Here is a 57,671-nt window from a genome sequence, read left to right as displayed (position 1 = left end):
ACTTTAGATCTTTAATCAGTAATGGGAATAACTTTGCTAATTCAAGCATTAATGCTCTAGGCAACGGTAAGTAATATTCCATGCCAGGAGAACCAACAGATGACGCAGCAAATTCAACACCACAGTTTTGGGCATCTTTATTAACGAGCTCACCAGCCCATGCATTATGCGTATCGCCAGCAAAACTAACTAATGATTTACCGTAAGTATCAACTTGCTTATATACCCAATCACGATCTCGTGGGTAGCCATCCCAAGCATCTAAGTTATAAGGTGCTAGTAGACGACTTGGGTTACGTGCTGCTTCCATAACGATATTACCGTCATAGTATGAGCGAGTACGATGTGCTTCTTTTGCACCTAATAATGCAATTAGAAGGTTAAACGGCACATCCATTTTGGTCATTAATACTTGCTGACCAAGTACTGTCCAACGCGCATCGTGCTTTTCAAACTCATGTTTGATCCACTGCTTTTGTTTTTTACCTAATAGCTTTTGAGAAGGCGCATACAGATCTTTCTGGAGCTGTTTATAAGCCCCTTTAGGATCATTGGCATTGTAATTACCATATTCAAGTTGCTTGCTACGGCCTGTTACACGCGTATCAAGCATAAGTAGGTGGACAAGATCGCCCCATACAAAACTACGATAAATTTCACCGTCTGCAACCATGTTGTCACGGATTGGTAACCACTCATGGAATGCTTGAATGGCTCCTTCACGACGTGTAATGAACTCACCTTCTTGCGGCTGATGGTTTAACGCGCCATCTTTCCATGTGTTATCTGCAATTTCATGATCATCCCAGATATTGATGAAAGGTAATTGAGCATGCAATGCTTGCAGATCAGGATCTGAACGGTATTGCGAGTAACGCTTACGGTAATCGGTTAGCGTAATACACTCGTGTGCTGGTGAAGGAACACGATCAAGAGCGACAGCATTTTCACTCGCATATTCACCCATACCATATTCATAGATGTAATCACCGATATGCAATAGAGCATCATATGGATTACGTTTATGTTCGGCATTAATTTGCTTATATACGTTAAAGTAACCAGCAGGGTGGTTAGCACAAGTTGCAATCGCAAATCGTACTTCTTTAACGTTTTTATCTTTAGGCAACGTCCGCGTTTTACCAACAATAGTTTTAATTACACCAACCGAGAAGCGGTAGTAATAGATTTTATTTGCAGATAAACCTTTAGCGTCAACTTTTACAATATAATCATTTTTGCTATCAGCAATAGCAGTGCCTGATTTATAGTTTTTGGTAAAGCTTTTATTAGTCGCAACTTCCCATTTAACTGCTGCTTGCGTTAAATTTAACGATGAATCGGGAATAAAGCGTGTCCATAGGATAACAGCGTTGTGTAATGGATCACCACTTGCAACACCGTGAGTAAATTGTCCAAACATGTTACGGTTATTAAATGCAGCTTCAGTTGCATTTGGCAATTGGCCTAATGCAGATGTTGAAGCTAAGCCTGAACCAATAGTCAGGAGTTGTAAAAAATTACGTCTTTTCATTGCTATTAAATGCTTTGTTAGTATTTTTTTGCAATATATACCTTCGAGTGATTCAAGTGCACGATGTTTTTTTAGATTAATTGTAATAAAATGTGTTTTTAATGCATTTTTTTCTGGATTTATTGAATATATTCAGGTTGGTTATGGCGTTAGGTTGATAAGATGTTATGAAAATCAAATACGATAGATGATAGAAATTATTGTTGATTGTTATTATTTAATTTTTCGCTTGAGTAAGTGGCTGTAATATTGTCAATTTTAATTTTTTATTGTTCTGGCTATTTAATAACTCAATTATTTGCGTGTGCGATATAAATACTAATGTTAATTAGTTGATTAACAAGTACCAATATAATTACATGTGCTCATTAGCTTCTAATTTTTCAGTGAATATTATTTGCATTGTGAATTAATTAACGCTTGGTATTGAGCTGGACTATTTGATGCTAAATATTTGAATGATCGCTAATAGAATATAAGTTGAAAGCTTAATCGAATAGTAGAGTAATCATCACGTTGTAGAATCATACTCTATTTATTATTCTAATCACTAAATGTTAATAAGCGGCGATATTAGGATCAACACATTGAAATATTTGGCCTAAAGAGTCGTTATTTAACAGTAAATCATGACTTAATCGCGCGACTTCACCACGTGTAATCGCACCGTGAATTTCAATATGTTGTGAGATTTCACCTTGGTGCGTTGGATCACCGTCTTTAAGTCCTGCGGGGCGAAGAATGGTATAGTCTAAGCGGCTGCTTTGTAGCCATGCCTCAGCGAGTGTTTTTTCACGTAATGCGTTACCAAACACCTGTTTTGCTCGCTCTGACATAAATTGCCATGAATCCCCACATCCCAGAGAAGTGATCAGTAATAAACGTGTTAAACCGTGCTGCTCAAGGGCATCAATTAAATAGCGGTGACCAATATAATCAACGGGAGTGTCAGCTTCAAAACTACCCATTGTTGATATAGTTATCGTATTCTCTGGTAGTAGATCGATAGTGTCATTAACTTGCTGCTTAATGGTCGCATCGCAGCAAATAGATCTAATATGTTGTTGTGATATATTAGGGTTTTTGGTTGGATTTCTTGCAATGGCAATAACAGTGAAACCTTGTTGATGGAAGTAATCGACCATGACAGCTCCCAATCCGCTGCTCGCGCCCCATATGGCAATATTCATTAAAGCGACACTCCACTAGTTGATAATGATAATAGTTTTCATTCTATGGTAAAAGAGTCAGCTAAAAAAGCCCTTTAGATCAAATTCTCTTTTCGTTAAAAGTATATAAAGTTGATCTGAGAAAGATCTATTTTGTTTAGATAAAAGTGAATGGGTATAAAAAGGGCTGTGTGATAGCCCTTTGAGAAAGAAGAGTATTTTATCCTATTTCGGTGTACAAGTTCATTAAGCCACAACAATCGCAGGCCAAAATACTAAAACTTTTGCCAATGCACTATAGGTGATTTGGGTATTAAACGCGGAAAAAAGAGCAATACTCCAGTCAAACCAATAATGCTGTTAAGCGAGTAAAATCAGTTAATGGTGTCTATTGTTATCAATAGCCGTGGTATTGAGTATAATTGCGACAAAATTAAACCGTGTGCCTGTGTTAGTTCAGCATAGTGTATATAAGCAGCATTTAAAGGATCGTTATGTCTAACAAATATGAGTCAATGGTTAATGATTATTGTGTGGTTGTGAAAGCAATTGAATCTTATGTAGCGTCTAAAGTTACTGATTTTGAGTATTGGGATGCAGAAGTCACTAAATTTTTTATTGATACTGAATCTGCAAGCTATATGTACGATTATGTTGAAGCCGCGAATATGTTTGGTGTTTCAGAATTGCAGATGCAACATTTCTTAATCGTACATTGCTGTTTAGGCGATTATTTAGATGGGCTTATTGGTGATAAAGAGCCAGAGGCTTGGGATATGAAAGATCAACAATTAGTTGTGGCTTACAGTGACAGTTCAGAAGATGTATTCCAAATCGCTGATATTTGCGAGCTTATGGCTAAAACAGAAGCTGCAGGTTGGACTTTTGAAGATTTAGTAAAAGCAGAAAAAGAATTGCAACAGCAAGCCAAGCATTTAGCATAATAATGAAGAGATATGTGCCGTGATGTGGCACATATCTCCTGTCATATAAATAAGTTAGCGATGGGCACTAATAGCGATTTCGATACTGTTGTATTCGGTTTTTTGACCTAAAATCGTCAGTAGATTAGTGGTTTCAACCAAACGTCGAAATCTTGGATGCTCGATATTAACAAAGATCAATGTGATGTTGCGATGGGTCAGCTTTTGACTTAATACTTCAATTTTATCCACCGCAGTTAAATCCATATCACTGATACTACTCGCATCAATAATGATCAAACTCAGCAGTGGTCGAGTATTAGCAAGGTGCAAAATACGTTCTTCAAAATATGAAAAAGTCGTAAAATATAACGGCGCTGAAAAGTGAAGTACAGCAACATCTTCTTCAGTCGATAAATTATCTTCAGGGTTTAAACGTGAGCGGTGTCCCCAATGATCACAGTGAGGTTGACGAAATAATTCTTCACAGTTTGGACGAGTGATAATAAACACACTGTGTAGTAATGATAATAACACCCCAAACATTACCCCAATATCAATTCTAAAAGTGACTATCATTAATATGGTTGCAAGACACAGATAGAATTCTTGACGATTCTGTTGGTAAATCCGTTTAATTTCAGTCCATTTGAAAATGCTTAAGCCGACATACATTAAGATCCCCGCTAATGTTGCTTTGGGGATCAAATGAAACACATTTTGCGCATAGAGTAGCACTAAACAAATTACCGCAGCTGAAAATAATGCCGCCCATTTTGAGTGCGCACCACCTTGCTGAATTAACATACTGCGTGGCGGACTCGCATTGCCAGGAAAACCACCAATTAACCCTGATAACACCGAGCCCAAGCCGATACCTGCAAAGTCGCGATTAAAGTTAGGGGTGGTATTACGATCTTTAATCGTATTAGAAACCGCTGATGTTTGAACAATACAAATCATTGCGATCAATAACGCTAATGGAAAAATCGTTAATGCTTGTTGCCAAGGAAGGCCAATAAACGCCCAATGTAATTCAAAACCAGCTGGGTTAGATAAGGTTGGAATATGAACATTATTGGCATTTAACCCTATTTCAATTGCAATACTAACGGCTAAAGCAACCAATGCTGCTGGGAAGCGTTTATATTGGCGACTAAACCAAAAGATAAAACCAAAGACACCACCGCCAATTAAAGTGGTAATAATATTAAACTGTTTTATATTCAGCATTAAATGGTAAATAGCAGGAAACGGTGAGGCTACGTCATGCGGCAGGTCTAAAATTGCAGGTAGCTGACTTACAATGATATGAATTGAGACGCCAGCTAAAAAACCTAATGTCACTGGGTAAGACAATAAATTAGCAACCCAACCTAATTTAAATACATATACCGCGAGTAAAATCCCACCAACCAGTAATGCTAATAAAGAAGCAAGTGCCATATATTGCGCGCTGAATAACGCAGCATAACCCGCAAGACTTACAGCAAAAATAGGCGCAATAGTAGAATCTGCACCACATGATAAATAACGATTACTGCCAAAAAGGAAAAAACCAACACTGGATACAACAAAAACGTATAAACCGTAAATAACGGGAAAACCTGCTAAATGTGCTGTTGCCATTTGAGCGGGTAATGCAATGGCAGCGACGGATAATCCAGCAAAAATATCCTGACGCCATGCCACCACATTATGTACTTTACTTTGCATTTGATCGTTCGCTTAAAGATGACGCTATAAATTACGTGCATAATCGCATTCTTTATACGAATATCAAACTATTAATACATCCTCAGCGTGCTGTAATTCCTTGAATTGTGAAACGGGAATAGAAGTTCTCATAATATCAAACCCCGAAATTACTATTTTGGAATGTGTATCATCACACTAAAATCGCTATTGATTGTTTGTGAGATTGTTAATTGGTACTGATTGACGTTACAAATATTATTAACAATCGATAGCCCTAAACCATGGCGACTATCGCTTGATCTTGAACGATCATGCTGATAAAGCGGCTGAATTAATTTTTTAAGTTCAGTTTCTGAATAGCGAACCGTTGCGGTGTTAATGACTTCGATAATGAAGTTTGGTGTTGTATCGACAATGTTTATTTGAATATTGGTCGTGGGTAAACTATAAAACAGCGCATTATCAATTAAATTGGTTAGAATTGTTTTTAAGCTAAATGTATCAGCAATTATTGTTGTATTAAGCGGAATGTTGTTAGTTATTCTAGTGCTAATATCAGAGTATTTAAAGACTAATTCATGCTCAATATCATCAAATAGCACTATAAGATCTAATGGTTGTTTATATAGTTCAATTGCTGATGATGTCCGTTGAAGTAATAATAAGTTCTCGACAATTATTCGCATTCTATTTGAAATTTGTAAAATATCATCAGTAAAGGTTTCTGCTAAGCGTTGATCATTAGGAAAACGCTGGTGGACTTCTGTGAGTGTAATTAGCTCGGCGATAGGGGTTTTTATTTCGTGTGCAATATCTGATGTGATGCGTTTTTCATTTTCAATGCTATTACGATTAATGATTAGAAAATTATTTAATTCATTAATTATTAAGTCAATTTCTGAGTAATGTTTATCACCATCAAAAATAAAATGCTTATTTGAATCGTCATTATTGTTATTAAAAGTTTTAATTTGTTGGTTTAATGAGTCTAAAGGCTGTAACCCTTGGCTAACAATTTTTTTAGTCACAATTCGAATGAGGATCATTGATAGTAAAAAACTGCCAATCAGTAAAATATCTAATAGTCCTGTTATACGAGTAAGGCTTTTGGTTGAGGTTGCGACGGTAATATACATATAGTCGCTTGAGCCATCTTTGTTACGATGAACATATGACGATAAAAGCGCTTGCCCTGGTGAATTATTTGGCATGGTTACTTGAACAAGCTGATGTGAGTTAGTTGCAATTTTAGTGTGGCGCAGGTCTAGTTCAGGGTAGGGACGAAGATTGAGTGACCGTTTGATTGTTTGATTGTTTTTCCATATTTGGTAAAAATAATGGCTATTGGTGTTATCAGCAATGGGAGAGAAATCATCATGGATCAGGACTTTTATCTGCTCCATTTGCTCTTTTAGTCCAGTTTTGAATTGTTGTTGAGCCCAATCATCAATACTGGTATCAATAAATGTATACACAATGATGATAAATAATCCAAAGATTGCGGAAATTGCATTAATTAAGTTTCTTTTTATTGAGCGTGTTTTAATCATTATTAACTCTCAATATAGTAGCCAAAACCACGTTTGTTTTTAAGTGGAAAAGTCGCTGTAATTGGATGAGATTTTATCTTTTTCCGTATAGTAGAAATATGCGCTTCAATGGTGTTTTTAGAAATGTAATCAAAATTATTGGCAATATTATCGCTGATCATTGCTGTGCTCATCACTTGATTTGGATGGTTAAAGAGGTACTCAATAATTTTAAATTCATTAGGTGTCAGATTAATATTGATCGCTTCATAACGCAAACTCATGGTGTTTGAATCTAAAATAAAGCCATTAATCGTTATGGTATTGGTGAAATTATTAATAATACCGCGCCGAGAAATAGCAACAACTCTAGCGTGTAGTTCATCAAAAGAAAAAGGTTTAGTAAGGTAATCGTCTGCGCCTTGCAGCAACCCGTTTATACGGTCTTGGTGTTGACTGTTGGCTGAAAGGATAATAACCCGTGTTTGTAGCGCTGATTGCCTTAATTGTTTAAGTATTTCCATCCCGTCGATACCCGGCAACATGAGATCTAGAATGATAATATCGTAGGGGTTATTAAGTGCTAAGCTGAGTCCGTCTGTACCATTACTTGCCTCATCGGTCGTGATCCCTAAGTTATTGAACCCAACAACTAAACTACGGCGTAATGGTGAGGAATCTTCAATAATTAACAGTTTCATTATAAACTCAACACAAAAATGTATACTCATACGGAATGTATAAGTATACATTAAATCATAGTGTTACCTTAATTGTTTATGGTTTAACTCTACAGCTCGCGCTAATATCAAGTGCAGGGTTGATAACTTTAGATTGCACACCATAAAGTCCTAATAAACTATGGAACAAATTATCTTGTGATAAATGGCCAATGTTTTCTTTCGCTTTTAAACAGCTAAGATTAATGCCTTTTTGCTGCGCATATTGAGTTGGGAGCCATAATAGCCACGGCACATGTTTTTGTTCTTTTGGTGCAATAGGGTAAGGTGCACCATGAAGATAAAAGCCATTTTCACCTAGCGATTCACCATGATCAGACATGTATAACATCGCAACATTGTACTTGTTCTCGTTTTTCTTCAATAACTTAATCACTTGCTCATCGACATAGTCAGTGTAGAGAATAGTATTATCATAGACATTTTTGATTTCTTGGTCGGTGCAATTTTCAATATCGCTACGGTTACAAGAAGGCTTAAAACGATCGAATTGTTTTGGATAACGTTGGAAATATGTTGGACCATGGCTGCCAATAAGATGTAAAACTAGTAGCTTATTTTTATCATCTTTGTTTATAAAGGCTGCTGCTTTACTTAGCATTACGCCATCATAACAACTGGTACCGTCACAATATTGATTATGTTTTGACGTGTCTGTTGCAACATAAGGCATTCTTGCAGCAACACCTTTTGAGCCGCCATCGTTATCGATCCATAATACTTCAGCACCAGCGCGGTGAATAATATCAATGGCGTTATCTTGACTATAAGCACGATCTTGATTGTAGTGAGCACGGGTTAGGTTCGAGAACATACACGGTACCGATAATGCAGTGTAAGTACCGCATGATTGTACATTTTTAAATGAAATGATCCCTTCATTTTTAGTGTAAGGGTTAGTGTCGCGTTTATAACCATTATAGGCATAATCATAAGTACGTGCGGTTTCACCAAGAACCATGACAAATAATGTCGGCTTGTGGTTTTTGGTTGGTAATAGTTTGGCATCTAAGCCTTGTTTTTTGTAAGGCAGTGGTTTGTAAATAAATTCCTTATATAAATATTTACCACCGGCGTATACATGGCCAGGTATGATCATACGGTTTAAATAGTGGTTATTACGACCAACTGCGGCATAACTTTTGTAGTTCGTTAACGCGATAATAAGTAGTGCAGTCGTCGCGATACCAATAAGTATAATGCGTGCAATAATTTCTTTAATAAATGTTTCGCGTTTAGTGATTTTAATGCAAGCAATCCAAATGCTTGGGATTAAACCAAAGACGATAATGTATGTTATAGAATGTAAATTAACATACGATAATGCTTCATCTGAGCGTGTTTCGAAGATGCTTTCAATAACCGCATTGTCAAATAAAGTGTGGTAATTAACTTCAGCAAATAATGCCATTGATGATGTGATGACTAAAAAAATCATGATGGCTTTAAAAATGTATGGCCAACACAAGCAACTAAAAATAATGATAAAAGCTGCAATTAAAACAAGAGGTGCAGTATAGGGAAAAAGTGGATTTGATACCGTATGACTTAACGAAAAAATCTTTGCTATGGTCGGGAAATTAAAGCAAAAGGTGAAATAAAGCGACATCCATACAATAAAACTGGTCATCTTTAAGTGGAAAATTTTGCGCATTGTTTTCTCTGCAATTAGTCAATCAATAGTCAGATTATCTGTGATGTAACTTAAGAATCACTGAAGATATGTTTATTGCATTGAGAACTGTTGAAATTATGTTATTTATTAACAGGATAGATATATGTGACTGTACTGTTTCAAATGAAACATTTGTTATTACTTATTTGCTCGTAATGAAAATGAAAAAAATTATAATCCGCACGTTTTGGTCTAGTCAGATCATATGTTCGGAGTTAATTTTAAATGAAAAAATTTGCACTTAAAGCTGTAGCAATTGCGTTATTAACCACTTCACTAACAGGCTGTATTGGTCAAATGGGTGTATCTAAAGTGGTGACTAAAGCAAATTTGTCAGCTGTCGATAACCGCTATGGTCGTGCAGGATTGTATGTGTTATTGAGCCCTGTATATGGCATTGCTGCAACCGCAGATTTATTTATCTTCAATTCAATTGAGTTCTGGACAGGGAAAAATCCAATTACTGGTAAGTCACCAGCAGTTGCAGACATGAAGTTAAACACATATTTGAAGATCAACAATATGTTGGATCGTTCTTTAACGACAGTACCATTAGCAAGTGTACAGAATAGTGATATTAAAGCGGCAGCATTTAAGCAGCTTGATGACAATACGTTAGAAATGAAAGTATCTCACCATAATGGTACGACAACATTGCTGCGTGGAGAGAAAGCAGGCGATGCTGTGAATTTTTACCTAGATGGTGAGTTTATTACCGCTGTTACTGTTGCTGACCTTGACCAATATGCAGATCTGCAAGCATAAACAAATAAGCTAGCAAAGTTATTTGTAACTGTTGTTCCAATCTATATATTTTAAAACCGTATATCTTATAAGGTATACGGTTTTTTTTCGTATAAACAATGCGTTACTTTTTTCTGATTGAAAATATTATTTTATTAAGCTCGGGCCGGCTGTTTTTGGTTACTAATTGTCAAAAGAGCTATATTAAGTTAAAAAAATTGTCGATATAGTAGATAGCAAGTCAAGGGAATGAAATCAAAAACTCGGCTACATATTGAAAACTTTAATTTTTTTGTTTTGATTAATTAGTACTACTCTAGTTTAAATGAGTATGTAGAATTAACTAAAATCGCAGAGGGACAATTTATGACTACATTTAACACACAACAACTAGAAAAAATGCGCACTCAAGAAGGTTTTATTGCTGCACTAGATCAAAGTGGTGGTAGTACTCCCAAAGCTTTAAAAGCTTATGGCATTGAAGAAAGTGCCTATAGTAATGATAAACAAATGTTTGATTTAGTACATGCGATGCGTTCTCGTATTATTACTAGCCCTGCGTTTAGTGGTGAGAAAGTTATTGGTGCAATCTTATTTGAAAACACACTCGATCGTGAAATTGAAGGTAAACCGTCTTCACTTTACCTTTGGGAAGATAAAGGGGTATTACCTTTCCTTAAAGTAGACCAAGGGCTTGAAGACAAAGCTAATGGTGTTCAGCTTATGAAACCAATTGTTGGTCTTGAAGCACTTGTCGCAAAAGCAAAAAGCAAAGATGTATTTGGTACTAAGATGCGTTCTGTTATTTGGGATGCTAATGAAGCAGGCATTAAGGCTGTTGTAGCTCAGCAAATTGAAGTTGCTAAAACAATTATAGCTGGTGGCCTAGTACCTATTATTGAGCCTGAAGTTAGCATTGATAGTCCTGAAAAAGCGCAAGCAGAACAGATTCTAAATCGTGAACTATCGGCACAACTTGATCAACTTAATGACGATCAACTTGTTATGCTTAAACTCACATTACCGGAACAAGCTAATTTATACAGTGGCTTAATCGCTCATAAAAACGTGGTTAAAGTGGTTGCACTGTCAGGTGGGTTTCCACTCATGCAGGCGTGTGAAAAACTAGCTGCAAATAATGGCATTATTGCAAGTTTCTCTCGCGTATTAACTGATGATTTATTTGCTGATCAAGCACAAGCTGATTTTGACGCAGCATTAGCAAAAACTATTGAACCTATTTATCAAGCATCGCGCTCATAAATACCGTGATTTAATATATTAGGTTGATACATAAAATAAAAACATTGATGTAGGATATAATATGCATGCTTTATTAAGTTTGCATGTTATGTCTTACATCTTTTTCTATAATGGTATTATTTTAAATATTGCTGTAAATTATATTTATAATTCACTTAATATGAGATAAATGAAACAAAATATATTTCAAATAATGATATGATCTATAAAGCAGCTATGCTGGGGAATTGTAGTAATCATAGGAGTTGTTTTGAGTTTTTTAAGAAAGTTATTTCTAAGTCATTGGAGTACTGAATTTCGGTGCGTAAGACCGGCGATTACGATTCAAAATGATCACCTAAAAGCCGTTTGGAACGATGAGAAAGAGAATACCTTTGGTATTGAACGTTTATTTAAATTATTTTTGGTATTATCTTCTTATGTATTTCCTGGTTTATATCTCCGTCATATTTCAGGAAAGTTTGGCTTATTACCGCGAAAAATTTGTTCTGAAATCTATGTTATATTTAAATTAATCACACCAATAATAATATTTAGATGTAACTTGGAAGATTCAACCTTTGCAATTGTCCTTATTAGTTATCTTCTACTTGAAACATTACTATATTTACTGGGTGTGATATTTCTTTCTGACATTTATAGTCCACCGATATCTAAGAAACGATCTTATTTAATGCTTGTTATTAATTATATTGAAGTGTGTTTAGGCTTTGCTGTGTTATATAAAGCAACGGGTGGTGTTAGTGAGTTAGTATCTAATTTTGATGCAATTTATTTTAGTTTTATAACCGCTACAACAATTGGTTATGGTCATATGGCACCAATAGGTCATGATGCTAAGGCATTGGCTATTATTCATTCTATGTATAATTTTATTTTTATTGGGCTTATTTTAAGTAATTTTGCTTTTAATATTACCTATAAAGATGGCACTTACCGAGTAAAATCAACACAAGATAAAGCACAAAAGGTCGATATAGATAAGCAATAAGTCTAGCCCTCAAGATTATTTTATATAACTAATGAGGGCTAATACTGCTGTTTTTTTATTAAAATCTACACCATTAGATTAGGGAAGGGTGATTTTTTGTTCTGTCGTTGTACTAGAGCTGCAACCAAGCGAGTCCTCCTTCCTTGGGCATTTACCACCAAATCGATGTACCGTTGTTGCTATTGTCATCGTGTGGTCGGCTGTATTTATTTTTTTTATGGCATAGCTTGTATCTGTGTGTTCTTTGGTCATTAAGACTTCGTCGGTATTGATATTTTTAATCACTAATTTACCGTTATTTGAACCACCGCCAGGTTGTGGGTAATTAGGCAGTAATGAAGAATTTTCTAAATAAGCCACTCGAGTATTATTGGCATAAAAATGAGCATTAGCTGGCGCTAGGTAATGCTGGGTTGACGTTGAAAGTTGTTGTTGGTCATTATGAATAATAACATCATAACCATAGTTAATATTGCCACCACCTGCACCGGGTGGGCCCATCATGGCTTTTAATATCAGGTTTTTACCATTAGGACTAAACTTATAAGGTACAAAAATCGCACCGCTATTGCCTGTTCTATGGGTTGTTGCTAACGTACCAACTACATAAGGATGTTGATTATTAGCATCAGAAGCGACAACTTTTAACTGCCAGTTATTACAGCGGTTATTTTTTAATGTGCTACATCCTGCAAAGGTACGAATTACAGTGTCACATTGTGGATTGACTAAAGATTTTACATAAAGATATTGGCTTGGAATTAATTGTTTTATATTTTTAGGCGGTGTGCGAGAAATATTCGAACACTGCTTATGGTTGTTTTTTATGGTATTAGCATATTGACGTAGAGAACGATTTAATCGACGCCACTTTTTACTGACGGTTTTTAGTGCCGCTGACTCATGTTTAAGTTCGTAAAGCTGACGTTTTAAGTTAAGACGAATACAGCCTTCCATATATTCTTGTCTTGTGCATTGTTTTTCAATTTGCTCGCGCCATTGCTGTTGGGTATTTGAGATAACTACCTGATCTACCGCACTATGGGCTTTTTTTAATTGTTGATATTGTTGCTCAAGTTGATGGTTGATCTTGGTTAATTCAGATGAAGCACAGATAGCTTTATCTATCACTGTACTTAATTGACTGCACTTTTCTGATGTAGCATTAGCATTAGCATTAGCATTAGCATTAGTAGTTATTATTAATGAGCCTAAAAGGATAATCAGGGAGAATGAACGATAATATAATGGCATGATAATGTCCTTAATATTTATAAGTGGTGTTATTAGCGTTATCTTGCCGTATTGATAAAAATAATCGGTGAATATTAGAACTGATAACTTTATTTATAGATTGTGAATCTTATATATGATTGATTGATAGTAGTACATCAACGAATAAAATAGCAAACCTTGTCTATTGGTTTGTTATAGCATAAAAAAACGCCAATCATGATTATCGGCGTTTTAGTAAAAAAGGTGTGTAAACGCGTTAATTAATGTGTTTTGCGTGGACCTTTACTGACTAATTCTTTACCGTTCTCAAACACATCATTGCTAACCCAGCGTCCATAAATCAGTTGCTGCTTATCGTTAAAAACGGCAACAAAATGACGACCATCAGCATTGTTCGTTGCCATGCCTACACCTTCCACACTTTGTAGCCCAAGGCCACCATTTTCAACGGAAAGTAGAAAAGCTTCTAGTTCTTCAAGGCTATCGATAACACTTAATTCATTATTAATCATTGCTGTACTCTTTGAGTGATGACTTGGTGCGACTGTCTATTTTAAGGAATATTTGTAAATTACACTAGCCTAATTGCTGAGATAAAATTAATGCAGCAATAATAAATCCATCTTGGCGTTGGTTATTACCGCCGATATAAGCATCAGCAATAGAAGAAGTGTTGCTCGATAACCATAAAGTACCATTTGATTTAATAATCGCATTGGCGACAGTACTATGATTATCTTGTAGCCAAATCTGATGATTATTTTTTAATATTGCAAAAGGCGGCTGGTCGCTTATTTCATTGATCCATATCTTATTGTTTTTAATTACAATAATAGCCTGATTGTTAGTTAAGGCCTGAGTAATTTTCGTTTGATCCATGTGATGCAAGATAATGAAATTAGGTGTTTGAGTGCGATTATTGGCTAACCATATTTGGTTATTTTTTATCACCGCATTGGGAGTGATATTTTCATGGTTGCTATTTAGCCAGATATTCGTGTCTGCAAAGGCAGTGCTAGAAAATAGCAGCAACGTCAGAATTGTAATGTATATCTTTTTCATGGGGCGATCACTCTTATAGAAAGTATAGAGAATATACAGTATTAGCAGCGGCTTGTGATCGACGATGAGGAATAACCAATAACTTTTGGTTGCTAGTTTGATGCCTCTATTCGTGCTATACAATGAATATTCAATAACATACGGTGAAACATTAAGGGAGTGACATGTCTAGCCAGAATATTAATACTCAATTGGTTACTGCTGGACGATCAAAGAAATTTGGTCAAGGGGCTGTAAATAGTGTTATTCAACGAGCATCGTCATTAGTGTTCGATTCAGTTGCAGATAAAAAACAAGCCACAGCTAATCGTGCTAATGGTGAATTGTTTTATGGTCGTCGCGGAACCCTAACCCATTTTTCACTTCAACAAGCGATGGTTGAAATCGAGGGCGGGGCAGGATGTTATCTCTATCCTTGTGGTGCTGCTGCAGTTGCGAATACTATTTTAGCGTTTGTGGCTGCAGGTGATCACCTTCTAATGACGGGGGCTGCCTATGAACCAACTCAAGACTTTTGCAATGTAGTGTTAAAAGGGCTTAATGTCGAAACGACGTATTATGATCCATCAGTTGGTGCTGATATTGCGGATAACATTCAATCCAATACTAAAGTCGTGTTTTTAGAATCTCCCAGTTCAATCACTATGGAAGTACAAGACATACCTGCCATTGTAAAAGCTGTTCGAGCTATAAATCCTGAAATTGTGATCATTGTAGATAATACATGGGCTGCGGGGGTGTTATTTAAAGCGTTAGATCATGGTGTTGATATTTCGGTTCAAGCGGGAACTAAATATATCGTTGGTCATTCAGATGCAATGTTAGGTACTGCTGTTGCCAATAGCCGTTGTTGGGATCAGTTGCGTGAGCGGTCTTATTTAATGGGACAAATGGTTGATGCAGATACTGCCTACGTTGCAGCCCGCGGTCTACGGACGATGGGTGTACGCTTAAAACAACATCATGAAAGTAGTATCAAGATTGCTGAATGGTTAGCGCAGCACCCACAAGTTGAACGTGTCAATCATCCTGCTTTACCTAGTTGTAAAGGGCATGAGTTTTTTATGCGTGATTTTAGTGGTAGCTGTGGATTGTTTTCATTCGTGCTTAAAAAGCGTCTTGATAGTCAACAGATTGCCAATTTCCTTGATAATTTTACCCATTTTAGTATGGCGTATTCATGGGGAGGGTATGAGTCGCTGATTTTAACCAACCAACCTGAAGAGCTTAACCGTATTCGTCCTGCTGGTAAGGTTGATTTTAACGGTACATTAGTAAGAGTCCATATCGGTTTAGAAGACTGTGATGATTTGCTAGATGATCTCGTCAAAGGCCTAGAGCGTATCGCTTAATCCTATTAACGTCTTAGCACCTACATGCTAAGACGTTTCATTGATTGGTTTTAGCTATTGCAATAATAGCTGTAAATATTTTTTTACAATCAGTGGGTTTGATTATGATTCATAATAATAAAAACCAATAAAATCAATAATTTAAAATAAGACATTAAAGGTGTGATTAAATTTTAGGCATTATTTTGTCTGTATTTGATTGTTTAATGTCTTATTTTATTTTTTCAGACGCTATTGTCATCAAAAAGTAGGAGTGATATCTTTATTGGCATAGACAAGAATGATTATCAATAAGATTTCGGTGTTTGATAAATATGCCAACGACAACGATATTTTTATTGAAGTATATAAATGATTAAAACTAATAAATAACCATTTTATTTTTATTATTGAGTTTTAAAGCTTAATGGCTTATTAAATTTAAGTGATTATTAATAAGTTTATTATGAGTAGGTTTATATATTTCCATGAAAATAATTAGCACCGTGATTAATACTAATAAGAATATAGAGGTTGCTATGAAAACGACTCGCATTGTTTTAATTCGTCATGGTCAAAGCCAGTGGAATAAAGAAAACCGTTTTACTGGTTGGGCCAATGTACCATTAACTGAACAAGGTAAATCAGAAGCACAGTCAGCAGGTCAAAAATTAAAAGAAAATAATTTCAAATTTGATTTTTGTTATACATCAATGTTGAATCGTGCCATTAATACTTTATCTATCGTACTTGAAGAACTTGATTTACTCTGGTTACCGGTTGATCATTGCTGGCAGTTAAATGAACGCCATTATGGTAACTTACAAGGCTTAAATAAAGCAGAAACAGCAGAAAAGTTTGGTGATGAGCAAGTGTTCATCTGGCGTAGAAGCTATGATACACCGCCACCAGCGATTGATAAAGCAAGCCCTTATTACCCTGGTAATGATCCACGTTACGCTGATTTAACCGTTGATGAACTACCTGTTGGTGAGTCATTAAAAGATACTTATGAGCGTGTCATTCCATTTTGGAACGATGTTATTGTACCTAAAATCAATAGTGGTGCTGATATTCTTATTGCGGCACATGGTAATAGTTTACGTGCCTTAATGAAACATCTCAGTGATATTGCTGATGATGAGATAACTCAGGTGGAGATTCCTACTGGAGTACCGCTAGTCTATGAATTAGACAGCAATTTGAAAGCAATCAAATATTATTATTTATAAGAGTATATAAGTACTTAACGAGTTAATGTCAAAGATAAAACCTCACTTATCAGCATAAGTGAGGTTTTTTTGTATATATTCAAAACGAATATTCATGATGAGCAACTGATTTCAAGATGTTTACCCCAATGCGGTGGTAATTGTGCTAGCTTTTCTGCATCTTCATGTTCATCAAAAGGGTGTGCTAGAACAGTGATTAATTGATCTATAAGCTGATAATTTCCTTGTTCAGCTTCTTCAATAGCTTGCTGGGCAAGATAATTACGGAGAATATATTTCGGGTTATGCTGTCGCATGATTGTTAAACGCTGGCGAGTATCTGGCTCAAGTTGTAACCGTTGTTGGTAGCAAGCTAACCATGTTTTTAGTGCTAAAGTGCATTGGAACAGTGCGTTAAAGTGATGTTCACCGTGTGGAAGTTCATCAATGCTAACTTGGGATAATGTTCTAAAGAATAGTGTGTAATCAACTTGATACTGTTTTAATAATTGAAATAGACCTGAAAATAATCGAGTATCTGTCTCATCTGTAATGGTTAACCCTAATTTTTGACGCATGTTATGGCTATATTGCTGTTGTAATTGATGTTGGTAATGTTCTAAGCCATCATCAATCTCTGTTTTATCGAGTAATGGTGTAAAAGCGTAACCGAGAGCAGATAAGTTCCACAACCCGATAGAGGGTTGTTGATCAAAGGCATAACGACCTGAGTAATCGGAATGATTACAAATATAACTCGGCTCATAATCATCAATAAACCCAAACGGGCCATAATCAAACGTTAGCCCTAAAATCGACATGTTGTCAGTATTCATCACGCCATGTGCAAACCCCACCGCTTGCCAAGCAGCTATCATGGTTGCAGTACGTTGACATATTTGCTTAAACAGTGAGGCATAAGGAGAAGGAGCTGAGGCCAATTCTGGAAAATGATGTTCAATAACATAGTCAGCGAGCTGTTGTAATTCTTGATGTTGACCGGTGTAAAAAAGATACTCAAAATGACCAAAACGAAGATGACTTTCAGCAACACGAACAAGGGTTGCTGCGGTTTCAAGGTTTTCTCGTATCACTGATGTTTGGCTACTAATGATTGCTAATGCGTGAGTTGTTGGTATGCCAAGTCCTGCCATGGCTGCACTTGCAAGGTATTCACGAACAGAGGATCGTAAAACGGCACGTCCATCACCCATTCTAGAATAAGGCGTTTTACCGGAGCCTTTTAAGTGTAAGTCCCATTTTTTACCCGCACTGGTAACGACTTCTCCGAGTAATAGCCCTCTGCCGTCCCCTAGGTCTGGATTATATTGTCCAAATTGATGACCACTATATTTCATCGCCAATGGAGACATGTCAGCTAATATTGTGTTACCACTGAAGATATCGATAAAACGTGTATCGAGTGCAACTACGGGATCTAGCTCAATTTTTTCAGCGATAAGTGGATTAAAATGCACCAGAGAAGGGTGTTTTAAAGGTTGCGGCATTATAGGCGTGCCGAGTGATGCAGCAAGCTCGCTATAGCTATTAGCAAACTTCAGTGTCGAAAGTGTTTTCATGGCGATACCTATGGTAAAAGAAAGGAAACCATTTAAGCTTATCGAGTTACGGTAAATAAACAAGGGATGAAAAGTAGGGGTATTGGCTATCAATGATCCTTTAGCAACTGTTAGGTCGTGAGTGAGAAAAAAGCGGAATTAATGCAAAAAATAAAATATCGCTTATTCATAAACTATTCATTGATGATGATTTATAACTAAAGATAAATATCAATAGAGATTAAAATATAGGATATTATTTAATCTAATTAGTTTCTATTTTATTTATAAATAACCTTTTTCTGTAAATTTAGTTTTAAAATATGCGCGAAATAATTGGTTAAATCTTATTTTTCAACAATTAACATTGTCGTTTTCCTTATTTAGAGTCAATTTGTCATACATATTGGTCATATAAGGAATGATAACGATGACAAATGAAGTTTTTTTCCAAAATCTATTATCTCATGCAGATGTAATTATAAATGGTTCTCGACCTTGGGATATTAAAGTCCACGATGAACGTTTATATGATCGAGTATTAAGCGAGGGTTCATTAGGCTTTGGTGAAAGTTATATGGATGGCTGGTGGAGCTGTGATGCCATTGATGAAATGATCAACCGCGTATTACATGCTCGTATCGATGAAAAGCTTGATTTATCCTCTAAGCTTGCCATTGGTTTAAAAATTGGCGCATCAAAAGTAAAACATCTTTTTAACCGTCAAAGTATTGATCGAGTAACGAAAGATGTGCCTTTTCATTATGATTTAGGTAATGATTTATTTGAGTCTATGCTTGATAAGCGCATGACATATACTTGTGGATATTGGAAAAATGCGACAGATTTAGACTCCGCTCAAGAAGCTAAGCTTGATTTAGTTTGCCGTAAAATGGGGCTAAAACCAGGTATGCGCTTGTTGGATATTGGCTGTGGTTGGGGCAGTTTTATGAATTATGCGGCAGAGCATTATGGCGTAATTTGTGATGGTTTAACCCTTTCTAAAGAACAAGCAGCTTTAGGGCAACAACGCGCAGATGATCTCAATCTTCCAGTGAAATTCATTTTACAAGATTATCGCTTACATAAACCAGAACAGCCTTATGATCGGGTGGTATCTATCGGTATGATGGAGCATGTGGGTCCTGAGAATTATGAAGATTATTTTAAAGCAGCCTACCGTTATCTTGCTGATGACGGCATATTCTTATTGCATACCATTGGTAGCCCACACTCTAAAACAGAAACAGATGCCTGGATTAACAAATATATCTTCCCTAATGGTGTGGTGCCGTCAATGACACAAATTGGCGCGGCTACTGAAGATTATTTTAATATTGAAGATGTTCAAAATATCGGCCCTGATTATGATAAAACCTTAGTTGCATGGAACGAGAAATTTGAAAAAAACTGGCCGCAAATATCAGAACATTATGGTGAGAAATTTTATCGTATGTGGCGTTATTATTTATTGTCATGCGCCGGTGCATTTCGTTGTCGCGATTTAAACGTATGGCAATTTGGTTTAACCAAGAAAGGGGCTGAGTTGCCTTTATGTGTACGTTCTAACTAACATTACTCGATTAAACAATTGGTTTAAAATAACAATGCCCTTGTAATGAGGGCATTGTTATATGGGTTATATTTATGTAGATAATTAACTATGAATTATCAACAGTAATGGCTTTCTTTGGCTTTGATTTTTTCGGTTCTGGCGTAATAATCGCTTCAATATCAACGATCTTTGAACGACTCATTATGATTTTCCAGCGCTGAATACGAACTGTTTTATCTTCATCTGTTTCTTGAGTGATCAAGTTAATCAGGTGTCTTTTTTCCACCGATTCTTTGGTTACTTGACCATCATTAAGTTGATATAACCGTTGTGAACCTTTTTCCATTAAGGTCGCGACTGATCTAAGGTCAAGAATGATTGATTCACGTGTTTGTTCATAGCCACTTAAGAACTTGGTTGGTGACATTCTGGTGGTGCTTTTATAATGCAAAATGGTTTCTTCACGGTGAGAAACATTATGCTTACGTGTTTTACGAATAACATCGATCAAGCTATCGTAATTAACAAACTCTAACCACTCAAGTTGACGTCCAATTACGTGACCAGTATTAGCATCAAAAAATTGTTTTCGCCAACGTGCTTTACCTTTACGCATCCAGCGCCACAGCATGGTTTTTAAGTCGTCTTTAAACACTTCACGAGCGGCATAAATAACCGATAAAACCAAAATAAAAGAGGCGGTGATATCGCCTAACATACCGCGTGCTTTAATGAGCATCAAGGTCACAAATATCATCACAATACCTGCTGCGGCACCAGTGACAATTTTGCGAGTATTTTTACCTAACTCAATGGTTTTTTCTTTCATTGTTACTGGGTATTCAATCAGACGCCGTAATAAGCGCATCTTATTTGACATACGCGTTGGATCTTGCATCGCTCTTGCTGAGTTATAATTATTATCTTTACGATGCTGGGCTTCTTTTTGGCAAATCTCTAATAGTTGTGGCTTGATCTCATTGTACTCAGCGCCTCGAGGTAAGTGGGCGATAAGTTGCAGAAAACGTTGTTCTGTAAACCATGACAAATAGTTATCAATATTTTCATAATATTTAAGTAACTTTTTATCTGTGGGTATGTTACGTCGTAACCTTTTTAGAATTCGAACTGCTAACTGTGCAGCTTCTTCGATCTCTTCTTGTTTTGATTCACTACTATCACCTAATAATTGTTGCGTTGTTTTCTCCAAGGCTAACGCATATTGATAGGCATAGAGACTCAAACTTAAACGGTATTGCTCGATAGAGAGTTTACCTCGACTTGCAAGGCGACTATGCACTAAAGGCAGGTGATTGATATCACTGAAATAAGTACGTTTGCCATGAATGGCATTATGATAAAACTCTTCTTCAGAGATGATATTGGCATTTAACCCAAGCTCACCCGGGATAAAAATGTACATATCAAGCTGTCGATTAGTTGTTTCATGAATCACATGAGATATTTTGAGTTTATGCCCATCTTTTTTATCGACAGTAATCACTTTTTATTTTCCCTCCAACGGATAATGCTAAATGGCATAAAGTGGCTTTCCTTGAGATTATATGAGAATAAGTTTTTGTCCATTATTTATAAATCACAACTTATTAATGCTAATAGGATGAAAAAACATCAAATAATTGCAGATAGGTTGGGCGAAGGCTAACAACATCACGTATAATATCGGCATCATAAGTGCAACCCGTGCATTATAGCGCATTGCCTAGCTAGCGATAGTCATTAATAATTGCTGCTAATAAATTGATTGATAAAGATATTGAACCAACTGCACTATAAGCGTGTTGTTGCCTATATAGAGAGTACCTGATACATGATTAAAATTGGACAATACAACACACTAGAAGTTATCAAGCTGGTAGATTTTGGCGTGTTTCTTAATGGCGGTGATGATTTTGGTAATATCTTGTTACCAAAGAACACTGTGCCAGCAGGTACTAAGCTCGGCGACAAGCTTAAAGTTTTCATTTACTTCGATTCTGAAGATGAAGTGATTGCAACCACTGATGAACCTTTAGTTGAAGTGGGTGGTTTTGCTAAACTGCGTATTGTTGGCGCGACTACCATTGGTGCATTTGCTGACTGGGGTTTACGTAAAGATCTCCTTATTCCATTTAGCGAGCAACGTCGTCGTTTAGAAGAAGGCGAAGAAGTGATGGTTCGTGTTTACACGGATCGTGCATCTGGTCGTATTGTTGGCTCGACTAAGTTTAACCGTTTCCTTGATAAAACACCGGCAAACTACAAAGTAGGTCAAGAAGTGCAAGTGGTTATTGCTGAAACAACCGAGCTTGGCTATAAAGCGGTTATCAATGGCGAACATTGGGGTTTATTCTTTAAAACAGAAGCGTTTGGTAAGCTGTTTATTGGTAAGCAACTAAAAGCCTACGTTCAAGAAATTCGTCCAGATGGCAAAATTAACCTATCACTACAAAAAGTAGGTTTAGGTAAAGTTGATGATCTAGCGGATAAGATCCTAACATCGCTAGAAATCAAAGGTGGCTTTATTCCGGTAAGTGATAAATCAAGCCCTGATGAGATCTTCCGTGTTTTCCGTACCAGTAAAGCAACGTTTAAGAAAACGATTGGTGGTCTGTATAAGAAAGGCTTAATTGTGATTGAAAAAGACGGTATTCGTCTTAACGATAACGATTAATCATTACTGGCATTGATTGCTATTAGTGACAATAATAAAAACCGACATACCACTAGAAATAGTTAAGGATGTCGGTTTTTTTATGTCTTTAGCTGTGGTTTATTAGTCTTTTTGATGGAGTAGCTGTTCGAATTTTTTCATATTCCAGCCCATTAATACGCTATCTCCAATTTTTATAACGGGGACAGAGCGGGCGCCGGTACGGCTTAATTCTTTTCTACCTTGTGGTGTTGCGACATCGACTAAACGAAAAGGATAATTTTTGGTTTTCATGTACTGCTGCGCATCTTTACAATGAGCACAGTTTTTTTGAGTAAACAGAGTAATACGTTTCATAATAATTAATTCGCTACGCTATTTACTACATACAGAACAGTTTGGCTGCTGCATCAATTTCATTTCACGCCAGTTCATACTCATTGCATCTAACATTAAGATCTTGCTTGTTAATGGCGTACCGACATTGGTTGCCACTTTAATCGCTTCCATTGCTTGTACTGCACCCACAATACCTACCACAGGCGACATGATACCGGCTTCAACACAGGTTAATGTTTGTTGACCAAAGAGAGCGCTCAAGCATTGGTAGCAAGGCTCACCATCGCGATAGCTATAAACACTTATTTGACCTTCCATACGAATAGCAGCCCCAGAAATAAGCGGGGTTTTAGTGGCAAAGCATAAGCGGTTAAGTTGGTTACGTGTATCAACGTTATCACAACAATCCAACACTAAACTGTGTTGTTCAATCAGTGGTAATAACTCGTCATCGGTTAAACGTTTGGCGATGGTTTCAACGGTTAAATAAGGGTTGATAGCCGTTAACGCTTGTTTAGCCGATTCAACTTTGAGCATGCCAACAGTCGCATCAGTATGTAATATCTGACGTTGTAAGTTAGAAACTTCAACCTTATCATCATCAATCAGGGTGATTTTTCCCACGCCAGCGGCGGCAAGGTATTGTGATGAAGCACAGCCTAAACCACCAGCACCTAAAATTAACATCGACGAGGCTTTTAATGCTTCTTGGCCTTCGAAATCAAATTGGCGCAGAATAATTTGACGGTTATAGCGCAGCATTTCTTGATCTGATAATTCAGCATTGGCATGTTGTTCTATTGTCATAAGTGAAATTACCGTTATTAACTATTTATTCGAGCGTACGTTCTTTGAGATTACACCTAGTTGTTGATGCATTAACTGCTATTTACGGGTTGGCAAGTTAATGCATCGCGAACCAATTAGTACATAGTGTGGTTAAACATTTCAATGGTGACTAATTCACCCGCCTCAACACGGCCACGATCTTGTTCTAATACCACAAAGCAGTTAGCGTGGTGCATTGAGCTGAATGCACCAGAGCCTTGATTGCCGGTTGTTGCAACTTCAAATTGGCCATCGCAGTTAATGCTATAGATACCACGTTGGAAGTCAGTACGGCCTGGGCGCTTCTTAAACATTGACGTTGCTTTAGCTTGTAAACGCACTGGTGGTTGGTATTGGCTATGGCCTGCTAGTTTAGCTAACATCGGTTGCACTAATTGGTACAGGGTTAGCATTGCAGAGACAGGGTTGCCAGGAAGTCCACAGAACCAAGCATTATTGATCGTACCAAAAGCAAATGGCTTACCCGGTTTCATGGCGATTTTCCAAAAACCGATTTGACCTTCTTGGTCTAAAATATCTTTGGTGTAGTCAGCTTCACCGACACTTACACCGCCAGATGTGATCACAACATCAGCATCTGTTGATGCGGTAAGGAATGCTTGGCGAAGTTTCTCTGGGCAATCTGGGATAATACCAAGATCTAATACATCACAGCCAAATTTCTCTAATAACGCTTTGATGCCATAACGATTACTATCGTAAATTTGACCTGCTGCAAGTGCTTCACCAACAGGACGTAACTCATCACCCGTTGAGAAAAAGGCTACTTTAGGACGACGGTATACTGCAAAAGCAGCAATACCTAATGATGCAAGTAATGGCATTTCACGTGCTGTTAAACGGGTACCTTTAACTAAAACGGTTTCACCGCAATGCATATCGTCGCCAATAGGGCGAATGTTATCATTGGCTTTAGGCTTGATATTAAATTGAATGTTATCGCCATCAACCTGTGCTTCTTCTTGCATGATAACAACATCAGCACCCGCTGGAATTTCAGCACCAGTCATAATTCGAACACATTGCCCAGCTTCACATGTCCCCGTAAAAGGAATACCCGCAAAAGATTTACCAACCATCGTTAAAGTATTGGTATGTTCAAGATCAGCGGCGCGAAGGGCGTAGCCATCCATTGCCGAATTAGCAAAAGGTGGCACATTAATTGGAGAAAGAATGTCTTCCGCAAGCACCATGCCCATAGCTTCAGTTAATGCTACCGTGGTGATTGTTGTTAATGGTGAAACCTGAGTCATAATGTTATTTAACGCAGTTTCAACGGTCATTAAACCTGGTACGTCGCAGCATCCCATAATCGAATCCATTTATTTAGTAATGATAATGATGTGAGCAGGTCTGAAAAATTCTCAGTTGAGGTTATCTTGCTACAGATTTTTACTAAGTATTGTTCAGAACGCTAGTTAATAGGTAGTTTACCCTTTATTGACTACCGCAGTAAGAGATTGAATATACTAAAATACACTTGATGTACGTAACCATAAGAAATTTGGTGGTGAAATTATTCTCATTTGGGGGTATTCTGCTAAGGATTTTAGCGCTGGCAAGGTCAGAAGGGTATGTCTTTTTTATTCTACCTAGGTCAGCTGGAGGAAGAGATGACAGCATTAAGTGTATCTGCAATACAAGTACGTGACGCCTTAGCCGCCCGTGGTCTAGAAACCCCGATGACAGCTGATGTAGTCAGTCGCGAAGAAAAGAAAGAGAAAATTGAATACCATATGCGTGAGGTGTTATCGCTATTAGCATTAGATCTTACCGATGATAGTTTGGTTGAAACACCACACCGTATTGCAAAAATGTATGTCGATGAAATTTTTTCAGGTTTGGATTACACCAATTTTCCTAAAATCACAGTGATTGAAAATAAAATGAACTGTGATGAAATGGTACGAGTAAAAGACATTACTTTAACCAGTACCTGTGAGCACCACTTGGTGACGATTGATGGTCAAGCAACAATTGCCTATATTCCGCGTGGAAAAATTATTGGTTTATCTAAAATTAATCGTATTGTCCGTTTCTTTTCTCAGCGCCCACAGGTGCAGGAACGTTTAACTCAGCAAGTATTAGTGGCATTACAAACACTACTTGAAAGTGAAGATGTTGCCGTTACTATTGATGCAACCCATTACTGCGTTAAATCTCGTGGTGTAATGGATGCAACCAGTGTGACTACAACAACCGCATTAGGTGGTATTTTTAAACGTAATCCAGCTACTCGTGCCGAGTTTTTTAATGGTATTCGTTAAGCGTTAATCACTACCATAATTGATGTTCTATAAATGCCTGCCAATAGATTATTGGCTGGCATTTTTTATTTATATTCAAGAGATAATAGATGGATTTAATTAGGCTTTCTCGCATTAGCATGAAGCACCTTATTACCTTGCATGTGATGTTAGATACTCTGAGCGTGACAGACTGCGCTCAACGGCTGTGTGTTAGTCCATCATCGGTCAGTAAAACCTTGAGTCAGCTTCGAGACACACTAAATGATGAGCTGTTTTATCGTCATGGTAATCGCTTGGTGTCGACACCATTAGCGCGCCGTTTAGGGCCGACAGTGCATCAGATGATCAGCGATATGAATCAGATCATGACTCAAGAAGAATTTGATGTTGCCAATTATGCCGGTAGCTTTTCACTGTCGATGCGCGAAAGTACGTTTGAATTAATCGCCGCGCCTTTGTGTGAACATGTACTGAAACAGGCACCAAATATTCGGTTAGATATTTGGTCTAAAGATAATATTGGTGTTGGTGGATTAGCGAAAGGGGTGTTGGATTTTATTATTTTGCCGCATGATCTTAGCCAACCACCGAACATTGATAACAACTTAGTGTGGGAAAATCTCTTTACAGATGAAATGGTGTGTTTAATGTCACATCAACACCCACTTGCGACGCAATCACTGACGATTGATGATTATTTACACTACGATCATATTGGTATTGTCGATAATGATCTTAGTGTGCCATTTTTTGAAATGCAGCTCGCACAACAACACCGCAAACGTAAAGTTATGGTTAATGTGGCTGATTTTGGTGTCGCAGCAACACTGTGCAAAAATACTGAGTTATTGTTTACTTGCTCAAAGAAATGGGCCGAAGTGGCAGCGCAAGCACAATCACTCACCATGAAAGAATTGCCATTTAATTATGGTCAAGTGGGTTATAGCTTAGTGTGGTATCAACCAAGCATGAATGATCCTGCGTTACGATGGTTGTATCAACAAATTATCACCGTAGGCCACACAATCGGTCAGGCTAATAAAGAAACATTGTAGCGACAATATTAAACGAAAAAAGTCAGTGCTGATCTGATGATCACCACTGACGATATTTTCTAATACTATTACACATACACACTAGGCAAGACTAAATTAGTGACATTACGCGCAGTCAATAACGCGGCTAATGCTTCAATGTCATCTTTTTTGCACGTAGTCCAGTTAAGTGACTCACCGGTAACTCCATGATGCTGAAAAGCATTGAGCTTAATACGTACATTACTATCTAACGCGAATAAATAAGCTGCGATAGCATCGATATATTGCTCATAATCGGTGATCCCGGGGATCTGTAATAAACGGACTTCGTATAGTTTTTGATGCTGACTTAACCAATCAATAGTGGCTAAAACACGATCATTTTCACGGCCAGTTAACCAGCGATGTGTGGTGTTATTCCACGCCTTTAAATCAATCATTGCGCCATCAAGATAGGGTAAGACCATTTGCCAACCAGTGATGCTTAAACTGCCATTACTGTCGATCATACAGCTCAGATGTTGCAAAGTAGCATCGGACTTGATGGCTTTAAATAGCGCGATAATATACGGTAATTGTAGTGTTGCCTCACCACCTGTTACCGTTATACCATTAATAAAAAATAAATTATCTCTGATTAAGGCCAGAGTATCAGCTACCGTTAACTGTTGTGTTTTCGGGGTTGATTGCTTATTACATGCGCTTAAACAACCATCACACTCAGTGCAGCTCGACATATTCCATACCACAAACGGTTTATTGTTTTGTGTTGTAAGTTGTAGCGATTGGGTTGGACAACTTGGTACGCAATCACCACATTGATTACACATATCAATTGTTTGCGGGTTATGACAGTTTTTGCAGCGGTAGTTACACCCCTGCAAAAACAGCACCATACGATTGCCTGGGCCATCAACACATGAGTAATTCAATATTTTGCTGACTGTGGCTGAGATCATACTATTGGTATCTTTTATTTAGCTGAATAAACGGGTGACATTTCACGACTAACAACACGTGGTTGACGCTCTAAAATACGGGTATTTTCAGAAGCCTCGGTACCTAACCAGGTTGTATTTGTGCGTGAACCTTGCTCTTTAAATTTTGAAATATCAGATAACTTCACCATGTAACCTGTTACACGGACAAGATCATTGCTGGCAACGTTGGCGGTAAATTCACGGAATCCTAGAGCCAGTGCGCCTTTACATAGTTGCATTAATGCCAGTGGATTGTTCTTAATTGTTTCTTCGATAGTCAAAATTTCACTGATACCTGAGGTATAGTATTGATGGTGCGCAGCCAGTGCTTTAATGTGAACCACTGGATCGGGTTCGGTACCATAAGGAATACGAATACCCGGTGTAACTTCATGGTCACAACTAATTCCACCTTGTGAGTGCAATAGAGCACGACCATTTAAACCGTGTTTTACTGGTGTTGTGGTGACGATTTCATTTAATTTTTCACTGATTTTCAGTGCGATAACATTCGCTGCTTCGTTGTGACCATACTTAGCCGTTGAACCTGATTTTTCCATCAGAATGTTTACGGCTTCAGCCATACCGAAAATACCAAACATAGGGGCAAAACGGTCTTCATTGATCAAGCCTTCTGTGGTTAAGAAACCATTAAAGAAGTTTGATTCTTCATGCAAGAAAGCCGAACGTGCTTCAATCAGTTCAAACATTAGCTCACTGTAATGTGGCAGGGTAGTGGTTAGGAACTCTTCAACACTATTACTACGTAGTGCGACTTCTTTTAAGTTCATACGTACTAATGTGTTAGCACCACCAGCGACGGGTAATGAGTTATAGCAACTTACGATACCAAAACCAGGTTCACCAAATGCGTCAGCGAACATTGGATAGTTAGCAATGTGTGGCTTGCTACATTCACAAATATTGTTACACGCTTGCTGTAATAAGCTTTCTGGTGTGATTTGTGGGTCGTACATAAATGTCAAATTGGGTGCAACTTGTTTAATCTCTGCATCTATGGTTAAAATCATACGACAGACGATGTTATCTGTTGGACCAATATTGACGTGCATAAAGGCATCTGGCAGGGTGCGGTCAAGCATGATCCAGAAATTTTTCAGCTTACGATATAGCACTTCGTCACTTATATCGCTAACAAATGGCAGTAAGATTTGGTCAAGTTGACCAAGGTAAACTGGAATATTAGTAACTGACGGTACGTGATGATAAATGATCGTCAATAGATTAATTGCTTCATCTAAATTCGTTGCAGCTTCTAGCTCTAAGTATTCAGAGCCTTGTTGTAAAAATTTAGCGTAATCAGGAAGAACATAACGAGGTTTAAAAGGGGCATTACCTTCAAACATATCACAAATAATACCAGCATCTTTTGCTGCTGAAACGTCAGCAGAAATTGGCATGTAGTCTACGATAGCTTCTGATTCCAATGACAGGAACAATGTTTTCTGCTTGGCACTTAATGTTGGATCAGTAATGATATTTTTAATTTTCGTTTGTAGTGTCATTGCTATGTTCTTCTTATATCCATAGGTTTTGTGCGGCTAATCTAACGGATAATGTGTTTTTCCAGAAGTGAAAAAGAAAGAATAATACTTTTCCAAAATGGAAATCCATTGATTCATGCAGCTAAAAGCTATTTGATATGAAAAAGTAAGGAGTACAATAAAGGTGGAAAGTAAATGGAGTCTCAAGCTCACCTTAAAGAAGCATAAATAATGAACAATCAAGAGTGTAATCGTGAGATATTTCTTCTTTTTCACATTGATTTTATTTTTAATAAAAGAATGTTTTTTTAGGTTTTAAATATAATTAATTTATAATAATATCAATGTATTGAAGGTGTTTATTGTTACTTTTAAAGATAAAAAATCATGATATGGCATAATTAATTTTTAAAGTTTCATTTTTTGAATTGTATCATTTGTTAAAATTTGTCTAAATATAGACAGTTAGTTTTTATGAATTACCGTCATTGCATATCAAATAAGATAGGCTGTAATGCTAGGTATAGTGTATTTTGTTTTATTACATAGGTAAGGATCGCTTTGACGATGTTAAATCCTCAACGTGTTGTTGCTAAGCGTGTTAGCAAGCTTTTAGTTTTATCGCTGATGGTTCCCGGTAGTGTTTTTGCTGCTGAAGCGAGCCCTGCTGTTCCACACAATGTTGCAGCTGCAGCCAATACAGTGCAAATTGTTGGTCCAAATACTGTGTTACCTCAAGCTCCAATAGGTACACGAAAAGCACCGTTAACCGCTGGCAGTGTTGATTGGTCGTCATTGAATAATCAACATTTACTTAGTACGAAAATGTTGTGTGGTAACACCGCAAGTAATGTATGTTTTGCACCACAAATAGAACAAGCTTATACACAAAATAAGTTTTACCCACTGTGGAATACTGTTGCATTACGTAAAGAGTTGACAGCACAGTTGCAAATGGTCGCGGATAGTAAAATGCTGCCAGGTATCAGCCAACGTTTAACTGAACTGAATAAACTTGAGCAACAAGGTAATCTGCGTGGTTATGACCTTTTAGCAACTGATACTTATTATGTTTATCGCGCATTTTTAAATTATATTGCTCATCATCGTAATGTTTTATTCTTATCTCAGCCTTTAAATATGAGCCAAGTAATGGTTCAGTATGGCAGCGATGAAGAAGCATATCCAATGACAATAGCGAAGCTTACAACATACCGTCCTACTTATATTCCATTTGAATCAACCATGAAAATGATTGAGAAGTACCAACAATTGGCTCCTCATCATTTAACTCGTACCAGCTTTAAGTCAACAGTTTATCGTCCGGGTGATGTGTTACCAAATGGTCATGAAATGGTGCAGGTACTTTACCATTTAGGTGATCTAAGCCAAGCAGATCATGATGTATTATCAGTACAACCAACAGTGACAAACTCAGGTGTATTGTTAGCGAGTATTAAGTTATTCCAAAAACGCCATGGGTTAACGCCTGATGGTATTGTTGGTCCGGCGACAATTAAGCAATTAGTAATACCATACAGTGACATTGCTCGCTTATTAGCACTAAACACGCTACGTATGTCGGCATTAAATCGTCATAATGATACTCGTGCTCATATCTGGGTAAACATTCCTAACTATAAGTTAGAGCTCTACGATAATGGTCAAAAAATGTTTGAGTCTAAGGTAATTGTCGGCCGTGATACGCGCCCAACAAACCTATTCTCATCATCGATTACAACAATGGTCGTTAATCCATATTGGAATGTTCCTGTTACGATTAAGCAGCATGATGTGATTCCAAAAGTGAAACTTTCTCGTGATTACTTGAAAGCTCATAACATGCAGATTTTAAATAGCTGGCGAGATCGTACTGTTGTAGCGCCAAGCAGTATTGATTGGGCAACAGTGAATCCAAAGACATTCCCACATGAGTTTCAGCAAGGCCCTGGTCCTCGTAATTCATTAGGACGTGTTAAATTCTTGATGCCAAATGATTACGCTATTTTCTTACATGACACACCATCTCGTGGTTTGTTTAATCGTAATAAACGCGACTTAAGTTCTGGTTGTGTGCGTGTTGAACGCGCTGATGATTTAGCTAATTATGTTATTGACTATCAAAAACGTAATAATATTGCTTCTTTTAAAGCCATGCTTGATACCCAAAAGAACAAAGTTGTTAGTCTTTCAAAACGTATTGATGTTGACTTTGTTTACTTAACTGCATGGGTTGATCAAAACGGTAACCTACAAATGCGTGATGATATTTATGGTTATGACTCACCGCAAGCAAAGCCAATTAAAACAAAATTCATTACCATGAAAGATTTTGTTAAGCGCTAAAATATTATCGACTGCATAATATTTATTAAAGCCAGCACAGAGATGCTGGCTTTTTTGTGTGCTAAATGTCGTAGCTCAAGGTAGAATTTAATAATTGTTTTGGAATCAATACAGTTAGAGTGTCATCGTATGACACAACGAGGAAGTAATGTTAAAAGCTATTTTTTTAGATATGGATGAAACCTTATGTGCAACGTCGGTTGCTGACAAACAAGCGTTGGCCACTTTAAAACATTATGTTCAATCGCAGTTTCCAACCTTAAATGCAGATACTTTTTGCCAACGTTATATTGCCGGGATTTATAAACAGCTTAATGATGAATTTCCACAGTTAGTGGCATTATTAGACAATGAATTGCTGTTTCGACAAACATTAGTTCAAACTTTATTTGCTCAACAACAACTCACTATTACTTTTGATCAGGCTGCTATTATTCAAGCTTCATTTGATGATGGTCGCATGGCCGGGTTTGATTTTTTTCCACACGTAAAAGCGATGTTAGTTTCTTTACGTCAGCAGTATAAGTTGGTGGTGATCACTAATGGTCCAGTGTTTTCACAGCACCCTAAACTGGCTGCGACAGCAATGGCTGAGTATGTTGATTATATTATTGTGGGCGGAGAAGAACCTGAAGAAAAACCCGCACTAAGCATTTTCCAAAAAGCACTAAAGTTAGTGGGTTGTCAGCCTAGTGAAGTGATCCATATGGGAGATTCATTGGCCGCCGATATTGCAGGAGCTAATGGTGCGGGCATTGCGAGTGTATGGGTTGATACCGGTAAAGCGAGTGATCACGATAAGCTGTCATTGATCACACCAACCTACATTGTGCAACAGCCACAACAGTTGTTAGATATAATTAAACAGCACATTGGTTAATATTGCTGGTTAAGTGCCATTATTGATACCGATAAAACAAAAACGCCACAGCAAAAGCTGTGGCGTTTTTATTGTATGTGTTGTGACGTTAACTTATTGTTGTGTTGTTTCTATTTTACGAGTTTTCCATAACGATGCACTGATAGCGATAGTGATAGAAAGAATAATCACACCCAGTGAAATTACGGTTGGAATCGCATAAGGTGAACCAACAAGTAACATTTTGATACCAATGAAGCTTAGAATAAAGGCTAAAGCAACTCGTAAGTAACAGAAACGGGTTAGCATACCTTCTAATACGAAATACAGTGAACGTAAGCCAAGTAGGGCAAATACGTTAGCGGTAAAGACTAAGAATGCTTCTTGAGTAACGGCGAAAATAGCTGGAATTGAATCAAGTGCAAACATGACATCGGTTAAGGCGATAACAGACACAACGACTAATAACGGTGTTGCCAGCCAACCTTTGTCATCTTTGACAAACATTTTATGGTCATGGTAATCGTCTGTAACTCTAAAGAAGCGTTTAACGAGACGAACAGGAGCTGAATTTGAGAAGTCTTCTTGTTCTTCTTCACCTTCACGCCAAAGCTTGAAGCCTGTGTAAAGTAAGAAAACAGCAAAGATGTAAAGGATCCAGTGGTAGTCAGCTAAGAGCTTAGCGCCAACCCCAATCATACCGGCACGTAAGATAAGCGCACCCACAATACCCAGCATTAAAATACGAGGACGTAATCGTTCTGGTACTGCAAATTGACCAAAAATAAGTGCAAACACGAATAAGTTATCAACACTAAGAGATTTTTCTAATAAGTAACCAGTGATAAATGATGTTGCAGCTTGTTTATTAGTATATGTGCTTTCAGGTGCCATTTGTGGCCAATATAGGTAAATAAAGCCCATAAAAACAAAGGCTAAAAAGACCCAAAAAACACTCCAAAGTGCAGCTGTTTTAATCGATATTTTACCACCACGTGTTTGGTACAAATCGAGTGCAAGCATTAATACTGTTAATACAGCAAACCCTTCATAACTAAAAATACTCATAGAGTTCTCTCTTTATATAAATATCTAACGCGATAAATTATTGTTATTAATGTTGTTGTTTATTTCGAATATTTATAAAATCACAAAATAAAAACAAGTTTCATAACAAAAAGTTATTACGAAGAATAAAATACGAAAGGTATGCCATAGGCGAGCCTAAACAAAACCTTCCGCGCATTAAAAAAAACCCACGCAATTAGATTGCGTCGGTTCGATTACATGTTGATGTAAACGATAATGGCATTGGTCTCGTCAAAATGGTGCTAATAGTTATTGTTGTCGATGAGCGACAACAATAACTATTAGCAAATCCATTCACGGCTGCCGGAAGCTTGTGGCTTCGAGATGACGACAGGCGAACAATTGTGACTACTCCCCAAACGCGGCAATTTTAGACTTGTAAGCAGTAAGTTACCAGTCGTTTTTGAGGTTAATTTGATTCAATATCTTAAATAGCGTTAATTTGGGACGATTGGTTGCAAATTTGATGAATAAAAGACCGTTTAATTATTTTATTTGTGTGAAATAGACAGCTTAGTTCGCTGACAATATGTTCAAAAATGAAGTTCCTATTTCAACGCCGGTACGGTCACTTATTGTTCATCTGAGAGCGGTTCGAGACACCCTGTTTTGGTCTATACCATCATAAGGGGGGATTAGTGGAAACGTCAGAGTATCAAAAAAATATTCACACGATTCTGGTTCTGTGAGACAGCAACAATGGCATTTCTGTGACTATATAGTGGATTATATGGTTGATACAGTCGCTAATTTCCTCGTCGTTACTGACGCAATTAGCGTGCGTTTAGCAAAAGGATAAAGGTAGGTTTAATGGTAATGTACAGCTGAAGTTAAGGTGAATAATTGCTACTAGCTATTTTTTGCGAGTAATCAGTGATCGTATAGATTATATCTTTGTTAAAGAGCATTGAATGTTTTACATGTGTTAAATAATTGTTTTGATGGTGTTTTTTGGTTAACTATCTATAGTTTGAATGTGACTTGTATCACATGTTTTAATTGGCATGTGTACAATTAAAATTAATATAGACGTATAGTAACTACATTCGTTAGCTCAACTAACGAGAGTCTTATTATATAGAATAAATATTATGTTTCTGACTAAGGATAGCTATGGAAACAGTAATTGATAACGTTGCAGAGAATGCTGTTGTTTTTGATTATACAAAATTTTTGTCTAAATCATGTCAGCAACGTTTGTCATTTATAGATGCTCTGAAATATTTAGTACCATCTTTTGAAGTAACGATAAAAAGTACGAGAAATCAGTTCTCTTGTTCTGAGCGATTAGAAAAAAAAGCATTAAAAGTATTAACAAGCAATGCGAGTGATACAAGGAATTTAATTCGATTGTTATATTTAGCTAAACAAGAAGGCATAAAACAACTTATTGTTTATCTTCCATATTCTCTTGAAGAGCGCCAACTAGATGAACTACATAATAAAATAGGTAGTACCATTGAATTTGTTCAAGGGAATACTGAACAATTGCTGTTTGTTTTAGATGAAAAGTAATTAAATATTAAAAGGTGACGATTATCGTCACCTTTTTTATGGATTGATAATTACCAGAATAACCATGTAAAAATAGTTAAAAAGATAATACAAACAATATTTAAATAAAATCCGACTCGCATCATCTCACTTTGTTTTATAAAACCAGTACTAAAGACAATTGCGTTTGGTGGTGTAGCTACAGGTAACATGAATGCACAAGACGCACTAATTGCAATTAACGCCGATAATACAACAGGTGATACACCAAGTGCTTCAGCGACAGTTGCAAATACAGGGACTAACAAGGCAGCACTGGCAGTATTACTCGCAAATTCTGTCAGAAAGACCACAAAAATAGCAACGGCTAGTATGGTGAGTAAAAGACCTGCTTGCTGTAACATATTACTGAGTTCGTTAGCGAGAAAAACGCTCGTGCCTGTGGCTTTAAGGATATTACTTAAGCAAATACCACCGCCAAAAAGTAACAACACTCCCCAATCAGTTGAGTTTTTAATATCTTTCCATTCAACCACGCGTGACACTGCAAGCATTATGATTGCGCTGAGGGCAACTAAAGTATCAAACTTAGAAAAACCACCTAATAGCGCATTAATTGGATTACTGAAAATCCATAAAGTAACAGTGATTAAAAAAATTGCCATGGTAATTAATTTACCGTTGCTCCATTGAATAGGTGAGTGATCAAGCTCAAATTGATGATTAAGATCGGGCTTTAAGGTGATATACAATAATGCAACGGTAAGAGGTAAGAGGATAATAGTAACCGGAACGCCAAAGGCCATCCATTCGGTAAAACTTAATCCAACTTCTGCTGCAGCAATGGCATTTGGTGGGCTACCAACAATTGTTGCAATACCGCCAATACTAGCGCAATAGGCAGTACCAAGCAGAACAAAGACGTAAGTTTTATGGCCACTTTTGGTATTCACTTTACTGAGGACACCAAGCACAAGTGGCAACATCATCGCTGTGGTTGCCGTGTTGCTGATCCACATTGATAATCCAGCAGTGACACCAAATAGCATAAATACCGCAACTGACATTCTTCCTTTTGCCGCTATAAGCACTTTGTCAGCAATAACTTGGTCAAGTTGCTGTTTATGTAGCGCAGCAGCAAGTGCAAATCCACCTAGAAATAAAAAGATAATTGGATTTGAAAAACTGGCTAGCGCTTTAGAAGTATCAAAAACGCCAAATCCAACCGCAAATAAAGGCACAAGTAAGGCGGTAATACTTACGTGAATAGCTTCAGTTAACCACATAACAGCAACGAAAAAGAGAATACTTAATCCAATAACCACATTACGTTCAAAGGGTAATGTATTGAGTAGAATGAGCATCATTAAACAATTGCCGATAAGGATCAGGCTATTTCTATTGAATAACCAGTGTTTGAGCGTAAGCGTGAGGGTTGTCATAGGTGAATCTTCCATATATTGAGGCGACATTATTTTTATAATTAGCTTTAATAAGCGGAAGTGATAATACGTCGTGTAGTGGTATCTTTTATGTGACGGAGTTATATAAATAAAACAGTGGTTGTTTGTTTTTTGTGGTTATTGTGATCTTGGTGTAAATTTTTAGTGGGTGTAATTTTATCTAGCATATTATTTCAACTACATAGGATTTTTGCACTATATAATTTTATAAATAATAGTCAGTGCAGATGATTTTTGTTTATGGTAAAATTATTAATTGCAACTTGATGCTTATACATTACGGACAATGGCTAGTTAATAATGAAAGAAAAAAAATTGTGTTTAACTAAAAAAATTCATAAAGAAGCGCAAGAGCATTTACAGGCAGTACGTAAACGGGTGCTGAGTGACATGAACCATAAAAAACACAGTTAGTCATATTTTTTGAGATTAACTGATAAAGCCAATCGTTTAATAAAGCGATTGGCTTTTTTCGTTTTAGTGCTTAATCATTGCTAGGTTGAGTTGTAATTGCTGCCGATGGTGGTGCGGTTTCGATTGCAGCATTGTTATTTGGCTTGGTGGGGATAACTGCTGGTTGCGTTTTTATTATCGGATCAAGAATAGGCTCTTTGGGTCCTAAAAACTTAGGTTGTACATGCAATATAAACAAATCCATCATTGCTTTAACGCGGGCAAAGACTTCTCGTACACGAATTTTAAAACTTGCCATACCACGATGGGGTTCTTTAACGGCTAAGCAGACAGCATTAATGTTGTAATGATCAGCAATAAAAAGTGCCCGTTCACAATGAAACTGTTGGGTAATAATAACAAAACGATCAGCGTCAAAGACTTCTTTTGCTCGTACGACAGAATCGAGAGTACGAAAGCCTGCATAATCTAATACTATTTCATTACTAGGTACGCCCGCTTTTAATAAATCACGTTTCATAGTTCGAGGTTCATTATATGAACGGTGAGCATTATCGCCACTGACTAAAAAAACATCAATCTTATGTTTTTTATAAAGATCAATAGCAGCAGACATGCGGTAGGTATAATAAGGATTGAGTGTTTTTGCGATGTATTTGCTGGTCCCTAATACTAAGCCGACATTATACGATGGTAGTTTTGCTGGATCGTGATAAATACGGTTTTCTGTTTGTGCAGAAACCCAACGGTCAATTAATAATAATGAGGCTACAAAAATGATAAAGAGAACTGCAGTAATGCGAATAATGTTGAGCAGTTTCATAATTATCCAAACTAAAAATATAATGCTTTATTAATATCTTACCTTAATAAAATATATTATTGTTCAAAAAAGAGAAAACAGCAGCACTAATTGAGAGAGTTTGTGGTTTTTGTGCACAAGTTCATGCATTTAAACGCTTTAAATAAAAATTCGAAGCGTTATTGAACGCTTCGAATTAGAGATTAATGGTTGTTGAATTTAGAATGAAGTACGTTTGTAACGACGGTATTCCGATTGCCAGAAATTAGCATCGATTTTCTCGCGAATACGCTCATCAGAATTCTTTGGTGCTTTGTGCTGTTCAACCGCTTTTTTAGCAACCGCAAAAGCAATTTTACGTGATACTTTTTGAATCTCTTCAAGACCTGGTAATAGCGGACCTTCACCATGAATCGCTAATGGTGAGCATTCAGCTAAAGCACGGCTACTTTCCATCAACATTTCATTGGTTACACGGCGAGCATTAACTGCAAGCACACCCAGACCAATACCTGGGAAAATATAGCTATTGTTACACTGTACGATTGGGTAAGTTTTACCTTCGTAAACAACAGGATCAAAGGGTGAACCTGTTGCAACCAATGCATTGCCTTCTGTCCAGTGAATCAAATCAAACGGTGTTGCTTCGACACGACTGGTTGGGTTTGATAATGGAAAGATAATCGGGCGAGGACAGTGAGCGTACATTTCACGGATCACTTCTTCACTGAACAATCCAGGTACACCAGAAACACCAATTAATACCGTAGGTTTAGCGTTACGCATAACATCCAATAACGAGATGTTATTATCTAGCAACTCCCAATCTTGAATGTTGGTGTTTTTCTGTACTAGTGCTTGTTGGAAGTTGAGTAGATTTGGCATGTTTTCAACTAACAAGCCCCAACGATCCACCATAAATACTTGGCTACGTGCTTGTGCATCAGTAATACCATCTGCAACCATTTGCGCAATAATCGCTTCTGCAATACCACAGCCCGCAGAGCCGGCACCTAAGAAAGTGACACGTTGATCTGATAGTTTGGTACCAGCGGCTTTACATGCTGCTAATAGTGAACCAACAGTGACAGCAGCAGTACCTTGAATATCATCGTTAAAGCAACATACTTTATCTTTATAACGCTCAAGCAACGGCATCGCATTTTTTTGAGCAAAATCTTCAAATTGAATTAATGCTTCAGGCCAACGGTGCTTAACTGCTTGAATAAAGTCATCGACAAAGTTGTCATATTCGCTACCCGTTATACGGGTATGACGCCAACCCATATACATAGGATCAGATAAACGTTGTGGGTTATTAGTACCTACATCAAGTACGACTGGCAAGGTGTAAGCAGGACTAATGCCACCACACGCAGTGTAAAGAGATAGTTTACCAATAGGAATACCCATGCCACCGATACCTTGGTCGCCTAAACCAAGAATACGTTCACCATCGGTAACAACGATTACTTTTACATTTTGACGTGATGCGTTATTGAGCATGTCTTCAATGCGGTCACGATTTGGGTATGAAATAAATAGACCGCGTCCACGACGGTAGATATTGGAGAAATCTTCACATGCAGAGCCCACCGTTGGCGTGTAAATAATTGGCATCATTTCGGTGATATGATTTTCAACTAAACGGTAGAAAAGTGTTTCGTTAGTATCTTGAATATTACGTAAATAGATATGGCGATCCATATCATTATCGAATTTTTGGTATTGCTGATAAGCACGATCAGTTTGTTCTTCGATTGATTCGATGGCTTCAGGTAGAAGACCTTCTAGATTGAAGAACATACGCTCTTCAACAGAGAATGCGCTGCCTTTGTTAAGTAATGGCGTCTCAAGAAGTATTGGGCCGGCGTAAGGAATATATAGAGGTCTTTTATTATTGTTCATACAGTAAACTCTGTTGCGATTAAGCCAGAAAAAGGAACGATGATTTCAATGGTGCTAATGCTAGAACTTCATCGTTGATAATTCAAAGGGTAGAGTGATTTATTTCGAGAAAGTGATCATGTTTCTGGTGTTTATTTTATTAATAACAATAAAAATGGCGTTTTTTACAGTGAAAAAATATTTTATAAAATAAAAGCCCTTAAAATAAGAGCTTTTATTTGTCAGTAATGGTGTTGGGCTTAATGATAATCTGCGATTAATAATGCCAAGGGAATTTACTGAAATCTTGATCGCGTTTCTCAAGGAAAGCATCACGACCTTCTTGCGCTTCAGCAGTTCCGTAAGCTAAGCGCGTCGCTTCACCTGCGAATAATTGCTGACCAACAAGGCCGTCGTCTGGTAAGTTAAAGCCATATTTAAGCATGCGCATTGCTGTTGGTGATTTACTGTTAATTTCTTTCGCCCAACGCAGTGCTTCTTCTTCAAGTTCAAAGTGATCAACGACTTTGTTAACCATACCCATGTCATAAGCTTCTTGAGCGCTATAGTTAAAACCACAGAAGAAGATTTCACGAGCACGCTTTTGGCCGATCATTTTCGCTAAGTATGCAGAGCCATAACCAGAGTCAAATGATGCCACATCAGGATCGGTTTGTTTAAATACAGCATGTTCTTTTGATGCAAGGGTTAAGTCGCATACTACATGCAGACTATGACCACCGCCAACAGCCCAACCCGGAACAACCGCAATTACAACTTTTGGCATAAAACGAATTAGACGTTGTACTTCAAGAATATGCAATCGACCCATACGAGCTACATCCGCAGTACCTTCTTCTGCGCCTTCATATTTATAGCCATCTTTACCACGGATACGTTGATCGCCACCCGATGAGAAAGACCACTGTCCTTTATGCGATGGGCCATTACCGGTAATTAATACACAGCCAACGTCAGACCATTGACGCGCATGATCAAGCGCAGTGTACAGTTCATCAACCGTTTTAGGACGAAAGGCATTTAAGCAATCAGGACGATCAATGGCAATACGTACAGTGCCATGCGCTTTGGCACGGTGATAAGTGATATCTTCAAAATTAAAGCCCGGAACGGCTTCCCATAATTCAGGGTTAAAGATGGTTTTGCTAGTCATACGGCGCAGCCTCCATAAGTAGATGCTGTAAGGCTAGGGAGTTACAGCAAAAAGTCAATTATTGTTGGGCGAAACTGACATAATATCTCAAATTAACGGGTGATTGTTTATGGAATCAACAACTATGCTAGCTGTGCAATGACATTACCATTGTTTGTTGTCACAATAAGACCGTCAGAATCAGTAATAGATTGAATTATGTACGCTTCATTGCCTATTGATAGTATTAAGTCCGATTTTTTAACAGCATTATCTCAGCAGCACATAGTGGTTGAAGCTGAAACCGGATCGGGAAAATCAACCCGTTTACCTTTATGGGCTGCACAAGTTGGTCGTGTGCTGGTGGTTGAACCGCGACGTGTCGCCTGTACATCGTTAGCTGAATACTTAACCACTGAAGTGGCTAATCCACAGCAAATTTCAGTAGGCTATGCGATTCGTTTTGAACAACATTTTGATGAAAATACTCAAGTTGTATTTGCAACACCTGGCGTTGCACTGCGGTGGTTAAGTGACGATCAGTTATCCCATTTCGACATTGTGATTATTGATGAATTCCATGAACGGCGTTGGGATACTGATTTATTGCTAGCACTATTAAGACAGCGTCAGAGCCATCGCTTAGTTGCTACATCAGCCACTATTGATAGCCAACGACTGGTTGAATATTTAGCTGCGGCTCATTTACATGCGACAGGACGCAACTTTGAGGTTGAGGTTTATCATTGTGCTGCAGATAACCAAACTATGCCGAGTGGCGATCATCTTGAACAGCGGATCGTTAAAGTACTCAGTCAACATTATCAAGATCACCAAGATATATTGATATTTTTACCGGGTAGAAAGGAAATTACTTCAATAACTCAATCTCTAAAGCGCTATTTTATCGATGAGGTTGCTGCAGGTGAGATTGATGTGATCCCATTACATGCCTCAGTTACTGATGATGAACGCCAACGGGCATTAACCGCTTGTGAGAAACAACGGATTATCTTAGCCACCAATGTTGCTGAAACATCGCTGACCATTCCTGGTGTAACATTAATTATTGACTCAGGTTTAGAGCGTCGTACTCATCAACGCAATGGTCGAACGGTGTTATCACTGCATGCGATTTCCAAAGCCAGCGCAGAGCAACGTAAAGGCCGTGCTGGGCGAGTAAGAGATGGTGTTTGTCTGCGTTTATATGGCAAAGCTGCGCCACTAGAGCGATTAACGCCTGCAGAATTACAACGTGAAGAGTTAGTTGAACCGTATTTAGCCGCTTTATGCTGTGATGCTAAATTTTCACAATTGATTTTTATTGATCCTTTGCCAGAGAAAACCTTAGCGAGTGCCTTTGAGGCTTTGCTGGCTATGAAAGCAGTCACAAATGATGAGATTGTCACTGATTATGGTCGGCGTTTGTATCAATTACCGATTGATAGCTTATTTGCCCATTTAATTACTGCGATGCCTGAACGCCGCCATCAAGAAGCCATGGTTGATTTAGCGGCAGCGTTATCTATTCCGCAGAAATTGTGGCAACCGCCGAAATCAGAGCAAGATCAGCAGACGTTGTTTTTATGGCTTGGACAGCAATATTGCGATGCAACAGCATTAATTAAAATTGTAAGAGCAGATACCGTGCCTGAATGGTTAACGGTTGATGACAATATGCGCGCAGAAGCGAGGTTGTTAGCATCTAAAATGCGCGAAGTGCTGCAATTGCCTCAGCTCGAAGCGAGTAGTGCCTTCCGCCGTCAGCCGTGGATAGAAGCTGTGATGGATGCTGCTTCTGAATTAGTTTATATACGTCGTCAGCGGCGTCGCCAAGCATTAGCGAATGGCTTTAATGAAGTCACATTGAGTCGAGATACATTATTTGCAATAGAGCACGAGAAAGCCACTGAAGCTGCAGTAGTGTTTGATCAATTTGCCTTACCCGGAAAGGGGATCAAGCAAAATCTCGTTTTAGCGACCTGTATTGCACCAGTGACGTTGTCACAAATTGTTGCGCTTGATCTCGGTGAAAATCACCAAGGTCAAACCGTTGAAACCAGCAAAGGTCACTTTCAAACCGCCATCGAACGGATTTATGCTGGGCAGGTTATCGATACTCAATGGCAAGATGTCAGTGGTGCAGTAGCCAGTAATGCAATTGTTGATTTGATTTTAGCCAATGACGTATTAGAAGGATTAGCTGCGCGGTTAAGTGTTGATATTCAACAGTGGAATTTATATTTAGGTTTAGGCCATTATCAAGCTGAAATGTGTCAGCGTGAGCCTGAAGTGGTTGATTTAACCATGTGGTTATCACAACAAATTACCGAGCTTGGAATTGAAACTATTGATGATATTGCTTTATTTAGTGCCGAAGATTTTGTTTTTGAAGGTATTCCTGATTGGGAACGTGAAGCGTTTGATAATCAATACCCGCACAGTGTGAGATTAAATGATTTTGAGATGCGGATTGAATATCAGATCAGCCGTAAAACCGTGATTGCACATTATCATCAAGGTAACCGTAAGCAAGATCCCAAACGGTGGGAGTTACCACTCTGGCAAGGTTGGAGAATTAAATATAAAAAAGCCAGCCGTACTATTGATATTCACTAGCAGCAGAACAACAACAAACGTGCCACAGTAGTGGGGAGCTACTGTGGCTTACAGCGTCAAAATACAATGTTGTTGATGCTATGATTATGAGGCTAAGTTTGCCGCGTTTAGTTTGGCACGAATAAATTCTGAGTGATCTAAGTAGATCAAGTCAGAGACTTGTCTGATCACCGCTTCTTCCAAAGGATCTATCACGCCATCGGCATAAGCGACTTGCCACATAGCTTCAATTAACAGGTAGCGTTGAGGTTGTGATAACGCGCGTAGTTTATTGGTGAACTCATACAAAGACACTGATTTTTGGCTCTGTTGTTGTGCCTGATTCAGTAATATCAGTGCTTGTTCTTCTGTGGTATCAAGCAGCTTAATTAACAGTTGTATTTTAGCTTGTTCTTCGCGTGGGTCACGATCATGATCAGCGTTGGCGACTTCACACAGCAATGATGCCATTGCGAGATTAAGTGTTGGTGTATCGACTGCGCCAGCACTCGCACTTTCATTCATAACTTGTCTAAACAAAGTTCGTAATGTTGAAAACATTGTGGCCCTTATTTTGATAATAATTACCTATAATTGACTCTTAAGTTTATAACGAGATGACGAAAAAATAAAAGTCACTAAATATACGTTTGCAGTTTTATCGGTTATATCCACTTACGACGATAAAATAATGCCAGTTGTAGGATCAACACTCCGACTAATAATCCACAGAAAATGGAAAATGACAAATGATCCTCGGCTCCGGGAATACCATCAAGGTTAACTCCAAATAAACCGGTTAAAAAACCAAGAGGTAAGAAGACTGTAGTAATTAGCGACAGAAAGTATAGACGTTGATTTAATGCTTCTGATTGCAAACTCATCAATTCTTCTTGGGTGACATTAGCGCGTTCACGAATCGCATTAAGATCATCAAGTGCATGGCTAATTTTTTCGTCAACTTCATGAATTTTTTGACGTTCTGCTAAAGAAAGCAGTGGCGTTTCAATGGTAATTAACTTTGCTAATGCATCCCGTTGCGGGGTCATTGAATGACGTAATTTTACCGTTTCACGACGTAATACTGCGATATTATTACGTAAATTCATATCGCTATCAGTCATGACTTGCTCTTCAAGCTCGGTCAATTGCTCATCAAGGTTATCAATAACCTTCATTTTTCGACTGACCAAATGGTCACATAAACTTAAAATAAAATTACCAATGGTTGTCGGTCCAAAACCGCCATCAATATGCTCTGCGATTCGAGATATCGCGACTACAGGTTGGTCAGAAGTGGTAATAATCAGGTTTTTCGTAAAATAGCCACGAATAGACAGCATTTTATCGGATGGCTTATGTTGGTTATCTTTATCAATGTCTACGCCGCGTAATGCTAAGAAAAAGCCATCTTTAGTTTGGTTTAAACGTGGGCGATCTCGATCATTGGTCAGTGAATCTTTCTCGATATCAGGCAATTGGCTTTGTTGTATCCATTGCTGTGCTTGTGGCTGAGTAAAGTCAAGGTGTAACCAAAGCAAACCATCATCGGGTTGCCAGTTATTAATTTTATCAAGGGTCAGTGCTGGTTTGGAATGATCGCCATTAAGTTGATAACAGTAAGCAAAACAATGTGGCATAGAGGGTCCCTTCAATAGTGCTAAGTACTTAAGTCTTAAGTTTTTATGTTTATAAGCTTAACCGATATAAGCCATCGATAGAAAATAAAATATGTGATGGTTATTGATTAAGCAGTTGCCGCTTAAGATTCACTCTGAAACCGTGATCTGAACTGCCGTGGGCTAAAAGAACTCCAACTTTTAAAGCGGGTACTAAAATTGGTCGGGTTTGGGTAACCACAAAAATCACTGATATGTTGAATAGGCCATGACGTAGTGGTTAATAAACCGGCGGCATGCTCCATTCGCAAATGGGTTAAGCGTGCCATAGGTGCTTGGCTATAATATTGCTGACACAAACGGTGTAAGTGCGGCTCAGAGCATGGATATACAGCGGCGAGATCTTTTACTTGCCATGGGTAGTGTAATTGCCGTTTAGCATGTTGAAAGACTCGCTCTAAACGTTGTAAAGCTAAGGGCGAATGAGGCGCAGTGCGGTTAGCGACCAGTAAGCATAATTGCTCAGTGATATTGGTTGAAAGTTGATCCGCAAGGGGATAGCTCAAACACAGTGCTTGTTGAAGACAATCGATAGTTTGAAATAATAATGATCCTGATTGGGTTGGATAATAGGTTATTTCATGGGGTAAACGCTGATCCCAATAACTTTGTTGTTCTAACATTACCCAGGCCATATCCCAAATAAGTTCCTGATTCTCGTCTGGATTGATATCAAATCCATTCTCACACCCCGGTGGTACATAGATGACATGCTCTGGTTGTAAATCCCATTTTTTGTCTGGTGTACTAAGTATACCGCGGCCTTTGATAGTAAATAGCAACATATGCATATCAGGGTTGCGGCGATAAATAGTAAACGCTTCTTTGCCATAATTAATGCCACATTGAATGATGTGCTTTTGTTCCAAGGCTAAGGATTGTACTTGATCAATAATGATTGATTGGCATTGCGATGAAATATTTAAATGTTCAAACCATGCCATTAACACGTCCTTTTTAGGTTGAATTTGATAGTTTGGCAAACGTTTTTGATTGCTTAGAATAACCGTAAATTAATAACACTAGGTATGATCATTATCACAAGGTAACCGTTAATTGAGTATTTAATTATGACGACATGGCGTACATCAGCAGATAGAAACTTTTGGAAAAAAACGTGGCGGTTAGCATTACCGGTTTCGATGCAGTCAATGTTGTTTGCATTACTGGGTTTAGTCGATGTGCTGATGGTGTCAAAATTGGGTGAGTCGCCAGTTGCTGCTGTGGGGATTGGTAACCGTATTTTCTTTTTCAATCTATTGCTGGTGGTGGGTGTCAGTGGCGCTGTTGGTGTTTTAGCCGCGCAATATTTTGGCGCGGGGAGAATGGATGGCGTACGGCGAACCTTATTACAATCGTGGGTGTGCGCGATTGCTTTTACGTTACCTTTTGCGATTATTTATCGTTTGTTTCCGCAGCAAATCGTTAGTGTGATTAGTGATCAAACAGATTTTATTATTAATGCTAAAGATTACCTGTATGTATGTGGTTGGAGCATTATTTTTACGGCAATTGTGGTGCCATTAGAGGCTGCTTTACGCGCTGTAGGTGAGGCAAAAATGCCAACTTATGTCGGTTTAGTCGCGGTGTTATTAAATGCGACCTTAAATGCATTATTGATTTTTGGATTATACGGTTTTCCTGAAATGGGTGTCGCAGGGGCAGCATTGGGGACGACGATTTCACGTGGCATTCAAACGGTAATTTTATTAACGGTTACTTATTACCGCCATCGTGAAATTTTGCCGTTAGCGATTGATATTGATACAGCTAAAACCCCACAAGCTCGTAAGCGTTATTTAGCTATTGCTATGCCGATGATCATTCATGATGCCGGCTGGGCAATGGGGGTGTTGGTTTACAGTGTTATCTTTGCTCAGTTAGGTGTGACAGAATTAGCCATTATTAGTTTGCTGGCTCCGATTGAAGGAGTACTTATTTCAGCATTTATTGGTTTTGCTGTTGCCGCGTCTACTATTTTAGGCCATGAGCTGGGTGCTGAGAACTACCAACGAGCTTGGCATCAATCATGGTTCTTTATTGGGCTGAGTGTATCAATGGCCTTTGTGCTTGGTATCTCGATTTGGCTAGCAAGTGATACGGTAAGTATATGGCTTCAACGGGCAGATACGCCAAACTTAACCATGTCATTAAATGTCACCATGGTGCTTGCGCTTGGGCTGTTTTTGAAAGTGTTTAACATGGTGGGTATTGGCGGCGTGTTGCGCAGCGGCGGTGATATTAAATATAGTATTTTCATTGATTTATTTGGTCAATGGGGAGTAGGTATTCCTTTGGCGATTTTTACTGGAATCTTTTTAGGCTGGCCCCTACATTGGGTATTAACAGCTATTTTAGCAGAAGAAGTGGTCAAAGTTGCGCTGACAACTTACCGTATTCGAGGCCGTAAGTGGTTAGCGAATTTAATCAATGATACTGACCAAGTATTAGTATCGGTGTAATTGTTTGTAAACACGCTGTTTATAAATAAGATTTGCCCATTTGGATGCCAACAAATGGGCTTTTTTTATGGCCGATTAGGTTGTTGTGAGTAATTATCTTTTAAGCAGATCTCACATCGTTTGATTTGTGATAGAATTAACAAAAATTTCGAATCGCCAAGTTATACCGATGACATTGTTGTATGCGAATGATCGGTATCAATTAGTCATTGAAAAGACAGGAATTACATTGAGTCAGTCGAATCAAACTCAAGCAGACGTGTTGAATAATGAAAAAACATTAAAGTCTGCGATTAAAGATTGCATGATGCGCGATCGTTTTCGTCTACACAAACGTGTACAAGGCGCATCAAGAATTAAAAATGAAAAATCAAAGCATGCAGTATTTGATGAAATTGCGTTAGATATTGCTAAATCAATGCAAACGGTGGAATTACGTCGTAATCACCGCCCTAAAATTATTTATCCTGCTCAGCTGCCTGTTAGTCAGAAAAAAGACGACATTGCAGAAGCGATTAAGCATAACCAAGTGGTTATTGTGGCAGGTGAAACAGGTTCAGGTAAAACCACTCAGTTACCTAAAATTTGTCTAGAACTTGGTCGTGGTACTCACGGTATGATTGGTCATACTCAGCCACGTCGTCTAGCCGCACGCTCTGTTGCCACGCGTATTGCCGAGGAAATGGAATGTGAACTGGGTTCGCATGTCGGTTATAAAGTACGATTTAATGATCAAGTTTCTGAGCGTAGCCACGTTAAATTAATGACTGACGGTATTTTGCTGGCAGAGATTCAGCACGACCGTTTTTTAAGTCAATATGACACCATCATTATCGATGAAGCTCACGAACGTAGTCTTAATATCGACTTTATCATGGGTTACTTACGCGAACTATTGCCTAAGCGTCCAGATTTAAAAGTTATTATTACCTCGGCAACCATCGATCCTGAGCGTTTTTCAAAACACTTTAATAATGCGCCTATTATTGAAGTATCAGGACGTACTTTCCCTGTAGAAGTGCGTTACCGTCCAGTGGTTGAAGATGGTGATGACACTGATCGCGATCAGCTAGATGCTATTTTTGATGCGGTTGATGAACTGTGCGATGAAGGCATGGGCGATATTCTGATTTTCATGAACGGTGAGCGTGAAATTCGTGATACCGCAGATGCATTAGAAAAACGAAATTTGCGTCATACTGAAATTTTACCCTTGTATGCACGATTATCAGCGAGTGAACAAAATAGAGTCTTCCAGTCTCATAACGGTCGTCGAATTGTGCTTTCGACTAACGTCGCTGAAACATCGTTAACGGTTCCGGGGATTAAATACGTTATCGACCCTGGTACTGCGCGTATTAGTCGTTATAGCTACCGCACTAAAGTTCAACGTCTACCGATTGAAGCGATTTCTCAAGCCAGCGCTAATCAGCGTATGGGTCGTTGTGGTCGTGTGCAAGAAGGTATCTGTATTCGTTTGTATTCTGAGGATGATTTCTTATCACGCCCAGAGTTTACCGATCCAGAAATTCTGCGTACTAACTTAGCGTCAGTTATTCTCCAAATGACCGCAATTGGTTTAGGTGATATTCATGCCTTCCCATTTGTTGAAGCACCCGATAATCGCAACATTCAAGATGGTATTCGTCTACTTGAAGAATTAGGCGCAATTAATGCTAAAGCGACTGATCCGCGTAAGCGTTTATCAAATCTTGGTCGTCAGTTAGCCCGTTTGCCTATCGACCCACGTTTGGCGCGTATGGTTTTAGAAGCGCCTAAAACAGGCTCATTACGTGAAGTGATGATCATTGCTTGTGCGCTCTCTATTCAAGATCCACGTGAGCGCCCATCAGATAAAAAACAACAATCAGATGAAAAACACCGTCGTTTTTACGATAAAGATTCTGATTTTGTCACGTTTGTGAATCTGTGGGATTACATTCAAGAACAACAGAAAGCATTATCTAATAATCATTTCCGTCGTTTGTGTAAGAAAGAATACTTAAACTATTTACGTATTCGTGAGTGGCAAGATATTTACTACCAAGTTAACCAAGTCGTTAAAGAGCTTGAGTTAAAAATGAACGGTAATGAAGCTAGCTATGATGGTATTCACATCGCATTGTTGAGTGGTTTGCTCTCGCATATCGGTATGAAAGATCAAGAGAAGAATGAATATCAAGGTGCGCGTAATGCTCGCTTTAATATCTTCCCAGGATCGGGCATTTTCAAGAAACAGCCGAAATGGGTAATGGTGGCTGAACTGGTTGAAACCTCGCGTTTATGGGGTCGAATTGGTGCTAAAATTCAGCCTGAATGGGTAGAACCATTGGCTGAGCATTTGATCAAGCGTAGTTACAGTGAACCTCATTGGGAGAAAAAATCAGCCGCAGTGCATGCGTTTGAAAAAGTTACTCTTTATGGCATTCCGGTTGTAGGTAAGCGCAAAGTTAACTACGGTAATATTGATCCAGCGTTATCGCGTGAAATCTTTATTCGTTCAGCATTGGTTGAAGGTGATTGGGATACCAAGCATAAGTTCTATCAACAAAACCGTAAGCTATTGCGTGAAGTAGAAGAGCTTGAGCATAAATCTCGTCGTCGTGATATTTTGATTGATGATGATGAGCTGTTTAACTTTTACGATCAGCGTATTGATTTAAAGGTTACCTCTGGGCGTCATTTTGATAGCTGGTGGAAAAAAGCCGCCAAAGAAAACCCAGAGCTGCTTAATTTTGAACGTGAAATGCTATTCCGTGGTGATGCAAGCCATATAACGGATCTTGATTATCCTAACTTCTGGCACCAAGGAAACTTAAAGCTTAAATTAAGCTATCAATTTGAGCCGGGTGAAGATAACGATGGTGTGACGGTTCATGTACCATTGGCGATTTTAAACCAAGTGAAGCCTGATGGTTTTGATTGGCAAATTCCTGGTTTACGCCATGAGCTCGTGGTTGCACTTATTAAAGCACTACCAAAAACGTTACGACGTAACTTTGTTCCAGCGCCTAATTATGCTGATGCATTCCTTGCGCGTGTTAAGCCAATGGAAATGCCATTACTTGACGCACTAGAGAAAGAGCTGAAACGTATGACGGGTGTGACTCTTGTTCGTGAAGATTGGAAATTAGATCAGATCCCTGATCATCTCAAGATCACTTATCGTGCAGTTGACCATCACAATCGCAAGCTACGTGAAAGCAAAGATATTTATGGCCTAAAAGATAATCTTAAAGAAAAAGTACAAGAAACCTTATCGCAAGTTGCTGATGATGACATTGAGCAAGAGGGTTTGAAAACGTGGAGTTTTGGGGCGCTACCTGAGCGTTACCAACAAAAGCGTGGAGGCTTTGAAGTTAAAGCGTTCCCTGCGTTAACAGATAACAAAGATTCAGTTGGCATTAAGCTGTTTGAAACGGAAGAAGAACAGCACAATGCAATGCAAGCGGGTCAACGTCGTTTGATTTTATTAAACGTACCGTCACCGATTAAATACTTGCACTCAAACTTACCAAATAAATCAAAGTTAGGTTTGTACTTTAACCCCTACGGCCGTGTGCTTGATTTGATTGATGACTGTATTGCGTGTGGCATTGATAAGCTGATTGAACAAAAAGGCGGTTTAGCGTGGCAGCCGGAATCCTTTGAAGCATTGAAAGAATATGTCCGTGCAGAGCTTGGTGATACGGTAGTCGAAATTGCTAAGCAGGTAGAAGAAATTCTAACAACGGCATTTAATATTTCTAAGCGCTTAAAAGGCCGTATTGATTTACGTATGGCATTTGCAATGTCGGATATTAAAGCCCAAATTGATGGTTTGATATTTAAAGGCTTTGCAACTGAATGTGGCTGGAAGCGTTTACCTGATATTTTACGTTACATGCGTGCTATTGAGCGTCGTATGGAAAAACTGCCGATTGATCCAAATAAAGATCGCGTTCATATTCTGAAAATTGAATCAGTGGTTAATGAATATAAAGAGTTATTGAATAAGATTCCGAAAGGGCAGCCTGTACCTGATAAAGTCAAAGAAATACGCTGGATGATAGAAGAGCTACGTGTGAGTTTCTTTGCTCAGCAGTTAGGTACACCTTATCCAATTTCTGATAAGCGTGTTCGTAATGCAATTAATGAGTGCTAATCACTTAAGTCAGTTGTAATACAAACCATATAAATGAGAAGGCCGATGCGATAACCGCATCGGCCTTTTGTTTAGGGGAATATTAATAATCAGTGAGTTTGAGTTGCTGTTTTATTCTTTGTTGATGTTGATGTTGATGCTTTAGTCGCTTTTTTCTCGAAACGAGAGATCCACAAGTAAGCCAGCCCTGCAAATACAGCTGTCATGAACACATTGATAAAGAATGCCTTAACAAGATCAACGCCAGGAGGGAAGGCAGAAGCTGTCATACTTACCATAAAGATGACAATCAGTACTGACACCATTCCCATGCCAAATAGACGAGAGCCCATACGGAAATCACGTGGAGTATCATCGTGTTTAAGGCGGAATACAAAGTAAGCTACCATGATAAAGATCGGCGGTAACATTGCAGTGCCCGCAGTTAAGTTAATTGCCGTACTCATCATTTCTTGAACTGACTCAGAACCAAAACCGTTAGCAATCAGCATCACTAACACAAACCCAAATTGCCACCAAGCCGCACGCACAGGTACACCGTGTTTATTTAGCTGAGTCGTTTTTTCACCGTATACACCTTCAGGAATTTCTGAGAAGTGAATTTTAACCGGTGCAGCAGTCCACATCATCATCGCACCAAACATGGCAATAAACAGTACGATACCCACAAAACGACCGACTAACGGCGCTGAAATATCGAAGTAATGTGCCATACCAGTAAAGATCTCGACCATACCACCAGAATAAGTTAGGTCGCCTCGGGCAACAAATACGTTAACGAGTAAAGAGCCAATGGCGTACATGCTACCAATAAGCACTCCAGCAACAATGATCACTTTAATAAATGATTTCTGGCCACCTTTAACATCGTTTAAGTATGCAGCTGCAGTTTCTGCACCACCAGCAGCTTGGAAGATCCAACACATAATACCCAATGTTGCCCAGTTAATGGTTGGGGTCATGGCTTCTAAAGTGATGGGTTCAGCGGGGGGCGTATCACCATTTAATGCCATTAAGGCACCAATAACGTAAATAGCAAAAAGAGCGAAAACACCATAAGCTACGATTTCTGAAATTTTACCGAGCCAAGAAGCACCTTTGGTTGATATATGGGTAGCTGCCGCAAATAAAACAATCGAAATCATCGATGTTACCATTGGCGAAAAGGCATACTCATAGCCAAGCATTGCATAAGAAGCATAAGCAATAACGTTAGGTAACAATGAGATAAACCAGAATAAATTTACAAACCAGTATAAGAATGAACCCATGTAGGCCGCTTTGGTACCGAGTGGTTGTTTGATCCAATCATACATACCCGATTCAGAGTTTTTATTGGCAGAGACAAATTCAGCAATGATGAAAACAAAAGGAATGAAATAAACCAGCGTAGCAAAAAGAAAAATGGGGGCTGAACTTAACCCTAACTCGATGTTGTTGTTAACGATATTACGGACATTGAATACGGCTGCAAATGTCATCGACAATAGAGCAAACTTTCCAATCGTACCGCGCATAGATTCAGACATAATGTCCTCCGTGAACCAATTTCATGATAACTCAGGTTAGATGTAAATGTGTTATCAAAAGATGCGAGAAAGAAACCACTAACTTGATGGTGGTAATGCCATCAACTTAGTTAACATGGAATGGATTTTAGTAAAAGTTTTACTAAAATATAGTAATGAAAAGCTTTTCCTTTAACTAGGTCACAGTTTGTTGTTGATTGAATGTCGACAATGTGATCTTAGTTAAGAGTTGTTATTTAATTATCAATAGCCCACAAAAATGCACTAAAAGTGAGTGCTTTTTGTGCGTGTTTTTTTGTTTGTGATTATTAATCAGATAGTTAGTTTGATTTTAAAAGTAGCGGGAAGGTATGTTATTTACAGCTGTTATTATGAGTGAGGTTACCATCTTAAATCCAGCCATCAGCGGTTACTCTTTACTTGATAGAAAAGAAGGCTAAATCGCGGACATAAAAAAAGAGCGATGATTCGCTCTTTTTAGAATAAGGCAATAAGTGTTAATTAACGTTCCCAGTATGCTTCTTCTAAGCAATCTTCACGTTCTGGTAAACCATGAGAAAGGCGAGGCGCGTGTTGAATCAGCACTTCGTAACTTACGCGGTTTGAGTATTGGCAAATCTGAGAGAATGAAGAGTATGACAAAAACTGTGCAGTATGCTTTGCAGAGTTAGGTACATTGATTTTATGGAAACGGTTTGCTGACATATCATGCAATAGTGCAGAAAGTGCAGCATCGCCTGCGCCGTTGGTGTTTTTGATTTCCACAGGGCCACCAAGGTAAGGGGCAATATGAGAGTAAACACGAATAGGATTTTCACAATCAGCTTTTGCCATTGGACGACTGAATTCATATTTATTAAATTCAGGGATACGACCTGGCAATAACGGCAATGTTGATTCACGTTTTAGCTCGTCATCAGTATAACCCGCCATATAAAGACCAGCAGGGCCAGCTGTACACAATACCATATCAACCCATTCTAGTGCTTTATCAGCAGCCATTAGTGGATCTGTTTCGCCTGTAAGTGCTTCAGCTTCTTCTTCATTCATTGCGATACACGTAACGTGCTCTTTGATGAATTCAATCCACCATTCACGTTTGTCTTCAATAACGTATTTAGTGCCAAGAGTCAGCACTACTGGTACATTATTCTTTTTCGCAAATTCAATGGCTTTAAGTGCTGCATCTTTCATTGGGTCGGTAGGTTTACCACGAACCAAATAAGAAGAAAGCACGAGAGCAGATGCTTGTTTAAATGCACATTCAGGAATGCTATCAGGACGCAGCTGATTCATTTGGCCTTCATTGATCGCAAATGTACGCTCACCATCTTTGGTGATTAGCGTGTAACAACGACCAATAGGTCCGCATACAGGCTGTAAGTAATCAAGATCAATACGGCTAGAAGTATTACAAAGGTAACGGTAAGCATAAGAGCCAATTTTAAGATCTTTGCTCATTACGCCAAGTAAAATTGATTTATCATCAGCTAATACAGAGTAGTTATGTAACGTATTACCAATTGTATCACCTGGGTATTCATGGCTGATCAATTTACGTTCTTTTAATTCTTGATACAGCAGTTCCGCTTTGTCTTCATCAAGAACTAAAGAGTGGCCTTTACTTAGAGCATGTCTGGCTAAAAAGTCGTCATCGACACGGGCTTCAATATCAACAATCGTTTGGCCGACGCCAACAAGATGTGATTTAGCTAATGGGTTTTCTTGTTGAATTTGAACAACCAATGGATCGCGAGCATTGACAGGGAAGTAATGCTTTGACTTACGTTGACCAGGAAATTTCATGTCTAAAGGCTATAGAAATAAGGGATTTTGATTCATTCTATCATAAAAATGAGAGACAAATCTCACTTCTTTGATGTTCTTACATTGAAATAGATTCTTTTGCCGCTTTTTTAAACGACTTGTTCAAAAAGCTACGTACAGATACCAATAAGGTAAGTTTGATGGTGTTTTTATTGCTCAATTCGTATTGTTTGTTGGTAAATAAGAAGGGAACATTTATTGCTATGACTGGTCATTACAAACTATTTTTATAAAAAAAGCCGCATAAGCGACTTTTTTGTTTAAAAACGATAAATTTAGTTTAAGCGCTTGAGCTCTTGTTGAGCACTTGTGCCACCAACAGGGCGGTTAACCGAAATAGAACGGCCTTTTTTCATGCCTTTTTCGTAGTCATCTGTTAATGCTTTCATTGCTTCTTGGAGTTGTTTTTTAAACGTTTCACGATCTAAATTTTCAAACTGCTTATCGATATAGTTGGCCATACGCTGGTCATGATCATCATCAGTATTTAATACTGGTAACTTTTCTAATGCGCCTTCAAGCCAGCCAGCGAGAAAGGATGAAACGCGACGAGCCACTTCTGCAGTGCTTGTACCTGTGCCAGCAAAGCTATTACGGAATTGGCCTGTTTGTTGATTCATTTCACGGTAAACAATATCAAAAGCAAAGGCTGCAAAAATAGCACGCTCAGCAGTACCGATAAATTCAGCCTGTTTCAACCCTTTATAATTAGTTAGAACGCACTCAACTCCAAAGCGACGATTAATACCACGAATGATTTTGAGAATTTGTGAACTAATATCCGCAGGTAATAGTGTTTTAGATTTGGTTTTGCCCATCTTAATAAATTCAATATCGTCTTTTTCTAGACCATATTTGAGCATGAGGCGGTGAGCCATACGAATGGCTTGGGCGGCTTCGTTTACATTTGCTGAGTTACCCAACTCAAGGCATTTTGCAATTTTCTTGAGGGCCTTTCGCTTCTGTTCTGACATTAAACATACTCATGACTAAAAGAGGGCACATATTTTACCGCTTTATGACCTCATACTACAAGCATCGAATTGTGATAACTGTGAGAATTGATAATAATTGCAATAGGAGATTGATCTTTAATCATAAAAATTGAATGTAAACAGTGAAAATACGTTATAACTGAATGGGTTCAGAGCTAATTATCAAGATAATACGGTGATTTCAAACTCAGTGAGTTGATAGATGAAATGGATAAATATAGCTGTCGAATGTACTGTTGTTGTTTGGGAATATATTATCTAATTAATCGGTATATAGAATATTGGACAAGTTGAATTATCAATGTTAAGAATAGTTACTAGACGAAAAGGATATCACTTAAGTGTTTTAAGTTATTGTAAAGTTAGGAGTTAACATGACAAATCAATATAACCCACCACAGCAATGGAAGTTTGATAGCAACAATGGCGGTCAATGGGCACAGATCAATCGCCCAGTGTCAGGTGCGACACATGATAAAGTATTACCGATCGGTAAGCATCCATTGCAACTTTATTCTATGGGGACACCCAATGGACAAAAAGTTACGATCATGCTTGAAGAGTTGCTAGCAGCTGGAAAAAATGATGCCGATTATGATGCCCATTTGATTAATATTTCTGAAGGAGACCAATTTTCTTCTGGTTTTGTTGATATTAACCCTAATTCAAAAATTCCTGCTTTAGTTGATCATTCAGAAACCCCAGCCATTAATGTTTTTGAGTCAGGTTCGATTCTGGTTTATTTGGCTGAAAAATTTGATTTGCTTTTACCTAAATTGGGTAATGAGCGTGTGCAAGTGATGAATTGGCTATTTTGGTTACAAGGTTCTGCGCCTTATCTCGGTGGTGGCTTTGGGCATTTTTACGCCTATGCGCCAGAAAAATTTGAATACCCGATTAATCGTTTTACGATGGAAATAAAACGCCAGTTAGATGTTCTTGATAAACAACTAGCAAATAATCGATATATCGCAGGCAATGAATACAGTATTGCTGATATCGCTATCTGGCCGTGGTATGGCAATCTGGTATTAGGCTCTCTTTATAATGCAGGTGAGTTTCTTGATGTGAGTAGTTATACCCATGTACAGCGTTGGG

Annotated in this window: 44 protein-coding genes (2 of these 44 cut by a window edge); 17 read left to right on the top strand and 27 right to left on the bottom strand. The window is 38.2% G+C overall.

Translation table 11 applies throughout. From position 1 onward, the window contains the following. Window positions 1-1,534: the 5' portion of an alkaline phosphatase gene (locus G6R09_RS17700; protein ID WP_205523003.1), read on the bottom strand. The gene continues 356 nt to the left of window position 1, outside the view; 1,534 of the gene's 1,890 nt are visible here — the first part of the coding sequence; it begins with the start codon at window positions 1,532-1,534; its stop codon lies beyond the left edge, outside the window. A gap of 557 nt (window positions 1,535-2,091) precedes the next feature. After that, entirely contained in the window at window positions 2,092-2,724 is a 633-nt protein-coding gene (locus G6R09_RS17695) for an NAD(P)H-binding protein (protein WP_163923794.1), read from the bottom strand. Window positions 2,725-3,197: 473 nt separating this feature from the next. On the opposite strand from G6R09_RS17695, the gene G6R09_RS17690 reads away from it, so the two are divergent. Then, window positions 3,198-3,647 (top strand): hypothetical protein, encoded by a 450-nt coding sequence (locus G6R09_RS17690; RefSeq protein WP_163923791.1) that lies wholly within the window; start codon window positions 3,198-3,200, stop codon window positions 3,645-3,647. A 54-nt stretch (window positions 3,648-3,701) separates the two neighbouring features. On the opposite strand, the gene G6R09_RS17685 is transcribed toward G6R09_RS17690, so the two are convergent. The 4 genes from G6R09_RS17685 to G6R09_RS17670 form a co-directional block, all read right to left on the bottom strand. Next, window positions 3,702-5,342 (bottom strand): SulP family inorganic anion transporter, encoded by a 1,641-nt coding sequence (locus G6R09_RS17685; protein WP_163923788.1) that lies wholly within the window; start codon window positions 5,340-5,342, stop codon window positions 3,702-3,704. Window positions 5,343-5,494: 152 nt separating this feature from the next. Next, window positions 5,495-6,874 (bottom strand): HAMP domain-containing sensor histidine kinase, encoded by a 1,380-nt coding sequence (locus G6R09_RS17680; RefSeq protein ID WP_065176403.1) that lies wholly within the window; start codon window positions 6,872-6,874, stop codon window positions 5,495-5,497. Window positions 6,875-6,876: 2 nt separating this feature from the next. Continuing rightward, complete coding sequence (locus G6R09_RS17675) at window positions 6,877-7,554, bottom strand: response regulator transcription factor (protein ID WP_065168936.1); 678 nt, start codon at window positions 7,552-7,554, stop codon at window positions 6,877-6,879. A gap of 76 nt (window positions 7,555-7,630) precedes the next feature. Beyond that, entirely contained in the window at window positions 7,631-9,223 is a 1,593-nt protein-coding gene (locus tag G6R09_RS17670; RefSeq protein ID WP_065176411.1) for a phosphoethanolamine transferase, read from the bottom strand. Between the two features lie 270 nt (window positions 9,224-9,493). Here G6R09_RS17670 and G6R09_RS17665 point away from each other — a divergent pair, with 270 nt between their 5' ends. From G6R09_RS17665 to G6R09_RS17655, 3 genes are all read left to right on the top strand, one after another. After that, the gene (locus tag G6R09_RS17665; protein WP_163923785.1) at window positions 9,494-10,033 is read left to right on the top strand and encodes a DUF3332 domain-containing protein; all 540 of its coding nucleotides are present in this window, start codon (window positions 9,494-9,496) and stop codon (window positions 10,031-10,033) included. Between the two features lie 345 nt (window positions 10,034-10,378). Then, complete coding sequence (locus tag G6R09_RS17660; RefSeq protein WP_065168934.1) at window positions 10,379-11,275, top strand: fructose bisphosphate aldolase; 897 nt, start codon at window positions 10,379-10,381, stop codon at window positions 11,273-11,275. 250 nt (window positions 11,276-11,525) lie between these two features. Next, a complete protein-coding gene (locus G6R09_RS17655) occupies window positions 11,526-12,266 on the top strand; it encodes a potassium channel family protein (RefSeq protein WP_065168933.1) in 741 nt (246 codons plus the stop codon). A 78-nt stretch (window positions 12,267-12,344) separates the two neighbouring features. On the opposite strand, the gene G6R09_RS17650 is transcribed toward G6R09_RS17655, so the two are convergent. From G6R09_RS17650 to G6R09_RS17640, 3 genes are all read right to left on the bottom strand, one after another. Then, on the bottom strand, window positions 12,345-13,520 hold the full coding sequence (locus tag G6R09_RS17650) for a lysozyme inhibitor LprI family protein (RefSeq protein WP_163923783.1): 1,176 nt from the start codon (window positions 13,518-13,520) through the stop codon (window positions 12,345-12,347). Window positions 13,521-13,762: 242 nt separating this feature from the next. Beyond that, window positions 13,763-14,011, bottom strand: a complete 249-nt coding sequence (locus G6R09_RS17645) for a hypothetical protein (RefSeq protein ID WP_065168953.1) — start codon at window positions 14,009-14,011, stop codon at window positions 13,763-13,765. A gap of 67 nt (window positions 14,012-14,078) precedes the next feature. Next, window positions 14,079-14,564, bottom strand: a complete 486-nt coding sequence (locus G6R09_RS17640) for a hypothetical protein (RefSeq protein ID WP_065168931.1) — start codon at window positions 14,562-14,564, stop codon at window positions 14,079-14,081. A gap of 164 nt (window positions 14,565-14,728) precedes the next feature. Between G6R09_RS17640 and metC the strand changes: the two genes are divergently transcribed. Further along, window positions 14,729-15,916, top strand: coding sequence for a cystathionine beta-lyase (gene metC, locus G6R09_RS17635; protein WP_163923780.1), 1,188 nt, complete (start codon window positions 14,729-14,731; stop codon window positions 15,914-15,916). A gap of 518 nt (window positions 15,917-16,434) precedes the next feature. After that, window positions 16,435-17,127, top strand: a complete 693-nt coding sequence (gpmA, locus tag G6R09_RS17630; RefSeq protein WP_163923777.1) for a 2,3-diphosphoglycerate-dependent phosphoglycerate mutase — start codon at window positions 16,435-16,437, stop codon at window positions 17,125-17,127. Window positions 17,128-17,219: 92 nt separating this feature from the next. On the opposite strand, the gene G6R09_RS17625 is transcribed toward gpmA, so the two are convergent. Next, complete coding sequence (locus G6R09_RS17625) at window positions 17,220-18,686, bottom strand: YdiU family protein (RefSeq protein ID WP_163923774.1); 1,467 nt, start codon at window positions 18,684-18,686, stop codon at window positions 17,220-17,222. 409 nt (window positions 18,687-19,095) lie between these two features. Between G6R09_RS17625 and cfa the strand changes: the two genes are divergently transcribed. Continuing rightward, the gene (gene cfa / locus G6R09_RS17620) at window positions 19,096-20,238 is read left to right on the top strand and encodes a cyclopropane fatty acyl phospholipid synthase (RefSeq protein WP_065168928.1); all 1,143 of its coding nucleotides are present in this window, start codon (window positions 19,096-19,098) and stop codon (window positions 20,236-20,238) included. An 88-nt stretch (window positions 20,239-20,326) separates the two neighbouring features. Here the strand turns inward: cfa and G6R09_RS17615 are convergent, their stop codons facing one another. After that, window positions 20,327-21,724 carry a hypothetical protein gene (locus G6R09_RS17615; protein WP_065168927.1) on the bottom strand — a complete coding sequence of 466 codons (1,398 nt, stop codon included), beginning with the start codon at window positions 21,722-21,724 and terminating at the stop codon, window positions 20,327-20,329. 327 nt (window positions 21,725-22,051) lie between these two features. Here G6R09_RS17615 and G6R09_RS17610 point away from each other — a divergent pair, with 327 nt between their 5' ends. Beyond that, entirely contained in the window at window positions 22,052-22,894 is an 843-nt protein-coding gene (locus tag G6R09_RS17610; RefSeq protein ID WP_065168926.1) for a S1 RNA-binding domain-containing protein, read from the top strand. A gap of 102 nt (window positions 22,895-22,996) precedes the next feature. Here G6R09_RS17610 and G6R09_RS17605 read toward each other — a convergent pair whose 3' ends face one another. The 3 genes from G6R09_RS17605 to moeA form a co-directional block, all read right to left on the bottom strand. Next, a complete protein-coding gene (locus tag G6R09_RS17605; RefSeq protein ID WP_065168925.1) occupies window positions 22,997-23,230 on the bottom strand; it encodes a glutaredoxin family protein in 234 nt (77 codons plus the stop codon). Window positions 23,231-23,248: 18 nt separating this feature from the next. Next, window positions 23,249-24,019, bottom strand: a complete 771-nt coding sequence (moeB, locus tag G6R09_RS17600) for a molybdopterin-synthase adenylyltransferase MoeB (RefSeq protein WP_163923772.1) — start codon at window positions 24,017-24,019, stop codon at window positions 23,249-23,251. Window positions 24,020-24,135: 116 nt separating this feature from the next. Further along, window positions 24,136-25,371: a molybdopterin molybdotransferase MoeA gene (moeA, locus tag G6R09_RS17595; RefSeq protein ID WP_163923770.1), complete on the bottom strand. Its 1,236-nt coding sequence runs from the start codon at window positions 25,369-25,371 to the stop codon at window positions 24,136-24,138. A gap of 303 nt (window positions 25,372-25,674) precedes the next feature. Between moeA and folE the strand changes: the two genes are divergently transcribed. Both folE and G6R09_RS17585 read left to right on the top strand, forming a co-directional pair. Continuing rightward, complete coding sequence (gene folE, locus G6R09_RS17590) at window positions 25,675-26,328, top strand: GTP cyclohydrolase I FolE (RefSeq protein ID WP_065168922.1); 654 nt, start codon at window positions 25,675-25,677, stop codon at window positions 26,326-26,328. An 89-nt stretch (window positions 26,329-26,417) separates the two neighbouring features. Further along, window positions 26,418-27,365, top strand: coding sequence for a LysR family transcriptional regulator (locus G6R09_RS17585; RefSeq protein ID WP_163923767.1), 948 nt, complete (start codon window positions 26,418-26,420; stop codon window positions 27,363-27,365). Between the two features lie 68 nt (window positions 27,366-27,433). On the opposite strand, the gene G6R09_RS17580 is transcribed toward G6R09_RS17585, so the two are convergent. Both G6R09_RS17580 and G6R09_RS17575 read right to left on the bottom strand, forming a co-directional pair. Next, on the bottom strand, window positions 27,434-28,306 hold the full coding sequence (locus G6R09_RS17580; protein WP_065168920.1) for a YjjW family glycine radical enzyme activase: 873 nt from the start codon (window positions 28,304-28,306) through the stop codon (window positions 27,434-27,436). A gap of 14 nt (window positions 28,307-28,320) precedes the next feature. After that, complete coding sequence (locus G6R09_RS17575; RefSeq protein WP_163923765.1) at window positions 28,321-29,853, bottom strand: YjjI family glycine radical enzyme; 1,533 nt, start codon at window positions 29,851-29,853, stop codon at window positions 28,321-28,323. A gap of 546 nt (window positions 29,854-30,399) precedes the next feature. Here G6R09_RS17575 and G6R09_RS17570 point away from each other — a divergent pair. Continuing rightward, a complete protein-coding gene (locus tag G6R09_RS17570; RefSeq protein ID WP_065168918.1) occupies window positions 30,400-32,178 on the top strand; it encodes a murein L,D-transpeptidase in 1,779 nt (592 codons plus the stop codon). A 148-nt stretch (window positions 32,179-32,326) separates the two neighbouring features. Then, complete coding sequence (locus G6R09_RS17565) at window positions 32,327-33,058, top strand: HAD family hydrolase (protein WP_065168917.1); 732 nt, start codon at window positions 32,327-32,329, stop codon at window positions 33,056-33,058. A 93-nt stretch (window positions 33,059-33,151) separates the two neighbouring features. Here the strand turns inward: G6R09_RS17565 and G6R09_RS17560 are convergent, their stop codons facing one another. Continuing rightward, window positions 33,152-34,105: a TerC family protein gene (locus G6R09_RS17560; RefSeq protein WP_065168916.1), complete on the bottom strand. Its 954-nt coding sequence runs from the start codon at window positions 34,103-34,105 to the stop codon at window positions 33,152-33,154. Window positions 34,106-35,239: 1,134 nt separating this feature from the next. On the opposite strand from G6R09_RS17560, the gene G6R09_RS17555 reads away from it, so the two are divergent. Next, window positions 35,240-35,641, top strand: a complete 402-nt coding sequence (locus tag G6R09_RS17555; protein ID WP_065168915.1) for a hypothetical protein — start codon at window positions 35,240-35,242, stop codon at window positions 35,639-35,641. Window positions 35,642-35,691: 50 nt separating this feature from the next. Here G6R09_RS17555 and G6R09_RS17550 read toward each other — a convergent pair whose 3' ends face one another. From G6R09_RS17550 to G6R09_RS17535, 4 genes are all read right to left on the bottom strand, one after another. Continuing rightward, window positions 35,692-37,062: a DASS family sodium-coupled anion symporter gene (locus tag G6R09_RS17550; protein WP_065168914.1), complete on the bottom strand. Its 1,371-nt coding sequence runs from the start codon at window positions 37,060-37,062 to the stop codon at window positions 35,692-35,694. Window positions 37,063-37,567: 505 nt separating this feature from the next. Next, entirely contained in the window at window positions 37,568-38,320 is a 753-nt protein-coding gene (locus G6R09_RS17545) for a vancomycin high temperature exclusion protein (protein WP_065168913.1), read from the bottom strand. Between the two features lie 198 nt (window positions 38,321-38,518). Continuing rightward, window positions 38,519-40,207: an NAD-dependent malic enzyme gene (locus tag G6R09_RS17540; protein WP_065168912.1), complete on the bottom strand. Its 1,689-nt coding sequence runs from the start codon at window positions 40,205-40,207 to the stop codon at window positions 38,519-38,521. Window positions 40,208-40,463: 256 nt separating this feature from the next. Then, entirely contained in the window at window positions 40,464-41,360 is an 897-nt protein-coding gene (locus G6R09_RS17535; protein WP_060998009.1) for a 1,4-dihydroxy-2-naphthoyl-CoA synthase, read from the bottom strand. Between the two features lie 198 nt (window positions 41,361-41,558). Here G6R09_RS17535 and G6R09_RS17530 point away from each other — a divergent pair, with 198 nt between their 5' ends. After that, window positions 41,559-43,958, top strand: coding sequence for a helicase-related protein (locus tag G6R09_RS17530; RefSeq protein ID WP_163923762.1), 2,400 nt, complete (start codon window positions 41,559-41,561; stop codon window positions 43,956-43,958). A gap of 84 nt (window positions 43,959-44,042) precedes the next feature. On the opposite strand, the gene G6R09_RS17525 is transcribed toward G6R09_RS17530, so the two are convergent. The 3 genes from G6R09_RS17525 to G6R09_RS17515 all read right to left on the bottom strand — a co-directional run bounded on the left by G6R09_RS17525 (window position 44,043) and on the right by G6R09_RS17515 (window position 46,560). After that, window positions 44,043-44,498 (bottom strand): TerB family tellurite resistance protein, encoded by a 456-nt coding sequence (locus G6R09_RS17525; RefSeq protein WP_065168910.1) that lies wholly within the window; start codon window positions 44,496-44,498, stop codon window positions 44,043-44,045. Between the two features lie 104 nt (window positions 44,499-44,602). Next, a complete protein-coding gene (locus G6R09_RS17520; RefSeq protein ID WP_163923759.1) occupies window positions 44,603-45,577 on the bottom strand; it encodes a zinc transporter ZntB in 975 nt (324 codons plus the stop codon). Window positions 45,578-45,699: 122 nt separating this feature from the next. Then, entirely contained in the window at window positions 45,700-46,560 is an 861-nt protein-coding gene (locus G6R09_RS17515; protein ID WP_163923756.1) for an AraC family transcriptional regulator, read from the bottom strand. A 126-nt stretch (window positions 46,561-46,686) separates the two neighbouring features. Between G6R09_RS17515 and G6R09_RS17510 the strand changes: the two genes are divergently transcribed. After that, on the top strand, window positions 46,687-48,078 hold the full coding sequence (locus G6R09_RS17510; protein WP_163923754.1) for an MATE family efflux transporter: 1,392 nt from the start codon (window positions 46,687-46,689) through the stop codon (window positions 48,076-48,078). A gap of 169 nt (window positions 48,079-48,247) precedes the next feature. After that, window positions 48,248-52,222, top strand: a complete 3,975-nt coding sequence (gene hrpA, locus G6R09_RS17505) for an ATP-dependent RNA helicase HrpA (RefSeq protein ID WP_255454582.1) — start codon at window positions 48,248-48,250, stop codon at window positions 52,220-52,222. Window positions 52,223-52,311: 89 nt separating this feature from the next. Here hrpA and G6R09_RS17500 read toward each other — a convergent pair whose 3' ends face one another. The 3 genes from G6R09_RS17500 to G6R09_RS17490 form a co-directional block, all read right to left on the bottom strand. Beyond that, on the bottom strand, window positions 52,312-53,751 hold the full coding sequence (locus G6R09_RS17500; protein WP_065168906.1) for an amino acid permease: 1,440 nt from the start codon (window positions 53,749-53,751) through the stop codon (window positions 52,312-52,314). A gap of 501 nt (window positions 53,752-54,252) precedes the next feature. After that, complete coding sequence (locus tag G6R09_RS17495) at window positions 54,253-55,557, bottom strand: inosine/guanosine kinase (protein ID WP_065168905.1); 1,305 nt, start codon at window positions 55,555-55,557, stop codon at window positions 54,253-54,255. A gap of 296 nt (window positions 55,558-55,853) precedes the next feature. Continuing rightward, window positions 55,854-56,552, bottom strand: a complete 699-nt coding sequence (locus G6R09_RS17490; protein ID WP_065168904.1) for a DUF2786 domain-containing protein — start codon at window positions 56,550-56,552, stop codon at window positions 55,854-55,856. Between the two features lie 395 nt (window positions 56,553-56,947). On the opposite strand from G6R09_RS17490, the gene yghU reads away from it, so the two are divergent. Then, window positions 56,948-57,671: the 5' portion of a glutathione-dependent disulfide-bond oxidoreductase gene (gene yghU, locus G6R09_RS17485; protein WP_065168903.1), read on the top strand. It continues 134 nt past the right edge of the window; only the first 724 of its 858 coding nucleotides appear in the window; its start codon is at window positions 56,948-56,950; its stop codon lies off the right edge, out of view.

This window comes from Photobacterium sp. Alg240-V54 (assembly GCF_900537155.1).
Classification (GTDB): domain Bacteria; phylum Pseudomonadota; class Gammaproteobacteria; order Enterobacterales; family Vibrionaceae; genus Photobacterium.
The sequence above is the reverse complement of the archived record's forward strand: the minus strand, read 5'-3'. Positions and strand labels throughout refer to the sequence as shown.

Excerpts from the sequence above, each read along its gene's own strand:
- G6R09_RS17525 (WP_065168910.1), bottom strand. The coding sequence starts at position 44,498 with ATGTTTTCAACATTACGAACTTTGTTTAGACAAGTTATGAATGAAAGT.
- G6R09_RS17555 (WP_065168915.1), top strand. The coding sequence starts at position 35,240 with ATGGAAACAGTAATTGATAACGTTGCAGAGAATGCTGTTGTTTTTGAT.
- G6R09_RS17530 (WP_163923762.1), top strand. The coding sequence starts at position 41,559 with ATGTACGCTTCATTGCCTATTGATAGTATTAAGTCCGATTTTTTAACA.
- G6R09_RS17680 (WP_065176403.1), bottom strand. The coding sequence starts at position 6,874 with ATGATTAAAACACGCTCAATAAAAAGAAACTTAATTAATGCAATTTCC.
- gpmA (WP_163923777.1), top strand. The coding sequence starts at position 16,435 with ATGAAAACGACTCGCATTGTTTTAATTCGTCATGGTCAAAGCCAGTGG.
- hrpA (WP_255454582.1), top strand. The coding sequence starts at position 48,248 with ATGACATTGTTGTATGCGAATGATCGGTATCAATTAGTCATTGAAAAG.
- G6R09_RS17570 (WP_065168918.1), top strand. The coding sequence starts at position 30,400 with ATGTTAAATCCTCAACGTGTTGTTGCTAAGCGTGTTAGCAAGCTTTTA.
- cfa (WP_065168928.1), top strand. The coding sequence starts at position 19,096 with ATGACAAATGAAGTTTTTTTCCAAAATCTATTATCTCATGCAGATGTA.
- metC (WP_163923780.1), top strand. The coding sequence starts at position 14,729 with ATGTCTAGCCAGAATATTAATACTCAATTGGTTACTGCTGGACGATCA.
- G6R09_RS17565 (WP_065168917.1), top strand. The coding sequence starts at position 32,327 with ATGTTAAAAGCTATTTTTTTAGATATGGATGAAACCTTATGTGCAACG.
- G6R09_RS17670 (WP_065176411.1), bottom strand. The coding sequence starts at position 9,223 with ATGACCAGTTTTATTGTATGGATGTCGCTTTATTTCACCTTTTGCTTT.
- G6R09_RS17675 (WP_065168936.1), bottom strand. The coding sequence starts at position 7,554 with ATGAAACTGTTAATTATTGAAGATTCCTCACCATTACGCCGTAGTTTA.
- G6R09_RS17500 (WP_065168906.1), bottom strand. The coding sequence starts at position 53,751 with ATGTCTGAATCTATGCGCGGTACGATTGGAAAGTTTGCTCTATTGTCG.
- G6R09_RS17495 (WP_065168905.1), bottom strand. The coding sequence starts at position 55,557 with ATGAAATTTCCTGGTCAACGTAAGTCAAAGCATTACTTCCCTGTCAAT.
- G6R09_RS17585 (WP_163923767.1), top strand. The coding sequence starts at position 26,418 with ATGGATTTAATTAGGCTTTCTCGCATTAGCATGAAGCACCTTATTACC.
- G6R09_RS17625 (WP_163923774.1), bottom strand. The coding sequence starts at position 18,686 with ATGAAAACACTTTCGACACTGAAGTTTGCTAATAGCTATAGCGAGCTT.
- G6R09_RS17575 (WP_163923765.1), bottom strand. The coding sequence starts at position 29,853 with ATGACACTACAAACGAAAATTAAAAATATCATTACTGATCCAACATTA.
- G6R09_RS17515 (WP_163923756.1), bottom strand. The coding sequence starts at position 46,560 with ATGGCATGGTTTGAACATTTAAATATTTCATCGCAATGCCAATCAATC.
- G6R09_RS17665 (WP_163923785.1), top strand. The coding sequence starts at position 9,494 with ATGAAAAAATTTGCACTTAAAGCTGTAGCAATTGCGTTATTAACCACT.
- G6R09_RS17545 (WP_065168913.1), bottom strand. The coding sequence starts at position 38,320 with ATGAAACTGCTCAACATTATTCGCATTACTGCAGTTCTCTTTATCATT.
- moeB (WP_163923772.1), bottom strand. The coding sequence starts at position 24,019 with ATGACAATAGAACAACATGCCAATGCTGAATTATCAGATCAAGAAATG.
- G6R09_RS17660 (WP_065168934.1), top strand. The coding sequence starts at position 10,379 with ATGACTACATTTAACACACAACAACTAGAAAAAATGCGCACTCAAGAA.
- G6R09_RS17535 (WP_060998009.1), bottom strand. The coding sequence starts at position 41,360 with ATGACTAGCAAAACCATCTTTAACCCTGAATTATGGGAAGCCGTTCCG.
- G6R09_RS17560 (WP_065168916.1), bottom strand. The coding sequence starts at position 34,105 with ATGAGTATTTTTAGTTATGAAGGGTTTGCTGTATTAACAGTATTAATG.
- G6R09_RS17685 (WP_163923788.1), bottom strand. The coding sequence starts at position 5,342 with ATGCAAAGTAAAGTACATAATGTGGTGGCATGGCGTCAGGATATTTTT.
- G6R09_RS17640 (WP_065168931.1), bottom strand. The coding sequence starts at position 14,564 with ATGAAAAAGATATACATTACAATTCTGACGTTGCTGCTATTTTCTAGC.
- G6R09_RS17650 (WP_163923783.1), bottom strand. The coding sequence starts at position 13,520 with ATGCCATTATATTATCGTTCATTCTCCCTGATTATCCTTTTAGGCTCA.
- G6R09_RS17695 (WP_163923794.1), bottom strand. The coding sequence starts at position 2,724 with ATGAATATTGCCATATGGGGCGCGAGCAGCGGATTGGGAGCTGTCATG.
- folE (WP_065168922.1), top strand. The coding sequence starts at position 25,675 with ATGACAGCATTAAGTGTATCTGCAATACAAGTACGTGACGCCTTAGCC.
- G6R09_RS17510 (WP_163923754.1), top strand. The coding sequence starts at position 46,687 with ATGACGACATGGCGTACATCAGCAGATAGAAACTTTTGGAAAAAAACG.
- G6R09_RS17520 (WP_163923759.1), bottom strand. The coding sequence starts at position 45,577 with ATGCCACATTGTTTTGCTTACTGTTATCAACTTAATGGCGATCATTCC.
- G6R09_RS17490 (WP_065168904.1), bottom strand. The coding sequence starts at position 56,552 with ATGTCAGAACAGAAGCGAAAGGCCCTCAAGAAAATTGCAAAATGCCTT.
- G6R09_RS17610 (WP_065168926.1), top strand. The coding sequence starts at position 22,052 with ATGATTAAAATTGGACAATACAACACACTAGAAGTTATCAAGCTGGTA.
- moeA (WP_163923770.1), bottom strand. The coding sequence starts at position 25,371 with ATGGGATGCTGCGACGTACCAGGTTTAATGACCGTTGAAACTGCGTTA.
- G6R09_RS17580 (WP_065168920.1), bottom strand. The coding sequence starts at position 28,306 with ATGATCTCAGCCACAGTCAGCAAAATATTGAATTACTCATGTGTTGAT.
- G6R09_RS17690 (WP_163923791.1), top strand. The coding sequence starts at position 3,198 with ATGTCTAACAAATATGAGTCAATGGTTAATGATTATTGTGTGGTTGTG.
- G6R09_RS17540 (WP_065168912.1), bottom strand. The coding sequence starts at position 40,207 with ATGAACAATAATAAAAGACCTCTATATATTCCTTACGCCGGCCCAATA.
- G6R09_RS17605 (WP_065168925.1), bottom strand. The coding sequence starts at position 23,230 with ATGAAACGTATTACTCTGTTTACTCAAAAAAACTGTGCTCATTGTAAA.
- G6R09_RS17550 (WP_065168914.1), bottom strand. The coding sequence starts at position 37,062 with ATGACAACCCTCACGCTTACGCTCAAACACTGGTTATTCAATAGAAAT.